The 54,956-nt window shown below is 72.3% G+C and carries 53 protein-coding genes, 1 pseudogene and 1 riboswitch (1 of these 55 only partly in view); of the genes and pseudogenes, 23 read left to right on the top strand and 31 right to left on the bottom strand.

Annotated elements, in window-relative coordinates; all coding sequences use genetic code 11:
- Both ACFYX3_RS29570 and ACFYX3_RS29565 read right to left on the bottom strand, forming a co-directional pair.
- On the bottom strand, position 1 holds a 1-nt sliver of the coding sequence (locus tag ACFYX3_RS29570) for an Ig-like domain-containing protein (RefSeq protein ID WP_389019570.1). 1,424 nt of this gene lie to the left of the window's left edge; only 1 of the gene's 1,425 nt is visible here; the start codon is cut by the window's left edge — 1 of its three bases falls inside, at position 1; the stop codon falls past the left edge of the window.
- 127 nt (positions 2 to 128) lie between these two features.
- Complete coding sequence (locus ACFYX3_RS29565; protein ID WP_389019566.1) at positions 129 to 614, bottom strand: SRPBCC domain-containing protein; 486 nt, start codon at positions 612 to 614, stop codon at positions 129 to 131.
- Between the two features lie 180 nt (positions 615 to 794).
- Between ACFYX3_RS29565 and ACFYX3_RS29560 the strand changes: the two genes are divergently transcribed.
- Both ACFYX3_RS29560 and ACFYX3_RS29555 read left to right on the top strand, forming a co-directional pair.
- Positions 795 to 1,385 (top strand): PadR family transcriptional regulator, encoded by a 591-nt coding sequence (locus tag ACFYX3_RS29560; protein ID WP_389019564.1) that lies wholly within the window; start codon positions 795 to 797, stop codon positions 1,383 to 1,385.
- Positions 1,386 to 1,487: 102 nt separating this feature from the next.
- Positions 1,488 to 1,937: a peroxiredoxin gene (locus ACFYX3_RS29555; RefSeq protein ID WP_116164286.1), complete on the top strand. Its 450-nt coding sequence runs from the start codon at positions 1,488 to 1,490 to the stop codon at positions 1,935 to 1,937.
- 12 nt (positions 1,938 to 1,949) lie between these two features.
- Here ACFYX3_RS29555 and ACFYX3_RS29550 read toward each other — a convergent pair whose 3' ends face one another.
- Together ACFYX3_RS29550 and ACFYX3_RS29545 are read right to left on the bottom strand one after the other, a co-directional pair.
- Entirely contained in the window at positions 1,950 to 2,273 is a 324-nt protein-coding gene (locus ACFYX3_RS29550) for an SHOCT domain-containing protein (RefSeq protein ID WP_389019562.1), read from the bottom strand.
- Positions 2,274 to 2,275: 2 nt separating this feature from the next.
- A complete protein-coding gene (locus ACFYX3_RS29545; protein ID WP_389019561.1) occupies positions 2,276 to 2,716 on the bottom strand; it encodes a DUF6325 family protein in 441 nt (146 codons plus the stop codon).
- Between the two features lie 161 nt (positions 2,717 to 2,877).
- Here ACFYX3_RS29545 and ACFYX3_RS29540 point away from each other — a divergent pair, with 161 nt between their 5' ends.
- The 5 genes from ACFYX3_RS29540 (at position 2,878) to ACFYX3_RS29520 (ending at position 6,900) form a co-directional block, all read left to right on the top strand.
- Positions 2,878 to 3,276 carry an SHOCT domain-containing protein gene (locus tag ACFYX3_RS29540; RefSeq protein WP_389019560.1) on the top strand — a complete coding sequence of 133 codons (399 nt, stop codon included), beginning with the start codon at positions 2,878 to 2,880 and terminating at the stop codon, positions 3,274 to 3,276.
- A 251-nt stretch (positions 3,277 to 3,527) separates the two neighbouring features.
- The gene (locus ACFYX3_RS29535; protein WP_389019559.1) at positions 3,528 to 4,247 is read left to right on the top strand and encodes a hypothetical protein; all 720 of its coding nucleotides are present in this window, start codon (positions 3,528 to 3,530) and stop codon (positions 4,245 to 4,247) included.
- Positions 4,248 to 4,300: 53 nt separating this feature from the next.
- Complete coding sequence (locus ACFYX3_RS29530; protein ID WP_352028729.1) at positions 4,301 to 4,750, top strand: Rrf2 family transcriptional regulator; 450 nt, start codon at positions 4,301 to 4,303, stop codon at positions 4,748 to 4,750.
- Positions 4,751 to 4,821: 71 nt separating this feature from the next.
- Positions 4,822 to 6,009, top strand: a complete 1,188-nt coding sequence (locus ACFYX3_RS29525; protein ID WP_389019557.1) for a globin domain-containing protein — start codon at positions 4,822 to 4,824, stop codon at positions 6,007 to 6,009.
- A 123-nt stretch (positions 6,010 to 6,132) separates the two neighbouring features.
- Positions 6,133 to 6,900 (top strand): rod shape-determining protein MreC, encoded by a 768-nt coding sequence (locus ACFYX3_RS29520; RefSeq protein WP_389019555.1) that lies wholly within the window; start codon positions 6,133 to 6,135, stop codon positions 6,898 to 6,900.
- Between the two features lie 222 nt (positions 6,901 to 7,122).
- On the opposite strand, the gene ACFYX3_RS29515 is transcribed toward ACFYX3_RS29520, so the two are convergent.
- The 10 genes from ACFYX3_RS29515 to ACFYX3_RS29470 form a co-directional block, all read right to left on the bottom strand.
- Entirely contained in the window at positions 7,123 to 7,908 is a 786-nt protein-coding gene (locus ACFYX3_RS29515; RefSeq protein WP_389019553.1) for a polysaccharide deacetylase family protein, read from the bottom strand.
- Positions 7,909 to 8,164: 256 nt separating this feature from the next.
- Positions 8,165 to 8,608: a hypothetical protein gene (locus tag ACFYX3_RS29510; protein WP_352028733.1), complete on the bottom strand. Its 444-nt coding sequence runs from the start codon at positions 8,606 to 8,608 to the stop codon at positions 8,165 to 8,167.
- A gap of 57 nt (positions 8,609 to 8,665) precedes the next feature.
- Positions 8,666 to 10,213, bottom strand: coding sequence for an ATP-dependent DNA ligase (locus ACFYX3_RS29505; RefSeq protein ID WP_389019550.1), 1,548 nt, complete (start codon positions 10,211 to 10,213; stop codon positions 8,666 to 8,668).
- A gap of 53 nt (positions 10,214 to 10,266) precedes the next feature.
- Positions 10,267 to 11,325 carry a DUF6397 family protein gene (locus ACFYX3_RS29500; RefSeq protein WP_389019548.1) on the bottom strand — a complete coding sequence of 353 codons (1,059 nt, stop codon included), beginning with the start codon at positions 11,323 to 11,325 and terminating at the stop codon, positions 10,267 to 10,269.
- 138 nt (positions 11,326 to 11,463) lie between these two features.
- Positions 11,464 to 11,877, bottom strand: coding sequence for a roadblock/LC7 domain-containing protein (locus tag ACFYX3_RS29495; RefSeq protein WP_116164264.1), 414 nt, complete (start codon positions 11,875 to 11,877; stop codon positions 11,464 to 11,466).
- Positions 11,878 to 12,095: 218 nt separating this feature from the next.
- Positions 12,096 to 12,713, bottom strand: a complete 618-nt coding sequence (locus ACFYX3_RS29490; RefSeq protein ID WP_376590647.1) for an ATP/GTP-binding protein — start codon at positions 12,711 to 12,713, stop codon at positions 12,096 to 12,098.
- Complete coding sequence (locus tag ACFYX3_RS29485) at positions 12,694 to 13,110, bottom strand: DUF742 domain-containing protein (RefSeq protein ID WP_376590648.1); 417 nt, start codon at positions 13,108 to 13,110, stop codon at positions 12,694 to 12,696. The genes ACFYX3_RS29490 and ACFYX3_RS29485 overlap by 20 nt, the downstream gene beginning before the upstream one ends.
- 13 nt (positions 13,111 to 13,123) lie before the next feature.
- Entirely contained in the window at positions 13,124 to 13,558 is a 435-nt protein-coding gene (locus ACFYX3_RS29480; RefSeq protein ID WP_376590650.1) for a roadblock/LC7 domain-containing protein, read from the bottom strand.
- Positions 13,555 to 16,641, bottom strand: coding sequence for a nitrate- and nitrite sensing domain-containing protein (locus ACFYX3_RS29475; RefSeq protein ID WP_389019544.1), 3,087 nt, complete (start codon positions 16,639 to 16,641; stop codon positions 13,555 to 13,557). Before ACFYX3_RS29475 ends, ACFYX3_RS29480 begins: the two co-directional genes overlap by 4 nt.
- 71 nt (positions 16,642 to 16,712) lie before the next feature.
- Positions 16,713 to 17,543 carry an MHYT domain-containing protein gene (locus ACFYX3_RS29470; RefSeq protein ID WP_376590654.1) on the bottom strand — a complete coding sequence of 277 codons (831 nt, stop codon included), beginning with the start codon at positions 17,541 to 17,543 and terminating at the stop codon, positions 16,713 to 16,715.
- 161 nt (positions 17,544 to 17,704) lie between these two features.
- On the opposite strand from ACFYX3_RS29470, the gene ACFYX3_RS29465 reads away from it, so the two are divergent.
- The 4 genes from ACFYX3_RS29465 to ACFYX3_RS29450 all read left to right on the top strand — a co-directional run bounded on the left by ACFYX3_RS29465 (position 17,705) and on the right by ACFYX3_RS29450 (position 21,232).
- On the top strand, positions 17,705 to 18,310 hold the full coding sequence (locus ACFYX3_RS29465; RefSeq protein ID WP_389019539.1) for a class I SAM-dependent methyltransferase: 606 nt from the start codon (positions 17,705 to 17,707) through the stop codon (positions 18,308 to 18,310).
- 82 nt (positions 18,311 to 18,392) lie between these two features.
- Positions 18,393 to 18,728 (top strand): hypothetical protein, encoded by a 336-nt coding sequence (locus ACFYX3_RS29460; RefSeq protein ID WP_389019535.1) that lies wholly within the window; start codon positions 18,393 to 18,395, stop codon positions 18,726 to 18,728.
- Between the two features lie 99 nt (positions 18,729 to 18,827).
- Positions 18,828 to 19,697 (top strand): hypothetical protein, encoded by an 870-nt coding sequence (locus ACFYX3_RS29455; RefSeq protein ID WP_376590659.1) that lies wholly within the window; start codon positions 18,828 to 18,830, stop codon positions 19,695 to 19,697.
- 158 nt (positions 19,698 to 19,855) lie between these two features.
- The gene (locus ACFYX3_RS29450) at positions 19,856 to 21,232 is read left to right on the top strand and encodes a tannase/feruloyl esterase family alpha/beta hydrolase (RefSeq protein ID WP_389019530.1); all 1,377 of its coding nucleotides are present in this window, start codon (positions 19,856 to 19,858) and stop codon (positions 21,230 to 21,232) included.
- Between the two features lie 12 nt (positions 21,233 to 21,244).
- On the opposite strand, the gene ACFYX3_RS29445 is transcribed toward ACFYX3_RS29450, so the two are convergent.
- Together ACFYX3_RS29445 and ACFYX3_RS29440 are read right to left on the bottom strand one after the other, a co-directional pair.
- Positions 21,245 to 21,790, bottom strand: a complete 546-nt coding sequence (locus tag ACFYX3_RS29445) for an MOSC domain-containing protein (RefSeq protein WP_389019527.1) — start codon at positions 21,788 to 21,790, stop codon at positions 21,245 to 21,247.
- Positions 21,791 to 21,878: 88 nt separating this feature from the next.
- The gene (locus ACFYX3_RS29440; protein ID WP_389019524.1) at positions 21,879 to 22,967 is read right to left on the bottom strand and encodes a fatty acid desaturase family protein; all 1,089 of its coding nucleotides are present in this window, start codon (positions 22,965 to 22,967) and stop codon (positions 21,879 to 21,881) included.
- Positions 22,968 to 23,249: 282 nt separating this feature from the next.
- On the opposite strand from ACFYX3_RS29440, the gene ACFYX3_RS29435 reads away from it, so the two are divergent.
- Together ACFYX3_RS29435 and ACFYX3_RS29430 are read left to right on the top strand one after the other, a co-directional pair.
- Entirely contained in the window at positions 23,250 to 26,204 is a 2,955-nt protein-coding gene (locus tag ACFYX3_RS29435) for a DEAD/DEAH box helicase (protein ID WP_389019521.1), read from the top strand.
- Positions 26,201 to 27,544: an SWF or SNF family helicase gene (locus tag ACFYX3_RS29430; protein ID WP_389019517.1), complete on the top strand. Its 1,344-nt coding sequence runs from the start codon at positions 26,201 to 26,203 to the stop codon at positions 27,542 to 27,544. The genes ACFYX3_RS29435 and ACFYX3_RS29430 overlap by 4 nt, the downstream gene beginning before the upstream one ends.
- Here the strand turns inward: ACFYX3_RS29430 and ACFYX3_RS29425 are convergent.
- Together ACFYX3_RS29425 and ACFYX3_RS29420 are read right to left on the bottom strand one after the other, a co-directional pair.
- The gene (locus ACFYX3_RS29425) at positions 27,525 to 28,232 is read right to left on the bottom strand and encodes a hypothetical protein (RefSeq protein ID WP_389019514.1); all 708 of its coding nucleotides are present in this window, start codon (positions 28,230 to 28,232) and stop codon (positions 27,525 to 27,527) included. The genes ACFYX3_RS29430 and ACFYX3_RS29425 overlap by 20 nt on opposite strands.
- Before the next feature lie 394 nt (positions 28,233 to 28,626).
- Positions 28,627 to 29,481 (bottom strand): bifunctional 5,10-methylenetetrahydrofolate dehydrogenase/5,10-methenyltetrahydrofolate cyclohydrolase, encoded by an 855-nt coding sequence (locus ACFYX3_RS29420; protein WP_376590672.1) that lies wholly within the window; start codon positions 29,479 to 29,481, stop codon positions 28,627 to 28,629.
- A gap of 28 nt (positions 29,482 to 29,509) precedes the next feature.
- Positions 29,510 to 29,616, bottom strand: a riboswitch (ZMP/ZTP riboswitch).
- A 92-nt stretch (positions 29,617 to 29,708) separates the two neighbouring features.
- Here ACFYX3_RS29420 and ACFYX3_RS29415 point away from each other — a divergent pair.
- Both ACFYX3_RS29415 and ACFYX3_RS29410 read left to right on the top strand, forming a co-directional pair.
- On the top strand, positions 29,709 to 31,139 hold the full coding sequence (locus tag ACFYX3_RS29415) for a GAF domain-containing protein (RefSeq protein ID WP_389019774.1): 1,431 nt from the start codon (positions 29,709 to 29,711) through the stop codon (positions 31,137 to 31,139).
- A gap of 43 nt (positions 31,140 to 31,182) precedes the next feature.
- Positions 31,183 to 32,706 carry an aldehyde dehydrogenase family protein gene (locus ACFYX3_RS29410; protein ID WP_389019771.1) on the top strand — a complete coding sequence of 508 codons (1,524 nt, stop codon included), beginning with the start codon at positions 31,183 to 31,185 and terminating at the stop codon, positions 32,704 to 32,706.
- 70 nt (positions 32,707 to 32,776) lie between these two features.
- On the opposite strand, the gene ACFYX3_RS29405 is transcribed toward ACFYX3_RS29410, so the two are convergent.
- The 10 genes and pseudogenes from ACFYX3_RS29405 to ACFYX3_RS29360 form a co-directional block, all read right to left on the bottom strand.
- On the bottom strand, positions 32,777 to 33,277 hold the full coding sequence (locus tag ACFYX3_RS29405) for a hypothetical protein (protein ID WP_389019768.1): 501 nt from the start codon (positions 33,275 to 33,277) through the stop codon (positions 32,777 to 32,779).
- A gap of 279 nt (positions 33,278 to 33,556) precedes the next feature.
- A pseudogene (locus tag ACFYX3_RS29400) lies at positions 33,557 to 33,676 on the bottom strand (hypothetical protein); the annotation flags it as partial.
- Positions 33,676 to 33,855, bottom strand: a complete 180-nt coding sequence (locus ACFYX3_RS29395) for a hypothetical protein (protein WP_389019509.1) — start codon at positions 33,853 to 33,855, stop codon at positions 33,676 to 33,678. The gene ACFYX3_RS29395 and the pseudogene ACFYX3_RS29400, both read right to left, overlap by 1 nt.
- Before the next feature lie 71 nt (positions 33,856 to 33,926).
- On the bottom strand, positions 33,927 to 34,199 hold the full coding sequence (locus tag ACFYX3_RS29390; protein WP_389019507.1) for a sugar phosphate isomerase/epimerase family protein: 273 nt from the start codon (positions 34,197 to 34,199) through the stop codon (positions 33,927 to 33,929).
- Positions 34,199 to 35,365: a dihydrodipicolinate synthase family protein gene (locus ACFYX3_RS29385; protein ID WP_389019503.1), complete on the bottom strand. Its 1,167-nt coding sequence runs from the start codon at positions 35,363 to 35,365 to the stop codon at positions 34,199 to 34,201. Before ACFYX3_RS29385 ends, ACFYX3_RS29390 begins: the two co-directional genes overlap by 1 nt.
- A complete protein-coding gene (locus ACFYX3_RS29380) occupies positions 35,365 to 36,516 on the bottom strand; it encodes a Gfo/Idh/MocA family protein (protein WP_389019500.1) in 1,152 nt (383 codons plus the stop codon). The genes ACFYX3_RS29385 and ACFYX3_RS29380 overlap by 1 nt, the downstream gene beginning before the upstream one ends.
- Positions 36,517 to 36,555: 39 nt before the next feature.
- The gene (locus ACFYX3_RS29375; protein ID WP_389019765.1) at positions 36,556 to 37,536 is read right to left on the bottom strand and encodes a hydroxyacid dehydrogenase; all 981 of its coding nucleotides are present in this window, start codon (positions 37,534 to 37,536) and stop codon (positions 36,556 to 36,558) included.
- Between the two features lie 113 nt (positions 37,537 to 37,649).
- The gene (locus ACFYX3_RS29370) at positions 37,650 to 38,510 is read right to left on the bottom strand and encodes a carbohydrate ABC transporter permease (RefSeq protein ID WP_389019497.1); all 861 of its coding nucleotides are present in this window, start codon (positions 38,508 to 38,510) and stop codon (positions 37,650 to 37,652) included.
- Positions 38,507 to 39,442, bottom strand: a complete 936-nt coding sequence (locus tag ACFYX3_RS29365) for a carbohydrate ABC transporter permease (RefSeq protein ID WP_389019494.1) — start codon at positions 39,440 to 39,442, stop codon at positions 38,507 to 38,509. Before ACFYX3_RS29365 ends, ACFYX3_RS29370 begins: the two co-directional genes overlap by 4 nt.
- Complete coding sequence (locus ACFYX3_RS29360) at positions 39,439 to 40,404, bottom strand: extracellular solute-binding protein (protein WP_389019491.1); 966 nt, start codon at positions 40,402 to 40,404, stop codon at positions 39,439 to 39,441. The genes ACFYX3_RS29365 and ACFYX3_RS29360 overlap by 4 nt, the downstream gene beginning before the upstream one ends.
- Positions 40,405 to 40,408: 4 nt before the next feature.
- Between ACFYX3_RS29360 and ACFYX3_RS29355 the strand changes: the two genes are divergently transcribed.
- The 5 genes from ACFYX3_RS29355 (at position 40,409) to ACFYX3_RS29335 (ending at position 44,975) form a co-directional block, all read left to right on the top strand.
- Positions 40,409 to 40,894, top strand: a complete 486-nt coding sequence (locus ACFYX3_RS29355) for a helix-turn-helix transcriptional regulator (RefSeq protein WP_389019488.1) — start codon at positions 40,409 to 40,411, stop codon at positions 40,892 to 40,894.
- 417 nt (positions 40,895 to 41,311) lie between these two features.
- A complete protein-coding gene (locus ACFYX3_RS29350) occupies positions 41,312 to 42,256 on the top strand; it encodes an SIS domain-containing protein (protein ID WP_389019485.1) in 945 nt (314 codons plus the stop codon).
- Positions 42,249 to 43,229 carry an ROK family protein gene (locus tag ACFYX3_RS29345; RefSeq protein ID WP_389019482.1) on the top strand — a complete coding sequence of 327 codons (981 nt, stop codon included), beginning with the start codon at positions 42,249 to 42,251 and terminating at the stop codon, positions 43,227 to 43,229. Before ACFYX3_RS29350 ends, ACFYX3_RS29345 begins: the two co-directional genes overlap by 8 nt.
- Positions 43,226 to 44,158: a 1-phosphofructokinase family hexose kinase gene (locus ACFYX3_RS29340; RefSeq protein ID WP_389019479.1), complete on the top strand. Its 933-nt coding sequence runs from the start codon at positions 43,226 to 43,228 to the stop codon at positions 44,156 to 44,158. Before ACFYX3_RS29345 ends, ACFYX3_RS29340 begins: the two co-directional genes overlap by 4 nt.
- The gene (locus tag ACFYX3_RS29335; RefSeq protein ID WP_389019476.1) at positions 44,139 to 44,975 is read left to right on the top strand and encodes a ketose-bisphosphate aldolase; all 837 of its coding nucleotides are present in this window, start codon (positions 44,139 to 44,141) and stop codon (positions 44,973 to 44,975) included. The genes ACFYX3_RS29340 and ACFYX3_RS29335 overlap by 20 nt, the downstream gene beginning before the upstream one ends.
- Positions 44,976 to 45,294: 319 nt before the next feature.
- Here ACFYX3_RS29335 and ACFYX3_RS29330 read toward each other — a convergent pair whose 3' ends face one another.
- The 3 genes from ACFYX3_RS29330 to ACFYX3_RS29320 form a co-directional block, all read right to left on the bottom strand.
- Positions 45,295 to 48,105 (bottom strand): GH92 family glycosyl hydrolase, encoded by a 2,811-nt coding sequence (locus ACFYX3_RS29330; RefSeq protein ID WP_389019473.1) that lies wholly within the window; start codon positions 48,103 to 48,105, stop codon positions 45,295 to 45,297.
- Positions 48,106 to 48,375: 270 nt separating this feature from the next.
- Positions 48,376 to 49,299, bottom strand: coding sequence for an ROK family protein (locus tag ACFYX3_RS29325; protein WP_389019470.1), 924 nt, complete (start codon positions 49,297 to 49,299; stop codon positions 48,376 to 48,378).
- 21 nt (positions 49,300 to 49,320) lie between these two features.
- Positions 49,321 to 50,559, bottom strand: coding sequence for an ROK family transcriptional regulator (locus tag ACFYX3_RS29320; RefSeq protein ID WP_389019467.1), 1,239 nt, complete (start codon positions 50,557 to 50,559; stop codon positions 49,321 to 49,323).
- A gap of 264 nt (positions 50,560 to 50,823) precedes the next feature.
- On the opposite strand from ACFYX3_RS29320, the gene mmsA reads away from it, so the two are divergent.
- From mmsA to ACFYX3_RS29305, 3 genes are all read left to right on the top strand, one after another.
- Positions 50,824 to 52,344, top strand: coding sequence for a multiple monosaccharide ABC transporter ATP-binding protein (gene mmsA, locus ACFYX3_RS29315; RefSeq protein ID WP_389019762.1), 1,521 nt, complete (start codon positions 50,824 to 50,826; stop codon positions 52,342 to 52,344).
- Entirely contained in the window at positions 52,341 to 53,639 is a 1,299-nt protein-coding gene (mmsB, locus tag ACFYX3_RS29310; RefSeq protein ID WP_389019464.1) for a multiple monosaccharide ABC transporter permease, read from the top strand. The genes mmsA and mmsB overlap by 4 nt, the downstream gene beginning before the upstream one ends.
- Before the next feature lie 62 nt (positions 53,640 to 53,701).
- Complete coding sequence (locus ACFYX3_RS29305; protein WP_389019461.1) at positions 53,702 to 54,823, top strand: substrate-binding domain-containing protein; 1,122 nt, start codon at positions 53,702 to 53,704, stop codon at positions 54,821 to 54,823.
- Positions 54,824 to 54,956: the final 133 nt, after the last annotated feature.

Here is a 54,956-nt window from a genome sequence, read left to right as displayed (position 1 = left end):
CCCTCCCCTTTCCCGCGGAGACGTCGGCGGGCGGTGCCGACCACAGCATCAAAGCGGATGAAAGGAGAAAAAGATGATCAAGGCGATGGGCGTGGCGGCGTAGTCGGGGGCGAGACGACTCGAATGGGTCAGCGGGGCGGTTCCGGAAGCTCCTCGCCCGTCTCCAGGAGGGACTTGAGACTGGAGAGCAGTGCGGGCCAGCCCTCCCCGATCAGTGCCTTGATCGTGCCGTGGGGCTCCAGGTCGCCGTGGGTGACGGTGAGCTTGACCGTGTCGCCGGAGGGCTCGATCACGAAGGTGACCCGGGACCGGCGCTCGCGGACGAGGCGCTGGTACACCTCGTCGTCGAGCCGGACCGCCTCCGCCCAGTCCGGGGTGAAGGTGTGCCAGGTGTACGAGAGGAGGCGGCCGGGTTCGGCCGCGAGGACGACCTGCTCGGGGTCCTCGGTCCTGCGGCCGTTCTCGTCCCAGACCATCGGGGCGCCCGGGGTCCACACCGACTCGAAGGCGACGCCCCAGTAGCGGCGCGTGAGCTCCGGCTCGGTGAGCGCCTGCCAGAGCTCCTCGGGGGTGGTCCGGATATAGGTGGTGTAGACGAACGTGTCGCTGTCCATCGCGCTGCCCCTCGGATCTGCTCCCCCGCGGCCTGCCCCCCCTCCAGCCTAGGCAGGCGCCGGACGGACGTGCCAGCGAAGAACCCCCGTCCGGCACCTCGGTGCTCCGTCGGCCGACCGGGTGCGGAGGAGTTGATTAGGTGCGGAGGAAACTATTCAACGTGCTGCTAGCGTGTCCGGATGTCCCTCAAGCACGCCGTCCTCGCAGCTCTCCTGGAGGGCGAGGCCTCCGGATACGACCTGGCCAAGATCTTCGACGTGTCCGTCGCCAACTTCTGGGCCGCCACACCGCAGCAGCTCTACCGCGAGCTGGAGCGGCTCGCCGAGGCCGGTCTGATCGAGGCCCGCGTGGTCGAGCAGGAACGGCGCCCCAACAAGCGGATGTTCAGCCTCACGGAGCCGGGCAGGCAGGATCTGGTCGCCTACACGACGGCGCCTCCGCGTCCGAGCGCCGTCCGCGACGAGCTGCTCGTGCAGGTGCAGGCCTGCGACGAGGGCGACACCGCGGCCGTCCGCGAGTTCGTGGCCCAGCGGATGGAGACGGCGCGGGCGAAGCTGGCCCGCTACGACCGGCTGCGGGAGTGGATGCTCGACGGCCGTGACGAGGACACCTATCTGGGTGAGGCGGAGCGCGTCGGCCCGTACCTCACGCTCATGCGCGGGCGGTTCTTCGAGGAGGAGAACCTGCGCTGGGGCGAACAGGCCCTCACCGTGCTCGACCGGCGCACCGCCGCACGGAGCGCGGCGCCTCGGGCGGCCCAGCGGGCGTGAGTCGCCCCGAGGGATGACGCCGGTCCTACTGTGCGGTAACGTCACCGCCCGGCCACCGGAGGCACCGGCGGCGACACAGGAACGGATCGGGACGGGCCTGAGATGAACGTCGGTGACCTCGCCGAGGACTTCACGCTGCCGGACGAGACGGGCGCCCCGCGCTCGCTGACCGGCCTGCTCGCGGAAGGTCCGGTCGTCCTCTTCTTCTACCCGGCGGCTCTCACCCCGGGCTGCACCGCCGAGGCCTGTCACTTCCGCGACCTCGCGGCCGAGTTCCGTGCCGTCGGCGCCCTGCCCGTCGGCATCAGCTCCGACGGGGTGGAGCGGCAGCAGGAGTTCGCCGAGCGGCACTCGCTCGGCTACCCGCTGCTGTCCGACCCGGACGGTGCCGTACGGGAGCGGTTCGGCGTGAAGCGCGGGTTCTCGCTCGCCCCGACGAAGCGGGTCACGTTCGTGATCGGCCAGGACCGCCGGGTCCTGGAGGTCGTACGCAGCGAACTCCGCATGAGCGCCCACGCGGACCGCGCACTGGCGGCCCTGCGGGGCGCCTGATTCCGCTTCCGGTCAGACGCCGAGCAGCTTCGCCTTGGCCGCCGCGAACTCCTCCGGGGTGAGCAGGCCCTGCTGGGCGAGCTCACCGAGCCGTGCCAGCTGGTCGGTGATCGTCGCCGCCCCGCCAGGGGCGGGCGCCGGCGGTGGAGGCGCCACGGGCTGCTGCCGCGCCTGGAGTTCGGCGATGGCCTCCTCCTGGTCCTCCTCGCGGCGCGCGGCGCGGGCCGAGCTGCGGCCCGCCCCGTAGGCCGCGCCACCGACGAGGGCGCCGCGCAGCAGGGGAGCGCCCACGGGCCGTACGACCGGTCGTACGAGGGGGCGTCGTCGCAGGAACATGCTCAGCCCCTTCCGACCGCGGCGGCGGCCACGGCCTCGCGATAGGCGTGCCGCGCCTCTTCGACGAGGTCGGGCGCGATGCGCACCGTCCCGGCGATGCGTCCGCCGGCCTCGCGAATCGCCTCCGCGGCCCGCGCGGCCCAGACGTGCTCGACGAGCAGCATCAGCGCGCAGGAGCCCGGTTCGAGCGTCTCGGCCGCCTCGGCCGCGTCCTCGGGGCCGAGCAGATTGGCCTCGGGGCCGATCTCGGCGGTGGCCTCGTCGTACTCCTCGTACCCGACGAGTTCGGAGGTGGACACCTCTCCGGTGGCGGACCTGACGACGACGAGCGAGTCGATCAGCCGCACCTGTCCGGCCCGGCGCAGCTCCCCGATGGCCGTCACGGCCGCCACTTTCAGCCGCTCTCCCGGAAAGGCGAGCACGACGCATTCCACCGGGCCCATGGTGCTCCGTTCTGTTGCTCGTCGGTCCTCGGCCTCCATCCGAACACGGCGGGATCAGGTGCGCACTTGGAGTCGCCACGACATGCGGACGCGTGGCGACTGGGTGAGACTCGCTCCATCGCCAGGCCTCCCACCGGCCTGCGCGGGAACGGAGTGCAGGAATGGACGACTACCCCGCCCTCAACCTCTTCTGGACCATGCTGTGGTTCTTCCTCTGGATCTTGTGGCTCTTCCTGCTGTTCAAGGTGATCACGGACATCTTCCGTGATCACTCGCTCAGCGGATGGGGCAAGGCCGGCTGGCTGATCTTCTGCATCCTGCTGCCCTACCTCGGCGTCCTGGTCTACGTCATCGCCCGCGGCAAGGGCATGAGCCAGCGGGACGTCAAGCAGGCCAAGGAGAGCGAGGCCGCGTTCCAGGACTACATCCGCAAGACCGCCGGCTCGGAGGGCGGTGGTGGCGGAGCCGCCGCCGAACTGGCCCGGCTCTCCGAACTCAAGGAGAAGGGCGCGATCACGGCCGAGGAGTTCGAGAAGGCCAAGGCCAAGGTCCTGTCCTGAGATTCCACAAGCGGCGCTCCGGACGCCGCGGCGCCGGTGCGGCGGGGGGCGGGAACGGCGCCCGGCTCGAGGGTTCGCTGCTGCGGGAGGTCACGGCGGAGCCCGGGAGACTGCCGGAAGCCCTCGCCTCCTTCGCCCTGCGCCACCTCGGTCCCGGGGCGGGGCCGTCGGTCGAACGCCTTCGTGCCGCCCATCCCGACGCCGACGCGACAGCCCTGCGGGCCCTCGTCGTCACACGCGGGCGCCGGAGGGTGACGGCGGAGGGCTCCTTCGTCGGCGGCCCGTTCATGCTCTTCATCCCGGTCGCGTTCTGCGGCGCCCTGCTCTCCCAGGTGCGCATCGTGCTCGAACTCGCCGCCACGGAGGGGCTCGACACCACGGATCCGCAGCGTGCGGCCGAACTCCTCGTCCTGCAAGGGGTGTACGCGGACACCATCGCGGCCCGGGCCGCCCTCGACGCCGCCCCCGACAGGCCGCGACCGGAGAAGCGGCCGGGCCGCGTGGTCGCGTTCCGCGCTCTGGTGCTGCGCATGGCCTGGCTGCTCGGACTGCTCGCCCCCTCCGACGAGAAGGTCGGGCTGTGGACCCGCGTCGGCCAGTGGGCGCTCGTCGGCTGCGTGTTCCTGGTGGGCCTGGTGGTCCCGCTCGTCTGGCTGCCGTACATGGCCTACTCGTACAACCGCGCCACGAACCGTCTGACCGACCGGGCCACCGTCTTCTACGTCGGCTCGCGCGACCAGCGCACCCCGCGGGGCGTCCGGGTCGATCCCGCCACGGCCGTGGCGGGGCTGCGCGCGCTGGCATCGATGATGCTGCCGGCGGTCGCCCTGCTCCTGGTCATCGCCACCGACACCCGCATCGCGGGCGGGCGGTGGCCGGTGGCCGGGATCGTCCTGACGACGGGCTGCCTGGTCACGGGCGGCTGGTGGATGTGGCGGCGAGGGCGAAGGCGTCGGGAATCATCCCCCTAGTACGGGGACCCCCCTAATACGTACGCGAGATGCTTCTTTGGTACGGTCAGACCGTGAGGCTGACGAAGTTCACCGACCTGGCGCTCCGTGCCGTGATGCGCCTGGCGGTCACCGCACCGGAGGAGTCCGTCACCACCCGAGAGGTGGCGGAGTCGATGGACGTGCCCTACGCCCACATGGCGAAGGTGGTCACACGGCTCCAGCACCTCGGCGTGGTCGAGGCGCGGCGCGGCCGTGGCGGCGGTCTGGCCCTGACGGAGCTGGGGCGGCGCTCTTCGGTGGGCTGGCTGACCCGGACCCTGGAGGGCGAGGAGGAGGTCGTCGCCTGCGAGGGCGATCCGCCCTGTCCGCTGCGCACCGCGTGCCGGCTGCGCGGAGCGCTGCGCGAGGCACAGGAGGCCTTCTACCGCACGCTCGATCCGCTGACCGTGGCGGAACTCGTGGGCTCTCCCACCGGCCCGCTGCTCCTGACCCTCAGCCCACGCCCCCCGCACTCACCCTGACCGTGCCCGCTCCCCCCGGAGCATCCGCACACCTTTAAATACGCAGATCATCTACCAGATTGAGAGTTCCCATGCTGTCCGAGCAGGCCGTTCCGGTCGTCCGCGCCACCCTGCCCGCCGTCGGCGGCGCCCTCGACGAGATCACCGAGCGCTTCTACGGGCGTCTCTTCGCCGCCCACCCCGAGCTCCTGCGCGACGTGTTCAACCGCGGCAACCAGGCCAACGGCGAGCAGCGGAAGGCGCTGGCCGGCTCCATAGCCGCCTTCGCCGTGGCCCTCCTCGAGAACCCCGACAGCCGTCCCGACGCGATGCTGTCCCGGATCGCGCACAAGCACGCCTCGCTCGGCGTCACCTCCGAGCAGTACAAGATCGTGCACGAGCACCTCTTCGCCGCCATCGTGGAGGTCCTCGGCGACGCCGTGACCCCCGAGGTCGCGCAGGCCTGGGACGAGGTGTACTGGCTGATGGCGAACGCGCTCATCGCCGTGGAGGCCCGCCTCTACCAGGAGGCCGGCGTCGCCGAGGGCCAGGTCTGGCGGACCATGGAGATCGCCGAACGGCGCGAGGAGACGGCCGACACGGTGTCCTTCGTCCTGCGGCCGACCGACGGGACCCCCACGGCCCCGTTCCGGCCGGGGCAGTACGTGAGCGTCCGGGTCGCCCTGCCCGACGGCGCCCGGCAGATCCGCCAGTACAGCCTGTCCGCCGCTCCCGGACACCCGCAGTGGCGGATCACCGTGAAGCGGGTCGACGGCGACCCGGCGGGCGAGGTCTCCTCCTGGCTGCACGCCCACGCAGGCGCGGGCGACACCGTGGAGGTCTCGGTCCCGTTCGGGGACCTGGTCCTGCCCGAGGGCGACAGCCCCCTGCTGCTCGCCTCCGCCGGGATCGGCAGCACCCCGATGCTGGCGATGCTCGACCACCTGGTCGCCACCGGGTCGAAGCGACCGGTCGTCGTGGTGCACGCCGACCGCTCCCCCGCCTCCCACGCGCACGCCGACGAGCTGCGGCGCCTCGTGGACGCGCTGCCGCAGGGGACGCTCCACCTCTGGTACGAGGAGCCGGGCGAGTCCGGCGCCCGGCCGGGCCGCGCGGACGTCACGCTCATCGACCTCCCGGCGGGCACCACCGCGTACCTGTGCGGGCCGCTGCCCTTCCTGCGCGCGGTGCGCGGCGACCTCCTCGGCCGGGGCACCGCCGCGGCCGACATCCACTACGAGGTGTTCGGCCCCGACCTGTGGCTCGGCACCGAGGGCTGACCCACCCTCACCGCCCGCCCCCTTCGATCCCCAAGCAGCATGGCGCCGCAGCCACGGATATTGCATAGTGAGGTCCCATATCAACCTCGCAATCAGCGGGTTCGCAGGAAATGGACGGAAACGATGGGATCGTTCGGAGCAGCAGCTGGCGGCCGGGCCACAGGGCGGCCGGTGCGTGGGATCGCCCTCGACATCGGCAGCTCCCGGACCCGCGCCTGGGCGCCGGGGGCGGGCGTCTTCGCGGACGTTCCGAGCGGCCCCGTCCGGCGTGGCCGGGTGACCGATGCCGACTCCCAGCTCCGGCTGCTCCGCAGCCTGACCGCCTCGGCCCCGGGCGACGGCGGGCACGACACCGTCGTGATGCTCACCCACCCGGTCCTCGCGGCTCCGGAGGAGCGGGCGGCGGCACGGCGGATGGTGGACGGTCTCGGCCCGGTGCGGGTCATCGCCGTGGACAGCGCCCGCGCGGCCGCCGCCTACGCCGCCCCGTCCGGCGGGGGACCACTGCTCGTCGTCGACCTCGGCGCCCAGCTGACGGAGGTCACCCTCGTCGTGGACGGTCTCGTCGAGGACGCCCGGCTGGCCGAGGTGGGCCTCGACGACCTGCCGGAATCGGGGAGCGGGGCGGACACGATCGCCGCGACGACCGCCGACATGGTGAGCGACCTGTGGCGGCACGACCACACAGGCGCCGTCCGCGGGGCGCTGCGCCGGGGCGTCCTGGTCACCGGGGGCGGTGCGCTGCGGCTCGACGTGACCGGGCGCCTGGCCCACCTCCTGCGGGCCCGGCTCCGCCTGGCGAACGACCCGTCCACCAGCGTCGTCCGGGGCGCGGGCCTGATGCTGGCCTCGGCCCTGCGTCACCCGGCGGGCACGCTCCCGCGCGGCTGACGGGGACGACACGAACGGGAACGACAGAGCCCCGGTTGGACGGGGGATTCCAACCGGGGCCGATTGCCGTGACGGGGCGAAGAGCGGTCACCTCTCGGGGGGGGACCTTGGGGACCGGGCCCCTTCGCAGTCACGTACATATGAACGGTAAACCTTTCCCGAATGTTCCGAGGCACCCCCGGTGGGCGATGTGAGTCACCTCACCCGATTTCGGCAGGTCCGTCAGTCCTTCTCGGGACGGTAGACGGTGCCGGGCTCGGCCTTCCCGGGAGCGAGGAGCTCCGGCACCGTCACGAACGTGAAGCCTCGCCGCTTGAGCTCGTCGATGATCGAGGGCACGGCCGGCACCGTGCCGTCGTAGATGTCATGGAGCAGGATGATCCCGTCGCGGTGCGCCTGTTCCAGGACCCGCTGCCGTATGAGGGCCGAGTCGGTGGTCGAGTAGTCCTTGGCCGTGATGCTCCACAGAACCTGGGCCAGACCGAGCTCCCGGCTGACGTCGGACACCGTGCCGTCGGTGCGGCCCTGCGGCGGGCGCATGAGCGTGGGCTTCCGGCCGGTGATCTTCTCGATGGCGTCCTGGGTGCGGGACAGCTCCTCGCGGACCTCGGACTCGTCGAGGTCGGTCAGGATTCGGTGCGACCAGGTGTGGTTGGCGACCTCGTGGCCCTCGTCGGAGATGCGCCTGACCACGTCGGGATAGCGGTCGACGTGCTTGCTGCCGAGTAGGAAGAAGGTGGCGCGCACCTGCTTCTCCTTGAGGACGTCGAGGAGGTGGGGGGTGTCCTTGCCCGGCCCCGCGTCGAAGGTCAGGGCTATGCACTTGACCTTCGTGCAGTCGACGCGGCGGGCGGTACCGCCCGCCTTGTCGTCCGTCGCGGCGTCGCGCCGGGCGTCCTGCGGGGTGACCGGGTCGACGCCGCAGGCTCCGAGCGTCAGCATCAGCGTGGCCGCGGCCAGCAGGGCGGTGCCCATCGTCCTGCTGCGGCCAGACCTGGATCGGAACATGATGGACCCGCTTTCCCCGTGGCGTCTTCGATACGGCCGTCACCGCTGGTCAGGGCGGTGATCACAACCGGAAGGCACTCTACACATGGTGTATACCGGGGAGATCGGCGGGGTCGCCGACCGTTCAGGCGGTGCGGGTCGCCGCAATGCGGCGCGACGCGATGCGGGCCGGCGCATGGACCGCAAGAAGCTCACGGGCACGCAGGAACCCCGGGCGACGCCCGTCCGCGCCACCCGGAGCCTTCACACGCCCCGCTCAGCGGGACGCGAGCAACAGCCGGGCCTCGGTCTCCTGGTCACCGGAGACGGACTGCATCGACTGGATGTCGAAGCCCGTGGCGAGCACCTTCTCGACCTCGTCGACGGCGTGGTAGCCGCCGGTCAGCGTGGCTCCGACCAGGGCGGACAGGTGGGTGGGGGCCACGTCCTCGTGCCGTCCACCGGCCGTGTCGAACGTTGCGGTCCAGACAGTGGGAGCCGGTCCCGTCGCCACCTGCGGGCTCGGTGTCGTCATGTCCTCCAGCTGGTAGACCCGGTCGAGGACGTCGAACACGGCCTGGGCGTCCTCCTTGCAGCAGTCGCTGAGCTGCACGGTGACGTCGGTGTCGATGTGCAAGTCGTACACGTCGCTCATCTCCTCGCGGCCCGCCGGCCGCTCGTGGTGCCACGCACGCCTCGTGCCGGGCGCTCGTCGTGCCACGTCTCCAGCATCCCTCGCGGGAGGCCGCCCCGCGAGACCCGTCGACGTCGACCGCCGTCAGCGGCCTCCGGTGATGCGCTCCACCGTGTCGGCCTCCGAGGCGCGCTTGTCGGGCCGGTGCCGTACGACCCGGGCGAAGCGGAGCGTGACGCCCGCCGGGTAGCGCGTCGAGGCCTGGAGCCCGTCGTACGCGATCTCCACCACGAGCTCGGGCCTCACACGCACGGTGAACCCGTCGTCCGACACGGCGAGTTCACGGAGCCGCTCGGTCTGCCAGCGCAGCATCTCGTCCGTGAGCCCCTTGAAGGTCTTGCCCAGCATGGCGAACCCGCCGTCGGCGGTCCGCGCACCGAGGTGGAGGTTGGAGAGCAGCCCGGTCCTGCGGCCGTGGCCCCGCTCCACGGCGAGCACGATGAGGTCGACGGTGTGGACCGGTTTCACCTTCAGCCAGGTCCGTCCCCTGCGTCCCGCCGCATAGGGCGCCTCCAGCGCCTTCACGAGCACGCCCTCGTGCCCCCGCGACAGCGTGTCCGCGTAGAACCGCTCGGCGGCCTCGGCCTGCGCGGCGTCGGCCGGATCGACGACGACGGCACGGCGCACCCGCTGGGCCTCCGGCAGCAGGCGGGCCAGGACGGCGTGCCGCTCCAGGCCCGGCCGGTCGATCAGCTCCTCGCCCTCCACCGCGAGGACGTCGAAGTAGACCGGCGTGAGGGGAAGCGTGGCCCGCGCACCGGCCACGTCGACCCGGGAGCCGACCCGGGCGGCGATCGACTGGAAGGACACGGGACGTCCGGTCCCGGGGTCGAGGGCGATCACCTCACCGTCCAGGATGAAGACGTCGGCGTCGACCGCACGAGCCGTCGCGACCACCTCCGGAAGCCGATCGGTGATGTCGTCGAGCGAGCGCGTGTACACCCGGACGTCCTCGCCGCGCCGATGCACCTGCACGCGGATCCCGTCGAGCTTCTCCTCGACGGCGCACGCCCCCAGACCGGCGATCGCCTCGGCGACGGAGCCGGCGGTGTGCGCGAGCATCGGCTGCACGGGGCTGCCGACCCGCAGGGTGAACCGGTCGAGCGCGGAAGCCCCTTCGGCCAGCACGGCCTGGGCGACCGGAGGCAGCGACCCTTCGAGCATCACGGCGCGCCGCAGGTCGGGGGCGGGCACCCCGGCGGCCCGCGCGACCCCCTCCAGGGCGACGGCGTCCAGCGCCCCCTGCCGCACCTCACCCGCCAGCAACCGCACCAGCAGTTCCTGTTCGTCGAGGGTCGCGGCCGAGATCAGCCGGTGCACGAGCCGGGTCCGCTCGGCGCGCGCCCCCTCGCCGGACACGGCGGCGAGCTCCGCCATCGCCTCGTCGACCTGTCCGAGCGTGAGGGCGGGCCGGTCGGCGGGCGGAACGGCCGGCGGGATGACGTCCTTGAGGATGCTCCACCCGACCCCGACCCGCCCCTGCGGCAGCCGCCCGGACAGATACGCGATGACGAGCGGACTCTCGTCGGACCCGGCCTCGGCGAACAACTCGGCCAGCAGTGCGATCTTGCGCGACCGCGCGGACGCAACGGCGACCTCCCGGGACACTTCCGCGACTCGCGCAAGCAGCATGGGCCCATCCTCTCCGCCCGTCGCCCCGACCGCATGCCAGGGCGCCCCCCCTTTCAGGGCCAGGCCACCGGACGCCTCCGCCGCCGTGGAAGCCCCGCACCAGCCCCTTTCCCCCGCCGGAAACGCTCCAGGAACCTCGCCCGCGCGGGGCGGCCCGGCGGACGATCGATCACCGCGGACCAGGCTTCCGGAACGGCCCCTGGGGCTCCGAGGGAAACAGACGCACCGGGGACGGACGCCCCTGGAACCGGCGGCGTGCGAACCGACACCACAGGAACCGACACGGCGGGCACCTGCACCACTTGAACCGTCTCCGCGCGAACCCGCACCCCAGGAACCCTCACATCCCCTGGATGGGGCGCCTGCCGCTCCGCGCGGGCCTCGTCCAGGGCCATGGCCAGGCTCACTCGGTGCCAGAGGATCTCGTCCGGGTCGTCGGCCCGCGTCAGCCGTTCGGCGATCTCGCGCGCGACCGGCGCCATCGGCATCCCGGGTGGCGGAGGTGGCCGCAGCCGGTCGAGGTGGGTGCGTTCGTAGGGATCGTCGACGACCTCGGCCACCTGGACCGGGTCGAGCAGGGAGGCGATGGCGGCTGCCCGCGCCCACGGGTCCTCGGCGCCTCGGAGCAGCAGGGCGAGCCGCCGCGCCCGCCAGTTCCTGGCCCGCAGGTCCTCGTGCGCGGCAAGACGCTCGCGGACCTCCAGCGGCAGCCGCCCTGCCAGCAGGGCCGGACAGGAAAGGCCGAACTCGGCGACCTCCTGCGCCGGATACAGCCACACCACGGCCCGGTAGCGGTTCAGCGAGAACCGCACCGGACTGACGTGGCCCGTCCGGACGAGCCGGGTGAACCGGTCGGCGGTGATCCCGAGGAGGGCGGCGGCCTCCCCCGTACCGACCGCGCGCACCCGCTCGCGCAGGCCGTCGGGGAAGTCCGGGGCAGCCCTGAGGCGGTCGAGCTCGCGCTGCTCGACCCGCCTCCGCTCTCCCTCGCCGGCCGGCACCGTCCTCACCAGGCCGAGTTGGACGGCGAGCCGGAACTCGTCGCGCCTCAGTTCCAGTTCCTGTGCGGCCCGCCCCGGTGTCACCGTGCGCGCGCCTTGGTCCACCGTCATTCCGCGGCCCTCCCCCTGCATCAGTGTTCTCTCCAGATCGCGGGCCTCTCGGACCCACGAAGAAAACCGTAACGCAGAGTGACGACATCGGCGCGACCTGTGGACGACGGCCTGTGGAAAACCGTCCCGGCAAGGGTGTCAGAGCACTCCGCCGCCCGGGATCCCGGGCTGCCGCGCCGCCACGCCCAGGTGCTCGCCGACCCGGTTGACCAGCAGCGTCATCTCGTACGCGACCTGGCCGACGTCCGCCTCCGCCGCGCTGAGGACACACAGACAGCTGCCTTCGCCCGCGGCCGTCACGAAGAGCAGCGCGTCGTCGAACTCCACCATCGTCTGCCGCGCCCTGCCCGCCTGGAAATGCCGGCCCGAGCCCCTCGCGAGGCTGTGCAGGCCGGAGGAGACGGCCGCCAGGTGCTCGGCGTCCTCACGGACGAGTCCGCTGCTCGCGCCCGTCACCAGGCCGTCGTTCGACAACACCAGCGCGTGCCGTATGTATCCGACCCGCTGCGTCAGGTCGTCCAGGAGCCAGTCCAGTTCCTTGTCCAGGGCCATCAGTGTTCCTCCCCCTAGCCGGTGCGTCCCGCTCGGGCCGGACCCTGGTGGTCCTCAAGGCCCTCGTGGTCCGTACCGTCGTGGTCCGCGTATCGCCGCAAGCCTTACGCACTGTCGTGGACAGGGCAAGCACTGCACCACGCCCGCGCGTGCCGCAGAACGGGATCACCGGCCCTGGCCCCGGCTATCCCTCCCCGCCCCATCCCCCCCAACTCCCTTCAGCCGACAGTGTTCAGGAGCCGCGCGGTGTGCATCCGGCCGGCGTACTCGACCAGGCGGATCAGTACTTCCTTCCCCGAATCCCGGTCGCGCGCGTCGCACAGTACGACGGGCGTGCCCCGGTCCAGGTCGAGCGCCCGGGAGACGTCGTGCGCCCCGTACGTACGCGCGCCCGTGAAGCAGTTGACCGCGACCACGAACGGGATCTTCCGGTGCTCGAAGTAGTCGACCGCCGGGAAGCAGTCCTCCAGGCGTCGCGTGTCGGCGAGGACGACGGCCCCGAGGGCCCCCTGGGACAGCTCGTCCCAGAGGAACCAGAACCGGTCCTGGCCGGGCGTGCCGAAGAGGTAGAGCGAGAGCCCGGAGCGGATCGTGATGCGGCCGAAGTCCATGGCGACGGTCGTGGTGGTCTTCTGGTCGACGCCCCCGGTGTCGTCGACCAGTTCGCCGGCCCTGCTGAGCTGTTCCTCCGTCCGCAGGGGCCGGATCTCGCTGACCGCGCCGACGAGGGTGGTCTTGCCCACGCCGAATCCGCCGGCGACCAGGATCTTCAGGGCGAGGGCGGAGGTGTCCGCGCCGTCGCCCGCGCCGGTGCTCTCAGAGCGCTCGTAGGCCATCGATTACTTCCCTCAGGATTCTTTCGTCGGGGAGCTGTGCGGGCGGTACGGGTCGGCTGACGCGCACGAAGCCCGATTCGAGGAGGTCGCCGAGGAGGACCCGGACGACGCCGACGGGGAGGTCGGCGTCGGCGGCGAGTTCGGCCACCGACTGGGTCTCGGCCCGGCACAGGGTGAGCAGGGACCGGTGCTCGGGGCCGAGGAGCGCTTCCTCGGCCGGTCCGGGCGGCTCGTCGTCGACGACGACGAGGGCGATGAGGTCGAACCGTACGTTGCTGGGACCCGGCTTGGTCCGTCCGCCGGTCATCGCGTACGGACGGACGAGCGGTCCCGCGTCGGCGTCGTACCACTGACTGCCCGGCACGGACGGGCCGCCGCCGGTGCTGTCGTCGTTCATGGCTCCCTCCGGGTCAGCCGGCGGCCGGCGGGGTCGCCGTGACGCGCGGCGGGGTGTGCAGGTGCTCGCCGACGCGCTTCACGAGGCGGGCCATCTCGTAGGCGATGAGGCCGATGTCGGCGCTCACGGAGCTGAGGACGGCGAGGCAGGAGCCGTCTCCCGCCGCGGCGACGAAGAGGAAGCCGTCGTCCATCTCGACCATCGTCTGGCGGACTCCGCCGGTGTGGAACTGGCGTCCGGCGCCCTTGGCGAGGCTGTGGAAGCCGGAGGCTATGGCGGCCAGGTGCTCGGCGTCCTCACGGCTGAGTCCGTTGGAGGCGCCGACGGCGAGCCCGTCGTTCGAGAGCACCACGGTGTGGCGGACGTCGCGGACCCGCATGACGAGGTCGTCGAGGAGCCAGTCCAGTTCACCGGACCGGTGGTGCGAGATCCGCTCGTGGTCGATCATGCGTCGTCTCCTTCGGAGCGAGGGTCGTGAGGTGCGGTGCCGTGGCCGGGGTCGGTTCCGAAGCCCGTGCCGAGGGGGCGCCTTGTGCCCGGGGCCGCGCCGCCGCCCCGCTGCCAGCCGTCCCGGTACGCCGCCATGCGGTCCCGGGCCTGTTCCGGGGTGGGCGCGTCCGTGCCGGGTGTGGCGGGAACGAACGCCTGCGTCGGGGCCGGTGCCTCGCGCAGCTGCGGTACGAGACTCGCCTGCCTTATGCGACGCGGCAGTTCGCCTTCGGAACCGGCCTGGTCGGTCGGGCCTGCGGGCGGCTGCTCACGCGGGGGCGTGGGGACGGAGGGACCGCGGCGGCGCAGTTCGGTGACGTCCGCGGAGCCGGGTGCGGCTGTGGGCGCTGCTCCGGGTCCTGCTCCGGGCTCCGGGCGCGCCGCGAGGGCGGGCACGGCGGTCGGGCGCGCCGCCGGCTGCGGGCGCGCGGCCTGCGGGGGCTGGGGCGGACCCGGGGGTCGCGATCCGTCCGCCTGCCGGGGCAGGCTCGCGGGGCGTGTTCCCGCCGGCGGCTGCGGGGCGGCGCGGTGTCCGGACGGGGCGGACGGGGTGGGAATCCCGGGCAGCGCAGGGCTCGTCGGGGCGGGCGGGCCGGGTCGCGCGACCTGGGGCCGGCCGAAGCAGCGGGCCTCGGCGCGTTGCGCCTCCTCGCGCTCCCGCGCGGCGCGCTGGTTGTCGGCGTGCGGGGCCTCTTCGGCGCGGAAGCCGTTCCTCGGCCCGTCGACGCCCGACGCGTGGGTACGGGGGTCCCCCGCGCGCGGGGTTCCGGCGTGCGGCGTGCCGGAGTCGCCCTCCGACGTGCCGCGGCCGGGTGGCAGGGCGCCCTGGAGCAGGTCGGTCGGGAGCAGGACGACGGCGGTCGTGCCTCCGTACGGGGACGTCCTCAGGTGGACTTTGATGTCGTGGCGGGAGGAGAGGCGGCTGACCACGAACAGGCCGAGCCGGTCGCTGTCGAAGAGGTCGAGGGCTTCGGACTGGGCGATACGGGCGTTCGCCTCGGCGAGGGTCTCGCTGCCCATGCCGAGCCCCCGGTCCTCGATCTCCAGGGCGTAGCCGTTGCCGACGGGTTCGCCGCTGACCCGGACCTTGGTGTGGGGCGGTGAGAACTGGGCGGCGTTCTCGATGAGTTCGGCCAGGAGGTGGGTGAGGTCGGCGACGGCTCCGCCGACGACGGCCGTCTCGGGGAGCCGGCGCACCTCCACGCGCGCGTAGTCCTCGATCTCGGAGACGGCGGCGCGGACGACGTTGGTGAGGGGGACGGGCATGCGCCAGGCGCGCCCGGGGGCGGCTCCGGAGAGGATGATCAGGCTCTCCGCGTGGCGCCGCATACGGGTGGTGAGGTGGTCGAGCCGGAAGAGGTCGCCGAGCTCGTTGGGGTCGTCGGCGCGCCGTTCCATGCTGTCCAGGAGGTTGAGCTGGCGGTGGACGAGGACCTGGCTGCGGCGGGCGAGGTTGACGAAGACCCCGGAGATGCCGCTGGCGAGTTCGGCACGTTCGACGGCGGCGGAGAGGGCCGCGCGGTGGACGGTGGTGAGGGCTTCGCCGACCTGGCCGATCTCGTCCTGGGAGACGGGCCCGGGCGGGGCTTCGGCCTGGACGTCGATCTCCTCGCCCGCACGGAGCCTGCGCATGGCGGCGGGGAGTTTGCGGCGCGCGATGTCGAGGGCGGTGTTGCGGAGGCTGACGAGCTCGACGACGAGGCCACGCCCGATCCGTACGGAGATGACGAGCGAGGCGGCGACGGCGGCGAGGCCGAGCACGACCGCCGCGCCGCCCGCCGTGAGGGCGCCGTCGGCGAGCGGATCGGCGTGGTCGGCGGCCACACCGCGCGCGTCCGTCTCGATCGCGGCGAGTCCGCCGCGGACGGCTGCGAGGGAGTCGTCCCATTCGGCGGAGGTGACCGCCTGGGCGGCGGGGCGGCCCGGGCTCGCGGCGCCGATCCGGTCCTCCGCCCGGGTGAGCCGCGCCTGGTCCCCACCGGCGGCGAGCCGGGCCCAGGCGGCCCGTGCGGCGGCGGGCAGGTCGGCGGTGGCCGAGGCGGTGAGGGTGCGCCGGGTCTCGACGGCCCCGGAGAAGTCGCGGAGCCTGTCTGCGGTCAGCCGGCCGGTGAGGTGGGCGGAGGTGAGGAGGGCGTCCTCGCGGGACAGCATCTCGCCGGCCCGGCCGAATTCGAGGAGTACGCGCGCGTCGGATCCCTGTTCGGCGTCCTGGATGCCGGTGAGAGCGCCTCCGACGGCGAACGCGGCGGAGATGGTGTCCGTGTACGCCTCGTACGCCTGGTCCCAGTCGGCGCGTCCTTCGGCCGCGGCGGTACGGAGCCGGGCGAGGCCCTCGACCTTGCCGACGAACGCGCTCACCCGGCCGGCGACCTCGCCGGGGAGGTCGCCGGTGTCGCCGACGGTGTGCGTGCCGTCCAGGCGGAGCCGGTCGACGGCCTCGTCCGTCCGGCGGATCCGGTCCTTGAGCTCGGCGGCCCGGGTGGAACCGGGCGCCGCGACCTGCCGTACGGCGGCGCGCCGTTCGTCCTGGAGGGCGGTGAGGGCGGCCGTCACCGGCTCGCGGATCTCGGCGTCGACCCGCTGGAGCTGGCGGAGCCGGGCGACGTCCTGCGCGGTGGTGACGGTGGCCAGGCCCCAGAGAGCGAGGAGCGAGACGACCGGGACCATCAGGAGCGAGACGATCTTGGCGCGGACCGAGCGCGGGCGCAGCCCCTGGAACGCGGGACGGGCAGGGCGCGCGGCGGGCGCGTGCGGCCCGTCGGGGCTTTCGTTTCGTGCCGCGTGCCCGGCGGTCGGGGAGGTCTCCATGGGCCGGGGGCGTGCCGTGTGGTCCGTGGCCGGAGCGCCTTCGGCGGTCCGGGGTCGTGCCCCGTGCCCTGCGGTCGAGGAGGCCTCCTGGGTCCGGGGTCGTGCTCCGTGGGCCGCGGGGGTCCGCTCCCCCGGCTCGTCGGCGGGCGGGCCCGCGTGCGCGCGCCGCCCGCGCGCGGCCGCAGCCGGCGGCGTGGCCGCGTCGGCGTCCTTGGTCTTGCGGGGAGTTCGCATGGCCTCCTCGTTCCGGCTGCGTCTGTCTCTGGTGCGGTGTGGCATGGCGTGGCGTACGTCGGGAGGTCGGGTCAGGTCGTGGGTGTGCTGCTCGCCGCCGTGCGGAAGCCGGGCGGTGCGACGTCGACCGCGCGCTCGTCCGGTTCGGCGAGGCGTCCGGCCGAGGCGTACGCGGCGCGTTCGCCGGCCGTCGGGGTGAGGGCGACGAAGGCGGAGGTGATGAACAGGTACGAGCCGAGCCCGACGGCGAGGGGGAAGATGAACTGCATGAGCATGGCTCCCGGGAGGGGGGCGCCGGAGGGGACGACGTCGATCCGCACGGCGAACATGCCCGTGTAGTGCATGCTGGTGACGGCCGCGCCCATCACGAGCGAGGCGACGGCCACGGCCACGGGCGCGTGGATGTTGAGCGCTGCCCAGAGAGCCGCCGTGGCGGCGACGACGGCGATCAGCACGGAGAGTCCGACGAGGAGCGGGTCGTACCGCACCTGGCCGTGGAGCCGGAGTGCGGCCATGCCCAGGTAGTGCATGCTCGCCACGCCGACGCCCGTGGTCAGCCCCCCGATCAGGAGCGAACGGACCCGGTCGCGTCCGTAGCCGACGGCGAAGACGCCGACCCCGACGACGGCCATCGCCATGACGAGGCTGAGGATCGTGAGCGGAACGTCGTAGCGGATGTCGGTGCCCGTCACGCCGAATCCGAGCATGGCCACGAAGTGCATCGTCCAGATGCCGGTGCCGATCGCGGAGGCGGCGGTGAGCAGCCAGTTGCGCCGTGACCGGCCGGTCGCGTCGAGCGCTCGTACGGTGCAGCGCAGCCCGAGAGCGGCGCCGATGCAGGCCATCGCGTACGACAGCACGGGTGTCAGCCAGCCGAAGGTGGCGTGGTCCAGGTGTCCCATGGCTCCGGGACGCTAGTGCGCATCGGGGGGCGCACCGGGGGCGCATTTCGAAAGCTGTTGGAATATGACAGAGAGATGATCCCGAACGATCAGACCGGACTCGAACGGACACACAGAACTTTCACCCCTCCGTGTGTCGAATCGTGCGAGATCATGAACGCATGAGTGATGACCCCACACAGGTACGAGAGTTCTTCGGCGCCCGCGCCGCCGACTGGGACAACCGCTTCCCGGACGACGGCCCCGCGTACGCCGCAGCCGTGGGCGAGGTCGGCCTGCGCCCCGGCGACGCCGTGCTCGATGCCGGCTGCGGGACCGGCCGGGCGCTCCCGCCGCTCCGCGCCGCCGTCGGCCCCTCCGGCACGGTCATCGGCGCCGATCTCACCCCCGAGATGATCGAGCGGGCCGTCGACGCCGGACGCGGCGGCGAGGACGGCGGGACGCTGCTGCTCGCCGATGTCGGCCGGCTTCCCGTACGCGACGGCGCGCTCGACGCCGTGTTCGGGGCCGGGCTCGTCTCGCACCTCGCGGACCCCGTCGCCGATCTGCGGGAACTCGCCCGGGTCGTACGGCCCGGAGGGCGCCTCGCTCTCTTCCACCCGATCGGGCGCGCCGCCCTCGCGGCCCGTCACGGCCGGCAGATCACGCCGGACGACCTGCGCGCCGAACCCCGGCTGCGCCCCCTGCTCGCCGAGGCCGGCTGGCGGCTCGTCAGCTACGTCGACGAGGACGCACGCTACCTGGCCCTCGCGGTCCGCGAGTCCTGACGCCAACGCCCCCTTCTTTACCGGCACTTCACTGTCTACCGTGGACATGCCGGGCAGTCGTGCCCGGGAAAGGCGGCGGGCCGTGGCATCCATTCCCGAAAGACTTCGCAGACTCCTCCCCTCCGGCCGCAAGGCCCCCGAAGCCGCCGCGTCGGCACCACCGCGCCCACGACAGGGGCACAACCTCTTCGAGGCGGCGGCCGAGTACGTCGCCGCCTGCGCCGAGGACGATCCGGCCAGGGCGGAGGAGGCGGCGAGCCGGGTCTCCCCCGGCATGCTGTCCTTCGGGGTGAACGAACTGGCCTGCCGGGCCCTGATCGCCCTCGCCCGGGAACGGAACCAGTCCCCGAGCGTCGTGGCCCGCTCGCTGCTCGGCCTCCGCTCCCCGTCACCCACCCGGCAGGCCGGTGACGCGTGACGGGCATTCCCCGAAGAGGCGAGGTTCCGGGGCGGAGACCCTCGACGCACGGGTTACCCACTGGTTAAGGTGCGCCGACGACCAGATGGGGAGGACGCCGTGGCTGGGACGGACCCGATCGCCGAGGCCGACGCCGACGCGCTCTTTGTGTTGACCGCGGCACTGCTGACGCCCGGGAACTTCCCGAGCGTGCTCGGGGACGACTACCCGGCGGCCTGCGCCGCGCTGGGCCTGCAGCCGTACGCCGAGGGATACGGGCTCGTGTTCGGCCAGGACGGGCTGGGGGCCCGCTGGACGGTCGTCGTCGACGACGTGTCGCTCGTCGCGGTGGCCATCTCCTCCTGGGACTGCGGCATGGCCTACGACCTGTCCCCCGACGAGCGTTCCGTGGTGGCCGGGCTGCCGGGCTGGCCGCTCCCCGTGGCGACCGTCGCCCCCGGTGTCCCGGCCCCGCACGACCCGGAGCCCGAGGAGGGCGACCCCGCGCCGCTGACCCCGCCCTCCGGTGACGAGTGGGGACCGGTTCAGCGCCGGCTGGGGGCCGACGAGGTGGCCCTCCAGTGGGACGTCTGGCGGTCCAGGGTGGGCGACGAGGGCGCGGACGGACAGCCGGCGCCGACGGCGGCCGCCGGCGCGGGAACCACGCGCGCCGACAGCCCGAAGCCGCCCGCACCGCAGGCTCAGGCCCCGGTTGCCGGAGGCGCCCCCTCCGACCCGTACACCGGCGTCAGGAAGGCCCTGCACGAGCTGCGCGGCTATCTGGAGGAGCCTCCGCCGGTCGGCCGGGTGCGATCGGCCGCGGGGATGCTGCGTGCCGACGGTCCCGGCTGGTCGCTCGTGGCCAAGGCCGACGACATGGCGTTCGTCCTCCTCGACGAGCTGCCGCGCGAGGTGCTGCCCGTGACACGGGGGCCGCATCTGCCCGCTCTCCTCGAAGCACTCGACGCGATGGCCGTACGTCCCTCCTGAGGATCTCAGCCCTCCTCAGGGGCTCCCTCTCACGCCCTGTCTCGACTCCCCATAGGACGACGGACGGAGGTGTGGTTTCGAGCCATGGACCGGTGGCTGGGGTGCGCCGCACGATGTGGCGCCGCACCTCTTTCACGTCGTCCCACCGGAGGCTCATCATGCGCCTGTTCCCAGGCGTCCCCCTGTTCGCCGCGCTCCTCACCGGGGTCACCGTCCTCGCCCCCGCGAGCCCCGCCGGGGCCGAAGCTCCGGCCGCCGCGCACTGCGCGCGCCAGGACCGGGTCCAGGTACCCGGTGCCGAGCGCCAGCAGTCCGCCTGTCTGGACGACCTGACGACCACCGGGCTCGCCGGCACCCCGTACACCGACATGGTGGACCAGGCGGGACTCGCCGCGAAGGCGACCCGGAACCCCTCGGGAGTGCCCGGCGTCCAGATCGACGGCTACTTCCCCGACGACTCCCGTCTCAACGCCACCCACGGCTGGGCCCATGACGCGCAGTTCGTCATACGGCTGCCCGACCACTGGAACGGCGGGCTCGTCGTCACCGGCTCCCCCGGCAGCCGGCGTCAGTACTCCACGGACGCGCTGATCTCCGACCAGGTGCTCGCCCGGGGCTTCGCCTACGCCGCCACCGACAAGGGCAACACCGGCCCGGACTTCTTCACCGACGGGAAGGAGCCGGGCGACGCGGTCGCCGAGTGGAACCGCCGCGTGACCGAGCTGACGCGGGCCGCCAAGAAGGTCGTACGGCAGCGCTACGGCCACGCGCCGGAGCGCACGTACATGACCGGCATCTCCAACGCCGGCTATCTCACGCGCTGGCAGCTGGAGAACCGGCCCGAGCTGTACGACGGCGGGGTGGACTGGGAGGGCGTGCTCTGGACGACTCGCGGCCCCAACCTCCTCACGAGCCTGCCGGTGACGGTGGCCAGGACCCAGGGCCTGGCCACCGACGACGACCTGATCGCGGCGGGCTTCGCGCCCGGCTCTCGCTTCCTGTGGCCGTACCACGAGAAGGCCTACTGGGGCCTGACGCAGAAGCTGTTCCGGGCCGAGTTCGACCCCGCGTACGACCCGGCCTGCCCCGGCTCCACGGCCGGCGGGACCGTGGAGCAGATCCTCGCGCCCTGTGCCTCGGACGCCGCCTACGACTACGCCTCCCGGCCGGCGTCCGTGCACCGCGCGGTCGCGAAGGTCGCGCTCACCGGACGGATCGGCAAGCCGCTCATCACGCTCCACGGCGATCTCGACACCCTGCTGCCGATCGCCACGGACTCCGACGTGTACGACCGGATGATCGACGCGCGGGGCCGGGGCGTCCTGCACCGCTACTACACGGTGCAGGACGGGACGCACACGGACGGCCTGTACGACACGTATCCGGACCGCCTGCGGCCGATCCTGCCCTGCTACCGCTCCGCGTTCGACGCCCTGACGCGCTGGGTCGAGGAGGGTACGGCGCCGCCCGCGGACCGTACGATCGCGCGGCCCGCGAGCGGTGACGTGGTCAACTCCTGTGCTCTGGAGGGGTGAAACCCCAGACGCTCAGACCTTCTCCAGCGGGCGGTGCGGCTCCGGCGGCAGTTCGGCCCGGATCGGGTCGCCGGGCCGCACCTCACCGCCGGTGAGAACGACGCCCATGATGCCCGCCTTGCGCACGATCTCACCGTTCTCGTCCCGGCCGAGGACCTGCTTGAGCAGCCCGTGCCGGAAGTTGTCGATCTGCGCGCAGGGGTTGCGCAGTCCGGTGACCTCGACGACGGCCTCGGCGCCGAGGTGGAGGAGCGTGCCGGTGGGCAGGGCGAGGAGGTCGATCCCCCGGGTGGTGACGTTCTCGCCGAGGTCGCCGGGGGCGACCTCGAAGCCGGCGCCGGCGACCTCGTCGAACAGCTCGGCGTGGATCAGGTGGACCTGACGGAGGTTGGGCCGGGTGGGGTCCTGTGCGACGCGGGACCGGTGCTTCACGGTCACGCCCGCGTGGACGTCGCCCTCCACGCCGAGCCCGGCGAGCAGGGTGATGCCCTCCCGGTTGGGCTTGGTGAACGAGTACGTGCCGTTGCTGCTGACCGTGGTGACGGTACCGCCGCTCATGGTGAGAGCTCCCCTTCTCTGCCGGTCTGGGCGGAGGCTCCCCGCCCCCACCCGGACCGATGATCACATCGCGCCTCTGCGTACGACCCTACTCGGCGGCCTGGGTGCGCAGCGGTGCGCCCACCTCGTGCAGATGACCGAGGGCCTGGCGGTACGAGTCCACGAAACCGGTCTCCGTGTACGGGATGCCGAGCGCGGCGCAGTGGGCCTTGACGGCGGGCTGCGCCAGTCGGAGGTTCGGGCGCGGCATGCTCGGGAACAGGTGGTGCTCGACCTGGTAGTTGAGCCCGCCGAGGAACCAGTCCGTGAGGGCGCCGCCCCGGATGTTGCGCGAGGTGAGCACCTGGCGGCGCAGATGGCCCCAGCTGTCGCCGTCCGCGTGCTCGTCCGGCCGGTCCATGCCCTTGTGGTTGGGCGCGAACGCCATGCCGAGGTGCACGCCCAGGAGCATCTGGTGGGCGAGGGCGAAGACGAGGGCCTGGGCGGGCGTCAGGAGCGTGAGGAGCAGCGTCGCGTATCCGGCGAAGTGAGCGAGGAGGAGGGCGCCTTCGACGAGCCGCTCGCGCCGGGTGCGGCACGGGCCGTCCTTCGCGAGCAGGGCCTGGATCCCGTACACCTTGAGCGCGATGCCCTCCAGGGTGGTGAGCGGGAAGAACAGCCAGGCCTGGTGGCGGGTGAGGAACCCGTGCAGGCCCGTGCGGCCGGCCGTCTGGTGCTCGGCGAAGACGAGGATGTCGGCGGCGACGTCCGGGTCCTTGTCGAGGTGGTTGGGGTTGGCGTGGTGGCGGTTGTGCTTGTCGTTCCACCACTCCCGGCTCATGCCGAGGAGGAGGTTGGCATGGACGAGCTGGAGGATCCGGCTCGCCTTGCGGTCGGCCGTGATCTGGGCGTGGCCGGCGTCGTGGCCGACGAAGGCGGCGCGCGCCGAGAACAGGGCGAGGGGCAGGGCGAGGAGCAGTGCCCACCAGGAGGGCCCGATCAGGGCGAGCCCGGCCACCACGGCGGCGATGCCGAGGAGGTTGACGACGATGCCGCGGGCGTACCAGCCGGGGCGGTGCGCGAGGAGGCCCTGTTCCCTGACCGTCCGCAGGAGCGGGGTGAACTCGCTGCCGCTCCTGGCGCGGGCGGGCGCCGCTGCGGGGGCGGCGGCCGGAGGCAGGACGGTGGCCTGGGGCATGACGGGGGCTCCGGTTTCTGTCGGTCGGTGCGGTGGTTCCACCGACGGTTCTGGGTCGCTTGGCGCCTACCGAGAACGTACGGATCCGTGATCGTCCGGGGCCATGACGTCACCACCCGTCCGTGGCCGGGGGTGCGCCGGGGGACGGGGGTGGGGCGAGCCCTACCCTCCGGGAGAGCCGAATGCCTGTGTCATGGATCACATGAAGGAGGTGCGCGTCGGGGGGCTTCGTGGGGTATCCTCGGCGATTCGGTCTCCAGGTAGTCAAATTTGAGGAATGCGTTGTCGCTCTCGCACGGACCCGATGATTCGGCCCGCGAACCCGCCCAGGACCCCTCCCCCTCAGACGAACTCTCCCGCCACTCCGCCGTCTTCCTGCCCGCCGATCCGCCGCGTGCCGGACGGATCGCCTTCTGGTCACCCGACGACGAGCCCCTGCCGGACGTCCGCGACGCCGACGACGGCCACCTCGGCGACACCGCGATCACGGTCGTCGACGGCGACTCGCTGCAGCTCGTGACCGTCGCCGCCCGCAGCCTGTCCGTACGGGACGCCCTGCCGTTCCTCGCGCGTGCCCGGTTCTCGAACGCCGCCTCTCCTGCGGCCGCGTTCTGGGGTGCCGCGTCCCTCTTCGCCCTGGACCTCGTCGCGCGCGGCCTGCTGCTGCCCGGTCTCACACCCGCCGACCACGACGCGTGGCGCGTCGGACCGCTCGGCCCCGGTGAGCTGGACGAACTCCGCACGCTGGCGGCGTCGATGCCGCCCGCCGCGCACGCCGTCCCCTTGTCCGACGACGAGCCGATGCTGCTGCCCGAACCCGAGGCGCTGCTGCGTGCCTTCGCCGACGCGGTGGCCGACACGCTGCCCCGAACTCCCGCGGCCCCGCTCGCGGCCGGCGGGCCGGCCTTCGCGGCCGACGCGCCGCAGACCGTCCCCGAACAGCGGGCGTGGGCCGCCGACGTGGCGGCGGTGCACGACGCGGGCGTACGGCTCTCGCTCCGCCTCGAACTGCCCGGCTTCACCCAAGAGGCACGGGAGGCGCCCGCCTTCAGGGCGGTGCTCCAGCTACACGGTGTCGCCGACCCGACCCTCGTGGCGGACGCGGCGGAGGTGTGGGCGGGCTCCGGCCGGGCCGGAGCCGCGTTCGGCCCCCGAGCCCGGATGGACGCCCTCCTCGCCCTCCGGCGTGCCGCCCGTGCCTGGCCCCCGCTGTCCCCGCTCCTGTCGGCGGCCGTGCCCGACACCGTCGAACTCGCCGACGAGGAGGTCGGGGAGCTCCTGGGCCCTGCGGCCGAGGCCCTCGCGGCCTCGGGCGTCCAGGTCCACTGGCCGCGTGAACTCGCCGACCGGCTCACCGCCCACGCGGTGATCGGCCCGCAGGCAGCCGTCGGTACCGGAGCCTCCGGACGCCGTGACGGCGTCGACGCCACCTCGGACCCGGCCGATGCCGCCCGTGCGTCCGCGCTGCCCTCCTTCCTCGCCGCGGACTCCCTGCTCGCCTTCAACTGGCGCTTCGCCGTCGGCGACCACGAGCTCACCCGCGCGGAACTCGACCGGCTCGCCGAGGCGGGACGGCCGCTCGTGCGGCTGCGCGACCGCTGGGTCCTCGTCGATCCGACCGAGGTCCGCCGGGCCCGGGCCCACCAGGACCGCAAGGTCACCCCGGTGGACGCCCTCTCGGCCGTCCTCACCGGCACCACCGAGGTCGACGGACGCACCGTCGAGGTGGCCGCGACGGGCTGGTTGGAACGGCTGCGGGAGCGTCTCGCCGAACCCGAGGGCGACCGGCCGGAGATCGCACAGCCCCCGGCGCTCGCCGCGACCCTGCGCGACTACCAGCTCCGCGGACTCGACTGGCTCCACCGGATGACCTCCCTCGGCCTCGGCGGCTGTCTCGCCGACGACATGGGACTCGGCAAGACGATCACGGTCATCGCCCTGCACCTGCACCGGCAGGCCGACCCGGCGTCCGCGGGCCCCACCCTCGTCGTCTGCCCGACCTCGCTCATGGGCAACTGGCAGCGGGAGATCGAGAAGTTCGCGCCCGGCACGCCGGTGCGCCGCTTCCACGGCGCGGCTCGTGACCTGGAGGACCTCGCCGACGGCGGCTTCGTGCTCACCACATACGGCACCATGCGGCTGGACGCCGAGCGGCTCGCCGCCCGGAACTGGGGGCTCGTCGTCGCGGACGAGGCACAGCACGTCAAGAACCCGTACTCGGCGACGGCCCGACAGCTGCGGACCATCGGGGCACGCGCACGCGTGGCGCTGTCCGGCACGCCGGTGGAGAACAACCTCTCCGAACTGTGGGCGATCCTCGACTGGACCACGCCGGGGCTCCTCGGCGGTCTGGGCGCCTTCCGGACCCGGTTCGCCGCCGCCGTCGAGGGCGGGCAGGACCCGGCCGCCGCCGAGCGGCTCGCCGCGCTCGTACGCCCCTTCCTGCTGCGCCGGCGCAAGTCCGACCCCGGCATCGCCCCCGAGCTGCCGCCGAAGACCGAGACCGACCGGACCGTCTCCCTGACGCCCGAGCAGACCGGTCTGTACGAGGCGGTCGTGCGGGAGACGCTCGCGGCGATCGCCGAGGCCGACGGCATGGAGCGCCGCGGGCTCGTCGTGAAGCTCCTGACGGGCCTCAAGCAGATCTGCAACCACCCCGCCCAGTACCTCAAGGAGGAGCGGCCGAGGATCGGGGGCCGCTCGGGCAAGCTGGAGCTGCTCGACGAACTCCTCGACACGATCATCGCCGAGGGCGCGTGCACCCTGGTCTTCACCCAGTACGTGGGGATGGCCCGGCTCCTGGAGGCGCACCTCGAAGCGCGGGGCGTGCGGACCCGGTTCCTGCACGGCGGCACACCGGTCGCCGAGCGCGAGGCCATGGTCGCCCGCTTCCAGAGCGGGGAGGTGCCGGTCTTCCTCCTGTCCCTGAAGGCCGCCGGGACCGGTCTCAACCTGACCCGCGCCGAGCACGTCGTGCACTACGACCGCTGGTGGAACCCGGCCGTGGAGGCCCAGGCCACCGACCGCGCGTACCGCATCGGGCAGGACCGGCCGGTGCAGGTCCACCGGCTGATCGCCGAGGGCACGATCGAGGACCGGATCGCCGCGATGCTCGACCGCAAGCGCGAGCTGGCGGACACCGTCCTGGGCACCGGCGGGGACGCCCCGCCGGAGCTGACCGAACTGACCGATGCCGAACTGACGGAGCTGGTGCGACTGCGAGGGGACGGACGATGAGCGGGTACGGACAGGGGAACGGCCCCGCCCACGGGTACGGGGACGACGAGCGGACGTTCGAGGCGCTGCCGCCGGCGCACGGCGGCGCGTTCACCCGCACCTGGTGGGGACGGGTGTGGCTGAAGGCCCTGGAGGACAGCGCGCTGGACCTGCAGCAGCTCAAGGCGGGACGCCGGCACGCGCGCGCGGGAGCGGTGGGCGCCGTCTCGGTGCGGCCCGGCCGGATCACCGCGATGGTCAAGGACCGTGACGGCACGGCGTACCGCAGCGACGTGCTGGTGCGCGAGTTCTCGGAGGAGCAGTGGGAGCGGCTCCTCGACCTCGCCGTCGACAGTGCGGGCCACATCGCCGCGCTCCTCGACCGCGAGATGCCGCCGCACCTGGTGGAGGACGCGGCGGCGGCCGGACTCGAACTCCTGCCGGGCATCGGGGACCTGGAGGCGGAGTGCGCCTGCGAGGCCTGGGACCACTGCCCGCACACGACGGCGCTCTGCTACCAGGTCGCCCGTCTGCTCGACGAGGACCCGTTCGTGCTCCTGCTGATGCGGGGGCGGGGTGAGCGCACCCTCCTGGAGCAGCTGCAGGCGCGCAGTGCCGCACGGGCCGCCGTGCCGTCCGCGCTCGGCGAGGAGGAGGCCGACGGGTCGGGAGAGGTCGACGGGACGCCCGGCGTGTCGGCCGAGGAGGCGTTCGCGGCGGGGTTCCTCGTACCGCCGCTGCCCGCCCCTCCGGTCCTCCCGGCCGCGCCCGGCCGGTCGCCGTCCCTGGACACGGACACCCCGCCGGAGCCGGGGGTCGACCCGGCGGCCCTCGAGTTCCTCGCTGCGGACGCGGCGGCACGCGCGCACCGGCTGCTCGGAGCGCTGCTGGGCGGCGGGGACGCGACGGCCCCGGCCGGCGCCCGTCCGACGGTCGCTCAGGACGCGGTACGGCTCGCGGCGGGCGCTCCCGTTCCGTGGATCGCCGCGCGGCTCGCCGCCGGTTCGGGCAGGTCGCGGGCGGAGCTGGACCTGGCCACGCGCGCGTGGCGGTTCGGCGGCGCCGCCGCCCTCGCCGTACTGGACGAGGAGTGGACGCCGGACGCCGGGGCACTGGAACGGGCCGGGGCCCGGCTCGCCGAGGCCTGGGGGGACGACGACCGCCCCGCGCTGCGGCGCACGGGCGGCGCGCGGTGGACGGCCGTGGGCACGGAGGCTCAGCTGCGGCTCGGCGAGGACGGGCGCTGGTGGCCGTACCTGAAGGTCGGGGCCCGCTGGTCCCCGGCCGGTCCGCCGGACCGGGACCCGGCGGCGGCCCTGGCGACGGCGTTCGCCGCCGGGGCTACTGAAGCCGGTGGCTGAGCGTGCCTCCGAGGACGGCCAGGCTGCAGGCGACGGTGTCCGCACCGAGCAGATGACTCGTCAGGTACGGGTACTGGACGAAGGTCGTCCAGCGCGTGCCGAGCGGCTGCCGGGCTGCCTTGAGCCGGAGCGGTTCGCGGCAGAGCAGGGTGGCGGCGTCGCGTACCGCCCGATCGGTGGCGAAGGAGCCGACCAGGCGGGGCCGGGCGACGAGTTCGGCGTGGTGCGGCGTGTCGCAGCGCCGCCGGAGGGCGGTGCCGGGCGCGTCGCGGTCGATGTCGAAGCAGTCGCCGACGCGCAGCGCCTCGTAGGAGACGGAGCTCTCGCGTGCTGGGGCGTCCGTCGGGCGGCCGGAGGGGGTGGCGCCGGTCGGGGACGTGCCGTGGGCGGGTGCGGTGGCCCCGGACCGGGGCGGCTCCGCGGACGTACTGCCCTGCGGGCGGCCCGAGCGGTCCTCGGACGCCGTCCGCGTGCCGCCCGTGGCCGGGCGGTTCGAGGGCGTGCCCGCGCTCGGCGTGTCGGCCGTCCCGGCGGTCGAACCCGTCCCACCGGTGACGACCGGCGCCGGCGCGCCGACCGGGCCGCCGCCCGGCCGGCCGTCGGCGAGTCCGCCACCCTCCGCCCCGCTTCGGGCGGTCAGGAAGGCACCGGCCACGAGGGCTGCCGTGAGCAGGGGCAGGAGGGGCACACCGAACCAACGGGCGCGCCGCGCCTCCGGCCCCGGCCGGGCCGCGCCGAGCCGGACGAAACGCGTGGGCCAGACGGACTCGCCACCGGTGGCAGGGGGCCTGGTGACGAGCGGGCCGGGCTCGAGGGGGCGAGAGAACGCGGCTCCACAGACCGAGGCGCGTCAGTGCCCGTACGGGCGTCTTTCTCACCGGACGGGCCCGGGCGGTCCGGCTCGGTCGGAGGCGTGGCGGTCGGCGGGTGGGACACAGGGACCAGGTTCGCCGTTCGGCGGCGGCGCGGCCAGCCTTCGTCGGCCGCCGGGACCGACCCGTACAGAATCGTGACGATCGCAGACCGCGGGCGCCCACGCCACCGCCGCTCCCCCGTCACCGCCGCCGCCCGGTCACCGTCGACTACAGGCCGAGCTGACGCTCCGCGCCCTCGACCGTCTGGGCGAGGAGCACGGCGATGGTCATGGGGCCGACACCGCCGGGGACCGGGGTGATGAGCGAGGCGCGCTCGGCGGCCGACGCGAAGTCGACGTCGCCGACGTTGCCCGGGTTGTAGCCGGCGTCGATGACGACGGCGCCCGGCTTGATGTCCTCGCCCTTGATGAAGTTCGGCTTGCCGACGGCGGCGACGAGGATGTCGGCCTCACGGACGACCGAGGAGAGGTCCTCGGTGCGGGAGTGGCAGTACGTGACGGTGGCGTCGCGGCCGAGGAGGAGCAGGCCGGCCGGCTTGCCCAGGATCGCGCTGCGGCCGACGACGACCGCGCGCTTGCCGCTGAGCTGGACGTCGTACGCGTCGAGGAGGCGCATGATGCCGCCGGGCGTGCAGGAGACGAAGCCGGGCAGGCCGAAGCCCATGGCGGCGAAGGAGGCCATGGTGACGCCGTCGACGTCCTTCTCGGGGGCGATGGCCTCGAAGGCGGCGCGCTCGTCGATGTGCGGGCCGACGGGGTGCTGGAGCAGGATGCCGTGGACCTCGGGGTCCTCGGACAGGGCGGTGATGGCGGCGACGAGCTCCTCGGTGGTCGTCTCCGCGGGCAGCTCGACGTGCTTGGAGCGGATTCCGGCCTTCGCGCAGCGGTTCTGCTTCATCTTCACGTACGTGACGGAGGCCGGGTCCGCGCCGACCAGGACGGTCGCGAGGCACGGCGTGACGCCGGTGCGGCGGGTGATCTCGGCGGCGCGGGCGGCGGTCTCCTCGACCGTGCGGCGGGCGAGGGCCGTACCGTCCATGAGGATGGCGGTGCTGGTGGACATGGCAACTCCTGGGCGTCGTCTCTGACCGGTGGTTCGCCCAGGCGCACGGCATCGACACGGTCGCGCCGCAGGGGACGCACCGCCGGGCCGCTCCCCGGTGGTGATCCACCTCAAGCGCCAGTCACGGCCCGAGCACCACTCTACGTGAGGGGCCGGGGGCCGGTCCCGGACAGGGTGCACATGCCGAGGTGCGAGGGAGCTTGTCGGCGGCCGCCGGGCGCACCACGATGACCGCGACGGGCCGGAACGACCTCGACGAGGAGGCCGAGTTGAGCGAAGCGTGGGTGGCCGCGGAGCCACGGACGGAACGGGACGAAGACGCGGACCGGTGCGGGGGCACCGACCGGGGCAGGGCGACTCGCCGGGGCACGGAAACCCACCCGCGTGCGGACGAGAACCGGCCCTCCACGGACGACGACGGGAGCACTGGCGTCGACGACGGGAGCGCTGACGTCGACCGGACCCTCCGGGAGGCGCGCCCGCTGGTGGCGGCGTCCTGGCGGCGGTCCGTACGCGCGCGCGTGAGCCCCGACGGTTCGGCGCGGGTGGAGCTGGACGAGGACGAGCTCGCCGCGTACCGCGAAGCACATCCCCTCTCCGCGGCGATGCCGGTGATCCGGGAGCTGATGGGGGCGTACGCGACGGACGGGGAGCATCTACTCGCGGTCTGCGACGCGGCCGGGCGGATGCTGTGGGTCGAGGGGCATCCGGGGACCCTGCGCAAGGCCCGGGGGATGAACTTCGTGGCCGGGGCCCGCTGGTCGGAGGCGGCGGCCGGGACGAACGCGCCGGGCACCGCGCTGGCCATGGACCGGCCGGTGCAGGTCGTCGCCGCCGAGCACTTCCGGCGTCCGGTGCGGGCGTGGACCTGCGCCGCGGCCCCCGTGCACGACCCGTACAGCGGGCGGGTGCTCGGCGCGATCGACATCACGGGCGGGAAGCGGCTCGCGCACCCGCACAGTCTCGGCTTCGTGCAGGCGGTGGCGCGCGCGGCCGAGTCCCAGCTGGCCCTGCTCGGGCCGGCCCCGGACCCGGGGTGTATCCGGCTGTCGGCGCTCGGCCGGGACGAGGCGGTGCTCTCGGTGGGCGGGCGGCGACTGCGGCTGAGCCGCCGGCACAGCGAGATCCTGGTGGTCCTCGCGCACCGGCCGGACGGGGTGGGCGGCGACGAGCTGCTCACGCTCCTGTACGAGGACGAGTCGGTCACCCCGGTGACGCTGCGGGCGGAGCTGTCCCGGCTGCGGGCGCTGCTCGGCGCGGACGCACTGCGGTCGCGGCCGTACCGGCTCGCGGGGGCGGTGGACGCGGACTTCGCGACGGTCGACCGGAAGCTCGCCTCGGGGGCCGTGGCGGCGGCGGCCGGGGACTACGCGGGCCCGCTGCTCCCTGCGTCGACCGCGCCCGGGGTCGTACGGCTGCGGGAGCGGCTGGCGGACCGGCTGCGGGCGGCGCTGGTGGACCGGGCCGATCCCGGGCTGCTCGCCGACTGGGCGTACAGCGCGTGGGGCGAGGACGACGTGGTGGTGTGGCGGGCGCTGTGCGCGGCGGTTCCGGCGCCCCAGCTTCCTCCCGTACGGGCGAGGCTCGACTCCCTGGAGGCGGAACTGTCCGCCGGTGCAACGGGCTTGCAACGTTCGGGTCACCACACTCGGGCGTGAGCGCCGGCCAGGGACGGCCGGCGCGTCGAGGGAGGCCATGCCGATGACCCGTTACGCCGCACCCGGCACCGAGGGCGCGCTCATGTCGTACCAGGCCCGCTACGACCACTGGATCGGCGGCGAGTACGTCGCCCCGGCGGGCGGGCGCTACTTCGAGAACCCCAGCCCGGTCGACGGCCGGCCCTTCACGGAGGTCGCGCGCGGCACCGCCGAGGACGTGGAACGCGCCCTCGACGCGGCGCACGCGGCGGCCCCGGCGTGGGGGCGGACGGCGCCGGCGGAGCGGGCGGCAGTCCTGCTGAAGATCGCGGACCGCATGGAGAGCAACCTGGAGGCGCTGGCGGTCGCCGAGACGTGGGACAACGGCAAGCCGGTCCGGGAGACTCTCGCCGCGGACATCCCGCTCGCGATCGACCACTTCCGCTACTTCGCGGGGGCGCTGCGGGCCCAGGAGGGCGCGCTGAGCGAGATCGACGACGACACCGTGGCGTACCACTTCCACGAGCCGCTGGGCGTCGTCGCACAGATCATCCCGTGGAACTTCCCGATCCTCATGGCGGTCTGGAAGCTGGCCCCGGCGCTGGCGGCGGGCAACGCGGTGGTCCTCAAGCCGGCCGAACAGACCCCGGCCTCGGTGCACTTCTGGCTGAGCCTGGTCGCGGACCTGCTGCCGCCGGGCGTCCTGAACGTCGTCAACGGCTTCGGCGAGGAGGCCGGCAAGCCGCTGGCGTCCAGCCCGCGGGTGGCGAAGATCGCGTTCACGGGAGAGACGACGACGGGCCGCCTCATCATGGGGTACGCCGCCGAGAACCTGAAGCCGGTCACCCTCGAACTCGGCGGCAAGTCCCCCAACATCTTCTTCGACGACGTGTGGGCGGCGGACGACGACTTCCGCGACAAGGCGCTCGAAGGCTTCACGATGTTCGCCCTCAACCAGGGCGAGGTCTGTACCTGCCCCTCGCGGGCCCTCGTCCAGCGCGGCCACTACGCCGACTTCATGGAAGCGGCGGTCGCCCGCACGGAGAAGATCGTCCCGGGCCACCCCCTGGACACGGACACGATGATCGGCGCCCAGGCCTCCGCCGACCAGCTCCGCAAGATCCTCTCCTACCTGGAGATCGGCCAGAAGGAGGGCGCGAAGATCCTGACGGGCGGCCAGATCGTCGAGCACGGCGGCGAGTTGGCGGGCGGCTACTACGTGCAGCCGACCGTCTTCGAGGGCGACAACCGCATGCGGATCTTCCAGGAGGAGATCTTCGGTCCGGTGGTGGCGGTGACCTCCTTCACCGACTTCGACGACGCGATCCGTACGGCCAACGACACCCTCTACGGCCTCGGCGCCGGCGTCTGGACCCGCGACACGAACACCGCCTACCGCGCGGGCCGCGCGATCCAGGCGGGCCGCGTCTGGACGAACTGCTACCACGCCTACCCGGCCCACGCGGCCTTCGGCGGCTACAAGCAGTCGGGGGTGGGCCGGGAGACCCACAAGATGATGCTGGACCACTACCAGCAGACGAAGAACCTTCTTGTCAGCTACTCGCCCAAGAGGCTCGGCTTCTTCTAGGGGTAGCAAAAAGGTGCCTGAACTGGACTCCGCCGGGCGCCTTCCTCGAGATTTACCCGAGGTTGATCCGTCAGTACCGGGGAGCCGGCGCGATCGGCCTGAGAGCAGGTTCCGACCACAGTTCCACGGACAGCGGCTCGGTGGTCCCATGAGGTCGAGGAGCAGGATCTCGTTGTCGCCCGGGCCCCCAGAGGGGGGCCGGGGCGTAGAGGGTGTGCTGGAGCCCTTCTCGGTCCTCAGGCGACCGATGAGGAAACCGTTGAGCCAGACCCAGGGTGCGGTCGCTGCCGAGGACGGCGATGAAGGCATCGGCTGCCGCGGGCAGGCCGACGACGGCACGGTGGAACGCGGGGCCCGTGACGGTTTCCGTGGCGGATCCGGCAGCCGCCGCGCCGGTCAGACCGGTCAGGTCCTCGAGCGGGAGCACTCTGATGTCCCAGCCGAACAGGTGCTGGTGGTCCAGGCGTACGCCGGCGACCAGGCCCTTCCGGTCGGCCAGGTGGGGGCCGTAGCCGACCCGCCCGAAGGGCTCGACGAGGATCTCCAGCTCTGTGCCACCCTCGGGGATCACCTGCTCGGCGTTCGGGTACGGCGACGAGGCGTCCGTCGAGGAAGATCTGGGCCAGGTCCCGGATGCCGTCGAGCGCTTCGGCGGCGTCGGCGCTGTCCCGGACGTGGTTTTTCGCGCATCAGGAAAAGAAAGACACGAGTCCGTCGCACTCGGCGGACGCCACCACGGGCCCGCCCAAGGGCGACCCCGGAGAGGCGCGTACGGACGGAGCCGGTGGACCCATCCGCTGGCGGAAGCAAGCTCGACCACGGCGGTGCCGTCCGGCAGGAAGGTGCACTCCCCGCCGGCGATCGGCCGTCGGGGTCGGAGCAGCCGCCCACCCGTGCAGGGGGGTTCCGGGTGGGCGGCCGTGACGGCGGCGAGGGTGCCCTCGCCGCCGTCGGTCACAGGACGGCTCATCAAGTGATCGTCCGGTCTGAGGGAGCACGGCCGTCGGTGTCGGCGGGCAGGGGCAGGGGCCGGTCACAGACCTGGTGGACGGCCCGGTCGGCGCAGAACATCGAGTGCAGCGGCTCGATCGCCAGGTGCACACCGAAGTCGTCGGCGCGCGGGGCGAATTCGGCGAGCAGATCCGCCACGTGTTCCTGGCGGTGGCGAGGTCTCGGCCCTCCTCGGGCAGACCGCCGGCCACCGTGACCAAGGTGTCGGTTCACGGCTCGGCGACCTCCTCCAGCGCGCGGAGGTTCTCGGCGAGAGCGGTTCGGCGACCTTCGGGGCCGGGGGCCGTGAGGAAGCCGCCCCGGCACAGGGTGCTGGCCTTCAGGCCCGCGTCGCGGACCAGCCTCGCCGCCTCGGTGACGCCGATCTCGGCGACCTTGTCCCGCCACAGGCCGATCGCCGGGATGCCGGCGTCCACGCAGTCCTGAACGGCCTCGGGCAGGCTCCAGCCCTTGGTGGTGATCTGGTTCAGCGACAGTCGCATCAGGCCTCCGCCCCCGCGACGGTGAGGAACGCGCGCATCCGGTGGACGGCGAGGTCCGGGTCGGGCAGGGTTCCGGCCGCGTCCGCGAGACGGAACAGCTCCACGAGATGCGGGAGGGTGCGTCCGCTCTGTGCCCCGGCGACCATGGTGAAGTGGTCCTGGTGGCCGGACAGCCAGGCCAGGAACACGATGCCGGTCTTGTAGTGGAAGGTCGGCGCGGCGAACAGGTGCCGGGCCAGCGGCACGGTCGGGGCGAGCAGTGTGTCGTACCGGTCCGGGTCGCCGGCGTCCAGGGCGTGCAGCGCGGCGGCCGCCGTGGCGGCGATCGGGTCGAAGACGCCCAACAGGGCGTGGCTGTGGCCGAGTTCGTCGCCGCGGATGAGCTCCGGGTAGTTGAAGTCGTCGCCGGTGTAGAGCCGGACTCCCTCGGGCAGGGCACGGCGCAGGGCGATCTCGCGGTCGGCTTCGAGCAGGGACACCTTGATGCCGTCGATCCGGTCGGCGTGTTCCTTGATGAGGGTGAGGACCGTCTCGGAGGCCAGGTCGAGGTCGGCGGAGCCCCAGTAGCCCTTCAGTGCCGGGTCGAACATCTCGCCGAGCCAGTGGAGGATGACGGGGCGCCGCGACTGGCCGATCAGCCGGCCGTACACGTGCAGGTAGTCGTCCGGGCCTCCGGCCTCGGCGGCGAGTGCCCGGCTGGCCATCAGGATCGGCTGGGCGCCGGCCTGCTCGACCACCTCCAGCTGTTCCTCGTATGCGGCGAGGATCTCCCCCAGGGAGGCGTCCACCGAGCGAAGCTGGTCCGTGCCGACGCCGCAGGCGAGGCTGCCGCCCACGGCGCGGGCCTCCGCTCCGGAGCGGGTGATCAGCTCCTTGGTCGCGGCCCAGTCGAGACCCATGCCGCGCTGGGCGGTGTCCATGGCGTCGGCGATGCCGAGGCCGAGCCACCACAGGTGGTGACGGAAGGCGAGGGTGGCCTCCCAGTCCACGGCGGCGGGTGCGCCGGGGGCGTTGTGTCCGAGCGGGTCGGCGACCACGTGCGCGGCGGCGAACGCGGTCCGGGAGGAGGTCGCGGCCCGGTAGGGGGACGCCGTCCCCGGCAGGTCCAGCGGCTGGGGGGCACGCAGCCGGTGTACGCCGATGCCGGGAAGCCTGATCGAGGGCATCAGACCTCCAGGTCGGGGACGTCGAGGCGGCGGCCTTCGCGGGCGGAGCGCAGCCCGAGTTCGGCGAGCTGGACGCCCTTGGCTCCTTCCAGCAGGTCCCACTGGTAGGGCGCGCCGGTGGCGACGTGCCGGAGGAACAGCTCCCACTGCACCTTGAAGCCGTTGTCGAACTCGGCGTTGTCCGGGACCTGGTACCACTGGTCGCGGAACGACTCGGTGACCGGCAGGTCGGGGTTCCAGACCGGCTTGGGTGTCGACGCCCGGTGCTGGACACGGCAGTTGCGCAGGCCCGCCACGGCGCTGCCCTCGGTTCCGTCGACCTGGAACTCCACCAGTTCGTCGCGGTCCACCCGTACCGCCCACGAGGAGTTGATCTGTGCGGTGATCCCGCCCTCCAGCTCGAAGATGCCGTACGCGGCGTCGTCGGCGGTCGCGGCGTAGGGCTCGCCCCGCTCGTCCACGCGCTCGGGGATGTGGGTGGCGGTGTGCGCGTACACCGAGCGGACCGGGGCGACGACGTTGTCCAGCACGTACCGCCAGTGCGGGAACATGTCGAGGATCATGCCGCCGCCGTCCTCGGCCCGGTAGTTCCAGGACGGGCGCTGCGCCTCCTGCCAGTCGCCCTCGAACACCCAGTACCCGAACTCGCCGCGGACGGAGAGGATCCGGCCGAAGAAGCCGCTGTCGACCAGCCGCTTGAGCTTGAGCAGACCGGGCAGGAACAGCTTGTCCTGGACGGCGCCGTTGCGCACCCCCGCCTCGCGGGCGAGTCGGGCCAGCTCCAGTGCGGCGTCGAGGGATTCGGCCGTGGGCTTCTCTGTGTAGATGTGCTTGCCCGCCGCGATCGCCTTACGGATCGCGGGTTCACGCACCTGGGTCAGCTGGGCGTCGAAGTAGATCTCCGCCAGTGGGTGGGCGAGCGCCTCGTCCAACGAGGTCGTCCAGTGCTCCAGGCCGTGGCGCTCGGCGAGCGCCTTCAGCTTGTCGACGCTGCGACCGACCAGGATCGGCTCGGGCCAGAGCACGTCGCCGTCGCCGAGGGCGAGGCCGCCCTGGTCGCGGATGGCCAGGATCGAGCGGACCAGGTGCTGACGGTAGCCCATCCGGCCGGTGACACCGTTCATCACGATGCCGATCACCTTGCGGGACATGGTCGGTACTCCTTGGTGGTGCAGTGGGGCGGGCGGCGGTCACGCCGTGCGGTGGACGTCCTGTGCCAGCACCGGGTGGGCGAAGGGCAGCCCGGTGGTGTAGCGGGCGAGTTCGTCGGCCGCGGCAGCGGCCATACGGTGAAGTTCGCCGCCCAGGGAGCCGGCGATGTGCGGCGTGAGCAGGACGTTGGGCAGGTCGTAGAGCGGGGAGTCCGCGGGCAGCACCTCGGGCGAGGTGACGTCGAGTACGGCGCCCAGACGGCCGGAGACCAGCTCGTCGACCATGGCGTCCTGGTCGATCAGGGAGCCGCGGGAGGTGTTGATGAGCGTGGCCCCGTCGGGCATGAGGGCGAGACGGCGGCCGTCGATCATGTGCCGGGTGGACGGCAGTTGCGGAGCGTGGACGCTCACCACGTCGCTGAGCGCGCACAGTTCGTCGAGTCCCACCGAACGGACGCCGAGTGCGTCGGCCTCGTCGGGTTCCACGTAGGGATCGTGCAGCAGCAGCTCCAGGTCGAAGGGCCGGAGCAGTTCGATCACACGGCGCCCGATCTGGGAGGCGCCGACGATGCCGACGGTGCGGCGATGGTTGCCGATGTGGCTGTAGGCGACCTGCCAGTCGTACGGGGCGCGGCGCCCTCGATAGTCGGCGGCCAGCCGCAGCACCTGCTTGTTGGAGAACAGGACGGCGGCGACGGTGTACTCGGCGACCGGCAGGGCATTGACCCAGGCGGCGGAGGCGACCTGGATGCCGCGTTCCCAACAGGCTTCCGTGACGTGGTGTTTGACCGAGCCGGCGGCGTGGATGACGGCACGCAGCCGGGACGCGGCCGCCAGGACCCGTTCGTCGAGGGACGGGCAGCCCCAGCTGGTGAGGAGGACTTCCGTCTCGGCGAGTGCGGTGAGGGCCTCGGGCGTGGTGAAGTCGTCGAGGACGAGCGCGGGGTCGAGGTCGGCGAGCCCGTTCAGCCGCTCCATGGTGTCCGCGTCGATCAGTCGGGGGGCGAGCTCGGGGTGCATGGCGAGGAGCACGCGCGGTCGGTGCCGGTCGGGACCGGAGCGTCCGGCGGCTGACGTGGACTGCTGGGGCACGGGGTACTCCGTTGGGTCGGCGGGGCTCGCGGTCGGGGCGGTCACTTGACGCTGCCTGCGGTGAGGCCGGCCTTCCAGTGCCGTTGCAGGGCGACGAACGCGACGACGAGCGGGATCACGGCCACCAGGGAACCCGTGACCACCAGCGGATAGAACTCGGGGAAGCTGCGGGTCTGCGCGTTCCACGTGTACAGCCCGAGGCTGACCGGGAAGAGCCGGTCGTCGGAGAGCATCACCAGCGGCAGGAAGAAGTTGTTCCAGATGGCGGTGAACTGGAACAGGAACACCGTGACGAAGCCCGGCATCACCATCCGCAGGCCGATCGACCAGAAGGTGCGCAGTTCTCCGGCGCCGTCCATCCTCGCGGCCTCCAGGACCTCGCCGGGCACGTATCCGGCGACGAAGATCCGGGAGAGGTACACGCCGAAGGGGAAGACCAGGCTGGGGATGAAGACGGCCCAGAAGGTGTTGACGATGCCGACCTTGGAGGCGAGCAGGTACATCGGCAGCGCGAGCGCCGTGGTGGGCACGAGGACACCGACCAGCACCAGACCGAACAGCTTCTCCTTACCGGGGAACCGGTAGACCTCGAAGGCGTAGCCCGCGCAGACGCAGATGAAGGCGCAGAGCAGGGCGCCGCCGCCGGCGTAGAGCAGGGAGTTGAGGTACCAGCGGAAGTAGATGCCGCCGTCGGCGGTGGCCAGGCCGTGCAGGTTCTCACCGAGGTGGAGGTTGCTCAGCGAGAGGCTGTTGCCGCCGACCAGGTCCGGGGCGTTCTTGGCGGAGGCGGTGAGCAGCCAGCCGAGGGGCAGCATGGTGTAGAGGGTGACCAGCACGAGGGCGGCGTTGACCGCGCCCTTGGACAGGGACCAGGGTCGGGGCTTCCTTGCGTGCGCGCTCATCGGGCGGCCTCCGTCCGGCGCTCGGACCGGCCACGGCCGACCCTGGTGACGATGAAGGAGAGCACGGCGGCGACAAGCGCGAGCAACACCGAGGAGGCGGCGGCGAGACCGTAGTCGTTGTGCTCGAAGGCCGCGGTGTACGCGTACATGTTGGGGGTCCAGGTGGTGGTGACGCCCGGGGCCGCGCCGCGCAGGATCATCGGCTCGGTGAACAGCTGGAGCGCCCCGATGACGGTGAACAGGGCGACCATCGTGATCGACGCCTTGATCAGCGGGATCTTGATGCTGACCGCGGTGCGCAGGGCGCCCGCGCCGTCCACCAGGGCCGCTTCCTGGACCTCACGGGGGATGGCCTGCAGCGCGGCGAAGAAGATGATCATGTTGTAGCCGGTCCATTCCCAGACCGCGATGTTGACCACGGCGGGCAGGGGATGGCCGAGGAAGTCGATCTGCGCGCCGGCGCCGCCGAGCGCGTCGATGACCGGGCTGATGCCGGGGGTGTACAGGTACGTCCAGATCAGGGCCGCGATGATGCCGGGAACGGCGTGCGGCAGGAACAGCGCCAGCTGGAAGAAGCGCTTGGCCCGTGCGTACACCGAGTCGAGGAGCAGGGCCACGATCAGCGACAGGCCGATCATCACCGGGATGTAGAGCAGGCAGTAGCGGGCGATCGTCAGGAATCCGTCCCGGTAGGCCGGATCCGTCAGTGCGCGGGTGTAATTGGCGAGCCCGTCGAAGACGGCTTCGGCGTCACCGAAGCCGAGGCCGGAGCGCTGCTCGGTGAACAGGCTCAGATAGCCGGCGTAGCCGATCGGGACGAGCATCGCCGCGGTGAAGAGTACGAGGAACGGGGCGATCAGTGCGGCGGGGGCCCCGTACCTCCCGCGCCGCCGCCCAGTGGCGCGGGAGGAGTCATGGGTGCGGCCGGTCACGGGGCGACCTTGAGTCCGCGGTTCTCGATCCCGGCGACGGTGCCCTTCTGGGCGGCGTCGACACCGGCCTCGATGGTGCCGCCCTGGCCGAGCTTGCCGAAGGCGTCCTTCAGCTCGTTGTTGGTGACGCCCATGACCGGGCCCCACTGCCAGTCCGGCTCGATCGACTTGGCGGCGTCGGTGAAGACGCTGTAGATGTCCTGGCCGCCGTAGAAGTCGGTGTTGAAGGCGGCCTTGGCGACCGGCACGAGCGCAGGCGCGGCGGGGTACATCGAGGAGGTGCCGGAGGCGATGCGCGCCTTGATGCCCTCGGGGGTGGTGGTGGCCCAGGTCGCGAACTCGACGGCCGCCTCGGCCTTCCTGCTGTTCTTCGAGACGGCGAAGGTGGAGCCGCCGAGCATGCCGCTGGCGGGGCTGCCGTCCCAGGTCGGGACCGGGGCCACGGCCCACTTTCCGGAGGCTTCGGGGGTGGTGGCCAGGCTGCTCTTGAGCACGCCGCCGCCCCAGGCGGCGCCGAGGTAGCCGGCGGTCTCGCCCTTCTGCAGCGAGGCGGTCCACTGCTGGCTGAACGACGGGTGGAGGCGTACCAGGTCGTCGGAGACCAGCTTCTGCCAGTAGTCGCCGACGCGGTTCGTCTCGGGGCTGTCGATGTCGACCTTCCAGGCGTCGCCTGAGGTGGCGAACCAGTGGGCGCCGGCCTGCCAGGAGAACGCCTCGAAGGGGCTGGGGTCGTCGGGGAAGAAGGTGCCGATCCGGGTCTTGGGGTCGGCCGCCTTGAGCTTCTGCGCGTCGGCCCGGTACTCGTCCCAGGTCTTCGGCGGGGTGGTGATGCCGGCCTTCTCGAAGAGGTCCTTGCGGTAGAAGAAGGCCTGCGGGGCGGCGTCGAGCGGGAGTGCCCACGTGGAGTCGGCGAGGGTGGTCAGCTGGACGGCCTGCGGCAGGTACTTCGCCTTCAGGTACAAGGTGGTGTACCGGGCGCAGGCGCTCAACGACCCGGACGTCCGGGAGATCGTCCAGACCTGTGTGCAGGCCGGGGAACAGGCGCGCGTCTTCCCCGACCTGCCGCTCAGCCTGACGATCTGCGACGAGGAGTTCTGCGTCGTCAACATCCCCTTGCCGAGGTTCGGCCGGGCGCACGCGATGATCGTGCGGCGTTCCGAGCTCCTGGACGCGTTCATCGGCGTGTTCGAGTCCTACTGGCGACTGGGCGTGCCCCTGCCCGCCTGCGACGACACGGTCGGCGCGGACGCCGATGCGTCGGCGAACCCGCCCGAGGACGCCCGCCGTCTGCTGACCTGCCTCAGCTCCGGGCTGACCGACGAGTCCATCGCGCGGGAACTCGGCGTCAGCGAACGCACCATCGCCCGCCGCATCGCACGCCTCCAGGAGATCGTCGGCGCCCAGACCCGGTTCCAGCTCGGGGTCCAGGCATCCCGCCGCGGCTGGCTCTGAGAGCCGTCGACCCGCACTCGGTGGTACCCGCACACCTGCTGTCGCACGACGTAGTGCGCCCGTAGCCGCTCCTCACACCGAGCCGCCACGTGCCAGGGCGTGACCGTCCTCGCCGGCGCCGCCCGCATCGACACCGGCCTCCCTCACGCGGTCCAGGCCGTCGGCCCCCCATGCGCGGCCTCGCCTTCACCGACGGGGGGGGGAGCGCAACGCCCGACAGGCGCGTCCCCTGCGCCGAAACACCCCTGCGATGACTCCGCGCCCTGCGCCTCTGGACCACAGGCCGCGCATTCCGTCATACTCCCGCCAGAATCTATGCTCGAAAATGCTCGAAGAGTGGCTAGATCAATCAGCTTCGCGCATAGACGGGTTTCGGGCTGCCACTCATCGCCCGGCTTCATCAGGGAGTCACCGCATATGTCCACGACCTGCCGCACCACCATCGAGATCACCTCCCAGCCGGACACCTGGCTACGGGCGAAGGCCTTACTGAGCCTCCATTCCGAGGTCCTGCCCCGTCGCGGCGAGCGGGTCGCCGTCGTCGGCTGCGGAACGTCCTGGTTCATGGCCCAGGCCTACGCCGAGCTCCGGGAGCGGGGCGGGCACGGCGAGACCGACGCGTTCGCGGCTTCGGAGTTCCCCCATGGGCGCGCGTACGACCGGGTGCTCGCAATCACCCGGTCCGGCACCACGAGCGAGGTCCTCGACCTCCTGGGCCGGCTCAAGGGCACCACGCCGACGGGCGCGATAACCGCCGCCCCCGAGACCCCTGTCATGAAGGTGGCCGACGCCGTGGCCGTACTCGGTTTCGCGGACGAGGAGTCGGTGGTGCAGACCCGGTTCGCCACCACCACGCTCGCGCTGCTACGAGCGCATCTGGAGGCGGAGGACGCGCTGCCGGCCGGTGTGCGATCGCTCGACGAGGCGATCGCCGACGCGCGGCGGGCGATCGCGCTGGATCTGGATGCCGAGCTGTGCGCCGCCGAGCAGTTCACCTTCCTGGGCACCGGGTGGACCTACGGACTGGCGTTGGAGGCCGGGCTGAAGATGCGCGAGGCCGCCGGGGCGTGGACCGAGGCGTACCCGGCCATGGAGTACCGGCACGGGCCGATCAGCATCACCGGACCGGGCCGTGTGGCGTGGGTGTTCGGTCCGACCCCGGCGGGCCTGGCCGACGACATCGCCCGCGTCGGTGGGACGATCGTCGCCGGATCCGTCCACGGGCCCGGCACGCTGGACCCGCTGGCGGACCTCGTCCTGGCCCAGCGGCTGGCCGTCCGGCTGGCCGAGGCGCGGGGCTACGACCCCGACCGCCCCCGCAACCTGACCCGTTCCGTCATCCTCGAGGCCTCCCATGCGTGACGAGACCGAGGAGCGGGACTGCGTCATCGCGCTGGACGTGGGCGGGACCAGCATGAAGGGCGCGCTCGTCGACCGCGACATGGCGGCCCTGCACACCGTGCGCAGGGCGACGCCCCGCCGGTGGGGCCCGGACGCGGTGATCGCCGAGATCGCGGCCGTCCTGCACGAGCTCGACAGGAACGCCGCCACGCACGGGCTGACCGTGCGGGGTGCGGGGGTGGTCGTCCCGGGGATCGTCGACGAGGAGACGCGGACAGCCGTCTACTCGGCGAACCTGGGCTGGCGTGACCTGCCGCTCGCGGACTACCTGGAAGGAGCGTCGGGCCTGTCCGTGGCCCTGGGGCACGACGTACGGGCCGGCGGGGTCGCAGAATGCCGCCTCGGCGCGGCCCGGGGCGCGGACGACGTCTGGTTCGTGCCCATCGGGACCGGCATCTCCGCGGCCGTCTTCTCCGAGGGGCGACCCGTCCGTGCTCGCGGCTACGCGGGCGAGCTCGGTCATGTGGTCGTCGACCCCGGCGGGGAACCGTGTGTCTGCGGTGCCCGGGGGTGCCTGGAGGGTGTGGCGTCGGCCGCTGCCGTCGCCGCCGCGTATGGCGCCCGCTCCGGGCGCCACGTCGAGGGCGCCTCCGCGGTGGCGGAGAGACTCATGCAGGGCGATCCCGACGCCCGGGCGGTATGGGCCCGGGCCGTCGAGGCCCTGGGCACGGCTCTGGCCATGGCCACGACGCTGTTCGCGCCCGAGGTCGTCGTCCTCGGCGGCGGCCTCGCCGAAGCCGGCGGCCTGCTCCTGGACCCCCTGCGCGCGTCCCTCGCCCGTCGGCTGACGTTCCAGCGGCGGCCCGAGCTGGTTCTCGCGGAGCTCGGGGACATGGCGGGATGTCTCGGCGCCGCTCTCGCCGCATGGCAGGCGGCGGGCGGCCGGTCGTCGTCGCAGTTCCCTCCTCCGTCGCTGTCGGAGGTGGCGTCGTGATCCTCACCGTCACGCTCAACGCCGCTCTGGACGTCACGTACGAGGTCGACGCCCTGGTCCCTCATGGCTCGCACCGCGTGCGTGAGGCGTGCGCGCGGGCGGGAGGCAAAGGGATCAACGTCGCCCGTGTCCTGTCCGCTCTGGGGGTCCCCGCCGTCGTGACCGGCCTGGCGGGTGGTACGACCGGCCGAGCGATCCGGGACGACCTGCGCGCGGCGCAGCTGCCCGACGAACTGGTGCCCATGGCAGGCGACTCCCGTCGTACGGTCACGATCGTGTCCCGTGACGACGGCGACGCCACCGTCTTCAACGAGTCCGGTCCTCATGTCGACATGGCGTCCTGGGCGGACTTCGCCGCCCGGTTCGCCGCACTGGTACGCGACGCCCAGGTGGTCGTCCTCTCCGGCAGTCTGCCTCCCGGGCTGCCGTCCGACGCGTACGGGCGACTGATCCGCCTGTCCGCCGAGGCGGGGGCCCACACGATCCTCGACACCAGTGGGCCCGCCCTGCTCGCGGCGCTGGACGCGTGCCCGACCGTGATCAAACCCAATGCCGCGGAGATCACCGAGGTCACCGGCCACGACGACGTCGAAGCCGCGGCCGGAAGCCTCCGTGCCCTCGGCGCGCGAAGTGTCGTGGCATCACGCGGACCGGAGGGGCTGTACGCCGTCACGCCCGAGGGGAGCTGGCACGCCACTCCCCCGCGCCTCCTGGCGGGAAACCCGACAGGAGCCGGGGACGCCTGTGTCGCGGCGATCGCGGCGGGGCTCCTCGCCGGTGACCCCTGGCCGACCGTCCTGCGCGAAGCCGTCGCGCTCTCGGCGGCCGCCGTTCCCTGCCCCCTGGCGGGCGACTTCGACGCCGCCCTCTACCAGCAACTCCGTACCACCGTTCCTGTGGAGAGAACCCATGCCCCTGTCAGCCACTGACGAGATCGTCGACCCCGCGTACGAGGAGACCACCGGCGTCGGAGCCTTCAACGTCGTACAGATCGAGCACGCGGAGGCCATCGTCGCCGGAGCGGAACGGGCCGGCCTGCCCGTCATCCTCCAGATCAGCGAGAACACCGCCCGCTACCACGGATCGCTCGGCCCCATCGCGGTGGCTTCACTCGCTCTGGCCGGCAGCGCGAGCGTCCCGGTGGCGTTGCACCTCGACCACGCGGAGTCGACCGATCTGGTCCGCGAAGCCGTCGATCTCGGCTTCACCTCCGTGATGTTCGACGCCTCCAGACTCCCCTACGCCGAGAACCTGGCGGCGACGCGCGAGATCACGGACTACTGCCACCGCGCGGACGTTTGGGTCGAGGCGGAGCTGGGCGAGGTCGGAGGAAAGGACGGTGCGCACGCCCCGGGCGTCCGCACCGATCCAAACGAGGCGGTCGCGTTCGTCACGGCGACCGCCGTGGACGCCCTGGCCGTCGCCGTGGGCAGTTCGCACGCCATGCTCACCCGGGACGCCGTCCTCGACTTCGACCTCATCGCCCGCCTGCGTGACGCTGTCGACGTCCCCCTCGTCCTGCACGGCTCCTCCGGAGTCGATGACGCGGACCTCGCCAAAGCCGTCGCCGCGGGCATGACCAAGGTGAACGTGTCCACGCACCTCAACCAGACCTTCACCCGGACCGTGCGCGATCACCTCGGCGCCCATGCCGACACCGCCGATCCGCGAAAGTACCTGGGCCCCGCACGCGCCGCCGTCGCGGACGAGGTGGCACGCCTCCTGCGCGTGCTCGCGGGCAACTGACCCCGGCGCGGGCTCGGTTCTTCCTGCCCTGACCGGCCGCGCCCGCGAGCCGGGACACGAAGACCTCCGGTGTGGTGAGCCTGGCAGTCTCCACCACACCGGAGGTCTTTCCCGCGTCCCGGGCCCGAGGAGGTCGACGACACCCGTGATCGGCAACCGGATACCGAGAGCATTGCTCGGCCTCCGAGACCGGAGCCGCCAGCCGGCGCCTCACCACATGCGTCCGTCACACGGGCGGATCGCCGGACGGCCTTCCCGCCCGGAGCGATGGAACGACAGGGCGGGCCGCCGCCGGAGCGACGGCCCGCCTGTGGCCGGCTCAGTAGACCTCGAGCTCGTAGATCCGCGCGGCCTGGTTGGTCGTCTGGGTCGGTGTGGTCACCTCGATCCGCACGTACCGCGCGGTGGCGCTCACCGCGTGGACGGTCGTCGCCGCGGTGTTGTCGGTGACGGTCGCCACCGTGGTCCACGTGGTCCCGTCCGTCGACGTCTTGATGGTGAACGCCTTGGTGTTGAGACTGGACGACTCGCCGCCCATCGCCGCGTGCTTGACCACGACCTTGTAGAGCGGCCTGCTCGACCCGAGGTCGACCTGCAGCCACTTCGACGTCGCCAACGAGCAGAACTTGTCGGAGGACCCGCCGGTCATGCTGCCGTTGACCGCCTTCTCCGGGCCTTCCGAGGTGGAGCACGGGGCCGATCCGGTCGCGGGCTGCTTCAGGGCCATGTTGGCCAGCGGGTTGACCACGGCCCAGTCGGTCGGCGTCGAGGACAGCGTGACGTCGAGGGTGCCGCCGGACTGGATGAAGCCCGACGCCACCTTCCAGTCGGTGTGCGCCGTGCCGCCCTTGGTGACGGACTGGATGTACTTTCCGCTGCCGATGCCGTTGACCGTCAGCACCACACCGTCGGCGTTGGTGACGGTCGCGCTGGGGAACAGCGGGGTGGACAGGATCATGTCGCCGGATCCGGGCTTGTGCGGGAACAGGCCGAGGGCCGCCCACACGTACCAGGCGGACATGGTGCCGAGGTCGTCGTTGCCGGGCAGGCCGGAGGGTCCGGTGGTGTAGACGGTGTCGACGATCTGGCGCACGGTCTCCTGGGTCTTCCAGGGCTTGCCGAGCTCGTTGTAGATCCACGGGGCGTGGATGTCGGGTTCGTTGGTCGGGTCGTACTTCAGGGCGCCGCCGCCCCGCACCAGCCAGTTGCCGTTGATGTCGTGGAAGAAGTCGTCGAGGCGGCCGGCGGCGGTCGACTTGCCGCCCATGACGGCCGCGAGTCCGGCGACGTCGTGCGGCACCATCCACGTGTAAGCGGCGGCGCTGCCCTGGGCGAATCCGGTCTGGGTGGACGGGGTGAAGCCGCCGACCCAGGAGCCGTCCAGGTTGCGCGCCTGCATGTAGCCGGTGGCCGGGTTGTACACGTTCTTCCACCAGCCGGCGCGGTCGGACATGAGGGCCGCCTCGGTGGTGCGGCCGAGCGCGGTGGCCCACTGGGCGAGCGAGTGGTCCGCGACGGAGGCTTCCAGGGTCTCCGCGGCGCCGCCCCAGCAGTGGCAGACGTCGTTGGCCGAGTACTTCGACTGCATGTACTGGGCGAGGTTGGGGCGCTGGCCCACGCACTGGCCCGGGCAGCCCGCGTCGGACAGGCCGTCCGCGTGCGGGACGGTGGCCTGGTCGTAGAGGGAGGCGAAGGCGCCGTTGTAGTCGAAGTTGCGCACGCCCATCGCGTAGAAGGTCGCCAGGGTCACCGCCGAGGGGTCGCCGGTCATGACGTGGGTGGCGCCGCTGATGTGGACCCACCGGTCCCAGACGCCGCCGTTCTGCTTGGCGAAGTTGTAGAGCGACTGGGCGAAGTCGCCGGCCACCTTCGGCTCGAGGAGCGCGAGCAGCTGGATCTGGGCGCGGTACTGGTCCCAGCCGGAGAAGTTGCTGTACTGCGCCGTCTGGCCGGGCTCCACGTCATGTGCGACCTGGTCCATGCCCCGGTAGCGGCCGTCGGTGTCGCTGATGACGTTGGGCTGCTGCAGGCTGTGGTAGAGCGAGGTGTAGAAGATCTTGCGCTGGTCCGTGGTGCCGCCGGCGATCTGGATGCGGCCGAGCCGGGTGTCCCACGCGGCCCGCGTCGCGGCGGCCACGCCGTCCACCGTGGTCCCGGACGGCTGCTCGTCCTGGAGGTTGCGCTCGGCGCCCTCCTGCGAGACGTAGGAGATGCCGATCTTCATCGTCACCTGCGCGCCGGGCGCGAACATCACGTAGCCGCCGGAGCCCTTGCCGAGCCGGTCGGCACCGGTCAGGTAGCCCTCGCCGCCCGTCTGGTAGGTGCCGCCCGGCTGGAGGGTCGCGTCCTTCCAGGTGCCGTTTCCGGTGAAGGGCTGGTCGAACTGCGCCGAGAAGTACAGCCGGTAGTAGGTCTTCCGGTTGTTGTTGGGGGTACCGCCGTTGGCACGCCTGCCGCAGAACGCACCGGTCAGCACCGAGCCGGTCACCTTCCGGTCGGCCACGTCGATGCGGGTTTCGGCGTCCTCGCTGCCGTTGAGCGAGTTGGAGGTGCGGAACAGCAGGTTCGCGGGCTTGCCCGACGGGAACCCGATCGTGCCGATCGCCGTGCGGGTGGTGGCGGCGAAGTCGGTCGTCGCACCGTTCGCCAGGTCGAGCTTGTAGCGGCCGGGGGTGGCGGACTCGTCGGCGTGGCTGAAGTTGCTGGCGTAGACCGCGTCGGCGGTGTCGGCGGTCGGGGACGAGGTCACGTCGCCGGTGTGCGGGAAGATCGGCACGTCGCCGGCGGCGCCCGGGTGGCATCCCGCGCCGTTGACGTGGGTGAGGGCGAACCCGCGCAGGCGGGTGGTGTTGTAGTCGTAGCCGTTGGCGGCACCGGTGTTGGTCTGGTCCCCGCGGGTACTCGTCGGACTCCACGACATCATGCCGAACGGCGCCGTCGCGCCGGGGAAGGTGTTGCCGCCGCCGCTGGACCCGATCAGCGGGTCGACGTGGTCGGAGGGTGTGGTGACGGCGGTCTCCGCCTGGACGGGCGCCGCGTTCACCCCGCCCAGGGCGAGGGCGGCGGCGAGGGCCGCCGCCGCCGGTCGCCACTTCGTTCTGGAACGTATGCGTGATGGGACAGTGCTCACTGCGTTCTCCGGCAGGTCGGGAGCATCAGCTGCATGGGGCGGATGCGGCAGGACGACCGCTTCCGTGGGCCGCGGGGCCGGGGGATGTGGCGGGACGACCTCATCCGCCGGCCCCGCGAGATCGGACCGCGGTGTTCGACCGGCCCGACGGGCCACTCCCCGGTGGGAACCCGGTGTGGCGGAGACAAGCTAAATCATTTTGATGAACTACATCAACCCTGCGACGACATCCGGTTTACGAGACGTCTGCCCGCAGGTGTCAGCGACCCTTCACGCGCACACGGCGGCAGCCGAACTCTGCGCGAGCAGGGCGGTACGGGCGGCGCCGAGCAGCCCGCCGTGGCGCCCGAGGGTGGACGACGCCACGGTCACGCGCTTCACGAAGCCGAGGGTGGCGGCGCGCGCGAGGTGTGCGCGCAGCGGGTCGAGGAGCACCGGGCCGGCCGCGGCCACGCCGCCGCCGATCACCACGCGGTCCACGTCGCACAGCGTGGCGGTCGCGACGATCCCGCGGGCCAGCGCCTCGGTGCCCCGGTCGAAGGCGGCCACCGCGATGGCGTCCCCGCTCGCCGCGCTCGCCGCGAGCGCGCGGGCGTCCGCGCCGACCCAGCCCTGTTCGCGGGCCCAGCGGACCATCGACGTACCGCTGGCGTAGGCCTCGACGCACCCGGTGGCGCCGCAGACGCACGGCGGACCGGCCGGATCCACGACGGTGTGTCCGATGTGGCCCGCGTTGCCACTGGGGCCGGGGTAGGCAGCGCCGTCGAGCACGAGCCCGCCTCCGACCCCGGTGGAGACCACGATGCCGAGCAGCGACCGGGTGCCGCGCCCGGCGCCGAGCCAGTGTTCACCGAGCGCTGCGGCGATGGCGTCGCCGACGAGGGTGACGGGAACGCCCGGAACGGCCTCGGCGACCAGGTCCACCAGCGGGAAGTCCCGCCAGCCGGGGATGTTCACCGGACTGACCGTGCCGCACACCGGGTCGACCGGCCCGGCGCAGGCCACACCGACCGCGCGGGGCACCGCGTCTTCGACGACGGTGCCGATCAACCCGGTCAATGCCGCGCCGAGTTCGGGCTCGGTCACCGGAGTGGGCGCTTCCGCATGCCGATGGACGTGCCCTTCGGCATCCACCAGGCCCGCGCCGAGCTTGGTGCCTCCGATGTCCACCGCGAGCACGAGTTCCTGACTCATGAAGGGTCCTTTCCTTGGGAATCAGTCCGACAACAATGCCGACAGCTGCGGCGAGTAGGTGGAATGCAGGACGAGCGCGGCGGCGCCGACGACGGCGGCGTCCGCGCCCAGGGGGGAGAGCGTCACGTCGACGGCCCGGACGTGCCGGGACATCACTCGGGTGGCGACCGCCGACCGGACGGTGTCGACGTAGAGGTCTTCGAGGTGCCGGATGCCGTGGCCGCCGAGGACGACGAGGTCCACGTCGACGACGTTCACGACGTTGACGACCACCGAGGCGACGTAGGCCGCGGCCTCCTCCAGGACGCCGGTCGCCAGCGGGTCGCCCTCGCTCGACGCCTCGCAGATCGCGGCGATGTCGATCGAGTCGGGGTCGGCGCGGAACTGTCCGGCCAGCGCGCTCGCGCCGCCCGCGCCGAGCCTGCGCCGGATCTCCGCCCGGATCGCGGCAGTGCTGACCAGGGTCTCCAGGCACCCCTGGTTGCCGCAGTAGCACTGCAGGCCGCCAGGCAGCACCGTGGTGTGCCCGAACTCGCCGGCGTTGAACGAACCGCCCCGGTAGACCTGGTGGTTGAGGACGAGGCCGCCGCCGATGCCGGTGCCGAAGAACACGTACGCGAAGTTCGCCACGCCCCGCCCCGCTCCCGCCCAGCGCTCGCCGACCGCGGCGGCGGTGGAGTCGTTGTCGAGCGTGATGGTCAGCCCGGTGGCCTCGCTGAGCATGTGCCGGATCGGGACCCGGTTCCAGTGGGCCAGCTGGGGCGGCGCGACCACGTTGCCGTGTTCCTGGTCGATCGGGCCGGGGGTGGCGAGCCCGAGGCCCTGCACCCGCTCGCGCGGCACGTCGGCTTCCGCCAGTACGTCCTCCACCAGATCCGCCATCGCCGCGATCACCTCGGCCGGGTCCGCCCCGGTCGGTGTCGGAATCCGTTTCGTCACCAGGGGGCGCCCGAGCAGGTCCACCACCACGCACGCGATCTCGGCCGGATCGAGGTGCAGGCCGACCGCACTGCCCGCGTCGGCGTTGATGCGCAGAGTGGTGCGGGGCTTGCCGCCGGTCTTGACCCGGCTGGCGCCGTCCTCGCGCACGATGCCCTCGTCGAGCAGTCTGCGGACGATCCCGGAGACGGTCTGCGGCGTGAGACCGGTGTGCTTGGCGATGTCCACCCGGCTGATGCCGTCGGCGCGCTGGATCTCCTCGAGCACCACGGCCCGGTTGTACCGGCCCACCTTGGGGAGATTCGTGCCTGCTTGTCGCACGGAGGATCCTCTCTGTCTGCGTCCCGACGGCATTCTGCCTCACACCCGTTGACAAAGTAAATCAATTGGATTTACGGTCCCGCCACACAGTCGAAACCTGCGGACACGGAGCCCACAGCCCGGACAGGCACACCGCTGTGACCCCCAAGCGGACCGGACATAGGAGAAGCCGATGTCACTGACAGCCCTCGTTTCCCGGGGACCAGGATCCCCGGGGCCGCACGACAGGAGTGCGCGGCCGTGAGCGCCCCGGTCCTGCTGGAGATGCGCGCGATCACCAAGACGTTCCCCGGCGTCAGGGCGCTCGACGACGTCAACCTGGCGGTACGCACCGGCGAGATCCACGCGATCTGCGGGGAGAACGGTGCGGGCAAGTCGACGCTGATGAAGGTGCTCAGCGGCGTGTACCCCTACGGCAGCTACGCCGGCGACATCGTCTACGAGGGCGCGGAGGTGCGGTTCGACGGCATCCGGGCCAGCGAGCGCGCGGGCATCGTGATCATCCACCAGGAGCTCGCTCTGGTGCCCGGCATGTCGATCACCGAGAACATCTTCCTCGGCAACGAGCTCCGCGGGCGCGGCGGCATCGACTGGAAGCACGCACGCCGGCGGGTCCTGGAGCTGATGGCCCAGGTCGGCCTGGACGAGGACCCGGACACCCTGGTCAAGGACATCGGGGTGGGCAAGCAGCAGCTGGTCGAGATCGCGAAGGCCTTCGCCAAGGACGTACGGCTGCTGATCCTCGACGAGCCCACCGCCGCGCTCAACGAGGCCGACTCGCAGCATCTGCTCGATCTGCTGCGCGAGTTCAGGCGGCGGGGCATCACCTCGATCATCATCTCGCACAAGCTCAACGAGATCGAGGCGATCGCCGACTCCATCACGATCCTGCGTGACGGGCACACCATCGAGACCCTCGACGTCGCCGCGGGCGGGGTCGACGAGGACCGCATCGTGCGCGGCATGGTGGGCCGCGAACTGAGCAGCCGTTTCCCCGACCACACGCCCGACATCGGCGAGGTGTTCTTCGAGGTCCGTGACTGGACCGTGCGCCATCCGGTCTCCACGGAGCGCCTGGTGTGCAAGAACTCCGGCTTCACCGTGCGCCGCGGCGAGGTCGTCGGGTTCGCGGGCCTGATGGGCGCCGGCCGCACCGAGCTCGCCATGAGCCTGTTCGGACGGTCCTACGGAGTGTGGCAGGGCGGGCGGGTGTTCAAGGACGGCGAGGAGATCCGTCTGGCGTCCGTCACGGAGGCGATCGAGCACGGACTGGCCTACGTCAGCGAGGACCGCAAGGCGATCGGGCTGAACCTGCTCGACGACATCAAGACGTCGGTCGTCGCGGCCAAGCCGTCGAAGGTCGCCCGGCACGGGATCGTCGACCGGGCCGCCGAGCACCGCGTCGCCGACCAGTACCGTCGCGAGCTGCGGATCAAGACCCCCACCGTCGACCAGGGCGTCGCCACGCTCTCGGGCGGCAACCAGCAGAAGGTCGTGCTGGCCAAGTGGATGTTCACCGACCCCGACCTGCTGATCCTCGACGAGCCGACCCGCGGCATCGACGTGGGCGCCAAGTTCGAGATCTACGGGATCATCCAGCGGCTCGCCGCCCAGGGCAAGGGCGTGGTCGTCATCTCCTCGGAGCTGCCCGAGCTCATCGGGCTGTGCGACCGGATCTACACCGTGTGCGAGGGGACCGTCACCGGCGAGGTGGCGAGGGCCGACGCCGACCCGGAACGCCTCATGAAGCAGATGACCACTACGAAGAAGAAGTCGATGTCATGACCGGATTCCAGAACCTCAAGAAGAACCTGTTCGGGGGCACGACCTCCGCCGGCCGCCAGTTCGGCATGATCTTCACACTCGTGGCGATCACCCTGCTGTTCCAAGTGCTGACCGACGGCCTCACGCTCACGTCGGGGAACCTGATCGCGGTCGTCAGCCAGTACTCCTACATCCTCATCCTGGCCATCGGAATGCTGATGGTGATCGTCGCCGGGCACATCGACCTGTCGGTCGGCTCGGTCGCGGCGTTCGTCGGCATCATCGTCGCCAAGGCGATGCAGCTCTACGACCTGCCCTGGCCGCTGGCGATCCTGCTCGGCCTGGTGTGCGGCGCGGTCATCGGCGCCTGGCAGGGCTTCTGGGTCGCCTACGTCGGCGTCCCGGCGTTCATCGTGACCCTGGCGGGCATGCTGCTCTTCCGCGGCGGCAACCAGTTCATCGGAAACGCCGACACCGTCCCCGTACCGGAGGGTTTCCGCACCATCGGCGCGGGCTACCTGCCGGAGGTCGGCCCCGACACCGGGTACAACAACCTGACCCTGCTGCTCGGTCTGGTCGCCTGCGCCGCCGTGGTGTGGCGAGAGGTGGGCGCGCGGCGCACTCGCGTGCAGATGGGCGCGCAGCCCGTCCCGCTGTGGGCCTCGGTCCTGCGGCTCGCGGTGGCAGTGGGCGTCGTCGTCTTCGCCACGCTGCGGTTCGCCGGCGGTCGCGTCGGCACCAGCCTGCCGGTGTCGGGCATCATCCTGGGCCTGCTGGTCATCGGCTACTCGTACTTCACCCGCAACGCCGTCGGCGGCCGGCACATCTACGCGGTCGGCGGCAACGCCCGCGCCGCCGAGCTGTCGGGCGTGAAGCTCCGCCGAGTCAACTTCTTCGTCATGATGAACATGTCGGTTCTCGCCGCCCTGGCGGGCATGATCTTCGTGGCGCGGTCGGCCGCCTCCGGCCCCCAGGACGGGCTCAGCTGGGAACTCGACGCCATCGCGGCGGTGTTCATCGGCGGTGCCGCGGTCTCCGGCGGCCTGGGCACCATCAACGGCTCGATCGTCGGCGGACTCGTCATGGCCCTTCTCAACAACGGTCTCCAGCTCATGGGCGTCGGCGTGGACCTGGTGCAGATCATCAAGGGTCTGGTCCTGCTGCTCGCGGTCGCCCTCGACGTCTACAACAAGGGCCAGGGCCGGTTCTCCGTCCTCGATTCGATCACGCGCCCGTTCCGCCGTCAGGAACCGCCGTCCGCCACGGCGCCCACCGAGCCGGTCCCCGAAGGCGGCCGAGTCTCCTCCGCGGTCTGACCGTCACCCCCGTCCGCCGCTCGACGCCCGCTCGAGCGGCAAGCCAAGAAAGGCATTCGAAGATGCGCAACATACTCACCAAGGCCGTCACCGTCGCCGCCGCGGCCGCACTGGCACTCGCCGCCACCGGCTGCTCCTCCGAGCGCGACGGCCAGAGCACCGACGGCCGGACCGGCGGCGGCACCACCGCCAAGGGCTTCGCGGCGGACAGCCTGATCGGCGTCGCCCTGCCGTCGAAGACCTCGGAGAACTGGGTGCTCGCCGGCGACCTGTTCACCGACGGCCTCAAGGACGCGGGCTTCAAGTCCGACGTGCAGTACGCGGGCGCGTCCGCCACCGTGGCCGACCAGCAGGGCCAGATCTCGGCCATGCTCACCAAGGGTGCGAAGGTCATCGTCATCGGCGCCGCCGACGCCGCGCAGCTGTCCACCCAGGTGAAGCAGGCCAAGGAGTCCGGCGCGGTCGTCGTCGCCTACGACCGGCTCATCACCAACACCAAGGACGTCGACTACTACGTCGCCTTCGACAACTTCAAGGTCGGACAGCTCCAGGGCCAGGCGCTGCTCGACGGCATGAAGGCCAAGAAGCCGAAGGGCCCGTGGACGGTCGAGCTCTTCTCCGGCTCGCCCGACGACAACAACTCGGCGGTGTTCTTCAATGGCGCCATGGACGTCCTCAAGCCGCTGATCGACAAGGGTGACATCGTTGTCGGCTCCGGCCAGTCCGAAGTCAAGCAGACCGCGATCCAGGGCTGGAAGGCCGAGAACGCCCAGCAGCGCATGGACTCGCTGCTGACCTCGACCTACAACAGCGGGAAGACCCTCGACGGGGTGCTGTCGCCCAACGACACCCTCGCCCGCGCGATCCTCACCTCCGTCAAGGGCGCCGGCAAGCCGCTCCCGGTCGTGACCGGCCAGGACTCCGAGGTCGAGTCCGTCAAGTCCATCGTGGCCGGTGAGCAGTACTCCACGATCAACAAGGACACCCGCAAGCTCGTCGCGGAGACCATCAAGATGATCAAGGCGCTGCAGGCCGGCAAGGCCCCCGAGATCAACGACTCCAAGTCCTACAACAACGGGGCCAAGATCGTCCCGGCCTACCTGCTCCCGCCCGTCATCGTCACCAAGGCCAACGCGGCGGAGGCGTACGCCAACGACCCGAAGCTCGCCGCGCTCACCAAGTAACAGCCCCTCCTCGCGGGGGCCCCCCCCCCCCCCCCCGGGGCCCGGCCCCCCCCCCCCCCCCCGCCCCCCCCCCCCCCCCCCCCCCCCACCCCACCACCCCCCCCCCCCCCCCAACGGCGGCCCCCCCCCACAC

It is taken from the genome of Streptomyces sp. NPDC002463, from assembly GCF_042889835.1.
Taxonomy (GTDB): Bacteria; Actinomycetota; Actinomycetes; order Streptomycetales; family Streptomycetaceae; genus Streptomyces; species Streptomyces nymphaeiformis.
This window is presented reverse-complemented; position numbering and strand designations above follow the sequence as displayed.

What these genes read in the sequence shown, in the direction of transcription:
- ACFYX3_RS29450 (WP_389019530.1), top strand. Translation starts at nt 19,856, where the DNA reads ATGCGCCTGTTCCCAGGCGTCCCCCTGTTCGCCGCGCTCCTCACCGGG.
- ACFYX3_RS29550 (WP_389019562.1), bottom strand. Translation starts at nt 2,273, where the DNA reads ATGTTCCTGCGACGACGCCCCCTCGTACGACCGGTCGTACGGCCCGTG.
- ACFYX3_RS29480 (WP_376590650.1), bottom strand. Translation starts at nt 13,558, where the DNA reads ATGATCGACCACGAGCGGATCTCGCACCACCGGTCCGGTGAACTGGAC.
- ACFYX3_RS29440 (WP_389019524.1), bottom strand. Translation starts at nt 22,967, where the DNA reads ATGCCCCAGGCCACCGTCCTGCCTCCGGCCGCCGCCCCCGCAGCGGCG.
- ACFYX3_RS29485 (WP_376590648.1), bottom strand. Translation starts at nt 13,110, where the DNA reads ATGAACGACGACAGCACCGGCGGCGGCCCGTCCGTGCCGGGCAGTCAG.
- ACFYX3_RS29385 (WP_389019503.1), bottom strand. Translation starts at nt 35,365, where the DNA reads ATGCCCTCGATCAGGCTTCCCGGCATCGGCGTACACCGGCTGCGTGCC.
- ACFYX3_RS29520 (WP_389019555.1), top strand. Translation starts at nt 6,133, where the DNA reads ATGGGATCGTTCGGAGCAGCAGCTGGCGGCCGGGCCACAGGGCGGCCG.
- ACFYX3_RS29415 (WP_389019774.1), top strand. Translation starts at nt 29,709, where the DNA reads ATGACCGCGACGGGCCGGAACGACCTCGACGAGGAGGCCGAGTTGAGC.
- ACFYX3_RS29500 (WP_389019548.1), bottom strand. Translation starts at nt 11,325, where the DNA reads ATGACGGTGGACCAAGGCGCGCGCACGGTGACACCGGGGCGGGCCGCA.
- ACFYX3_RS29345 (WP_389019482.1), top strand. Translation starts at nt 42,249, where the DNA reads ATGCGTGACGAGACCGAGGAGCGGGACTGCGTCATCGCGCTGGACGTG.
- ACFYX3_RS29375 (WP_389019765.1), bottom strand. Translation starts at nt 37,536, where the DNA reads ATGCACCCCGAGCTCGCCCCCCGACTGATCGACGCGGACACCATGGAG.
- ACFYX3_RS29525 (WP_389019557.1), top strand. Translation starts at nt 4,822, where the DNA reads ATGCTGTCCGAGCAGGCCGTTCCGGTCGTCCGCGCCACCCTGCCCGCC.
- ACFYX3_RS29540 (WP_389019560.1), top strand. Translation starts at nt 2,878, where the DNA reads ATGGACGACTACCCCGCCCTCAACCTCTTCTGGACCATGCTGTGGTTC.
- ACFYX3_RS29430 (WP_389019517.1), top strand. Translation starts at nt 26,201, where the DNA reads ATGAGCGGGTACGGACAGGGGAACGGCCCCGCCCACGGGTACGGGGAC.
- mmsB (WP_389019464.1), top strand. Translation starts at nt 52,341, where the DNA reads ATGACCGGATTCCAGAACCTCAAGAAGAACCTGTTCGGGGGCACGACC.
- ACFYX3_RS29465 (WP_389019539.1), top strand. Translation starts at nt 17,705, where the DNA reads ATGAGTGATGACCCCACACAGGTACGAGAGTTCTTCGGCGCCCGCGCC.
- ACFYX3_RS29350 (WP_389019485.1), top strand. Translation starts at nt 41,312, where the DNA reads ATGTCCACGACCTGCCGCACCACCATCGAGATCACCTCCCAGCCGGAC.
- ACFYX3_RS29390 (WP_389019507.1), bottom strand. Translation starts at nt 34,199, where the DNA reads ATGCGACTGTCGCTGAACCAGATCACCACCAAGGGCTGGAGCCTGCCC.
- ACFYX3_RS29505 (WP_389019550.1), bottom strand. Translation starts at nt 10,213, where the DNA reads ATGCTGCTTGCGCGAGTCGCGGAAGTGTCCCGGGAGGTCGCCGTTGCG.
- ACFYX3_RS29555 (WP_116164286.1), top strand. Translation starts at nt 1,488, where the DNA reads ATGAACGTCGGTGACCTCGCCGAGGACTTCACGCTGCCGGACGAGACG.
- ACFYX3_RS29560 (WP_389019564.1), top strand. Translation starts at nt 795, where the DNA reads ATGTCCCTCAAGCACGCCGTCCTCGCAGCTCTCCTGGAGGGCGAGGCC.
- ACFYX3_RS29515 (WP_389019553.1), bottom strand. Translation starts at nt 7,908, where the DNA reads ATGTTCCGATCCAGGTCTGGCCGCAGCAGGACGATGGGCACCGCCCTG.
- ACFYX3_RS29545 (WP_389019561.1), bottom strand. Translation starts at nt 2,716, where the DNA reads ATGGGCCCGGTGGAATGCGTCGTGCTCGCCTTTCCGGGAGAGCGGCTG.
- ACFYX3_RS29420 (WP_376590672.1), bottom strand. Translation starts at nt 29,481, where the DNA reads ATGTCCACCAGCACCGCCATCCTCATGGACGGTACGGCCCTCGCCCGC.
- ACFYX3_RS29335 (WP_389019476.1), top strand. Translation starts at nt 44,139, where the DNA reads ATGCCCCTGTCAGCCACTGACGAGATCGTCGACCCCGCGTACGAGGAG.
- ACFYX3_RS29445 (WP_389019527.1), bottom strand. Translation starts at nt 21,790, where the DNA reads ATGAGCGGCGGTACCGTCACCACGGTCAGCAGCAACGGCACGTACTCG.
- ACFYX3_RS29490 (WP_376590647.1), bottom strand. Translation starts at nt 12,713, where the DNA reads ATGGCCTACGAGCGCTCTGAGAGCACCGGCGCGGGCGACGGCGCGGAC.
- ACFYX3_RS29305 (WP_389019461.1), top strand. Translation starts at nt 53,702, where the DNA reads ATGCGCAACATACTCACCAAGGCCGTCACCGTCGCCGCCGCGGCCGCA.
- ACFYX3_RS29470 (WP_376590654.1), bottom strand. Translation starts at nt 17,543, where the DNA reads ATGGGACACCTGGACCACGCCACCTTCGGCTGGCTGACACCCGTGCTG.
- ACFYX3_RS29370 (WP_389019497.1), bottom strand. Translation starts at nt 38,510, where the DNA reads ATGAGCGCGCACGCAAGGAAGCCCCGACCCTGGTCCCTGTCCAAGGGC.
- ACFYX3_RS29475 (WP_389019544.1), bottom strand. Translation starts at nt 16,641, where the DNA reads ATGCGAACTCCCCGCAAGACCAAGGACGCCGACGCGGCCACGCCGCCG.
- ACFYX3_RS29325 (WP_389019470.1), bottom strand. Translation starts at nt 49,299, where the DNA reads ATGAGTCAGGAACTCGTGCTCGCGGTGGACATCGGAGGCACCAAGCTC.
- ACFYX3_RS29495 (WP_116164264.1), bottom strand. Translation starts at nt 11,877, where the DNA reads ATGGCCCTGGACAAGGAACTGGACTGGCTCCTGGACGACCTGACGCAG.
- mmsA (WP_389019762.1), top strand. Translation starts at nt 50,824, where the DNA reads ATGCGCGCGATCACCAAGACGTTCCCCGGCGTCAGGGCGCTCGACGAC.
- ACFYX3_RS29565 (WP_389019566.1), bottom strand. Translation starts at nt 614, where the DNA reads ATGGACAGCGACACGTTCGTCTACACCACCTATATCCGGACCACCCCC.
- ACFYX3_RS29380 (WP_389019500.1), bottom strand. Translation starts at nt 36,516, where the DNA reads ATGTCCCGCAAGGTGATCGGCATCGTGATGAACGGTGTCACCGGCCGG.
- ACFYX3_RS29410 (WP_389019771.1), top strand. Translation starts at nt 31,183, where the DNA reads ATGACCCGTTACGCCGCACCCGGCACCGAGGGCGCGCTCATGTCGTAC.